General features: G+C 50.7%; 51 protein-coding genes and 1 tRNA gene (2 of these 52 running past the window's edge). 19 read left to right on the plus strand and 33 right to left on the minus strand.

From position 1 onward, the window contains the following. From O4H49_RS09575 to O4H49_RS09610, 8 genes are all read right to left on the minus strand, one after another. Window positions 1–571: the 5' portion of a uracil-DNA glycosylase family protein gene (locus O4H49_RS09575; RefSeq protein ID WP_269423212.1), read on the minus strand. It extends 17 nt beyond the left edge of the window; only the first 571 of its 588 coding nucleotides appear in the window; it begins with the start codon at window positions 569–571; the stop codon falls past the left edge of the window. 108 nt (window positions 572–679) lie between these two features. Further along, entirely contained in the window at window positions 680–1,081 is a 402-nt protein-coding gene (locus O4H49_RS09580) for a glyoxalase (RefSeq protein ID WP_269423213.1), read from the minus strand. Further along, window positions 1,078–2,130, minus strand: coding sequence for a dipeptidase (locus O4H49_RS09585; RefSeq protein WP_269423214.1), 1,053 nt, complete (start codon window positions 2,128–2,130; stop codon window positions 1,078–1,080). The genes O4H49_RS09580 and O4H49_RS09585 overlap by 4 nt, the downstream gene beginning before the upstream one ends. A 73-nt stretch (window positions 2,131–2,203) precedes the next feature. After that, window positions 2,204–2,995: an ABC transporter ATP-binding protein gene (locus O4H49_RS09590; protein WP_269423215.1), complete on the minus strand. Its 792-nt coding sequence runs from the start codon at window positions 2,993–2,995 to the stop codon at window positions 2,204–2,206. Then, complete coding sequence (locus O4H49_RS09595; RefSeq protein WP_269423216.1) at window positions 2,982–3,842, minus strand: ABC transporter ATP-binding protein; 861 nt, start codon at window positions 3,840–3,842, stop codon at window positions 2,982–2,984. Before O4H49_RS09595 ends, O4H49_RS09590 begins: the two co-directional genes overlap by 14 nt. After that, the gene (locus O4H49_RS09600) at window positions 3,839–4,783 is read right to left on the minus strand and encodes an ABC transporter permease (protein ID WP_269423217.1); all 945 of its coding nucleotides are present in this window, start codon (window positions 4,781–4,783) and stop codon (window positions 3,839–3,841) included. The genes O4H49_RS09595 and O4H49_RS09600 overlap by 4 nt, the downstream gene beginning before the upstream one ends. Then, a complete protein-coding gene (locus O4H49_RS09605; RefSeq protein WP_269423218.1) occupies window positions 4,780–5,847 on the minus strand; it encodes an ABC transporter permease in 1,068 nt (355 codons plus the stop codon). Before O4H49_RS09605 ends, O4H49_RS09600 begins: the two co-directional genes overlap by 4 nt. Before the next feature lie 6 nt (window positions 5,848–5,853). Next, window positions 5,854–7,461, minus strand: coding sequence for an ABC transporter substrate-binding protein (locus O4H49_RS09610; protein ID WP_269423219.1), 1,608 nt, complete (start codon window positions 7,459–7,461; stop codon window positions 5,854–5,856). Window positions 7,462–8,037: 576 nt separating this feature from the next. Between O4H49_RS09610 and O4H49_RS09615 the strand changes: the two genes are divergently transcribed. Further along, complete coding sequence (locus tag O4H49_RS09615) at window positions 8,038–8,565, plus strand: low molecular weight protein-tyrosine-phosphatase (RefSeq protein WP_269423220.1); 528 nt, start codon at window positions 8,038–8,040, stop codon at window positions 8,563–8,565. Beyond that, window positions 8,558–9,517 (plus strand): DMT family transporter, encoded by a 960-nt coding sequence (locus O4H49_RS09620; protein WP_269423221.1) that lies wholly within the window; start codon window positions 8,558–8,560, stop codon window positions 9,515–9,517. Before O4H49_RS09615 ends, O4H49_RS09620 begins: the two co-directional genes overlap by 8 nt. Here O4H49_RS09620 and thpR read toward each other — a convergent pair. The 4 genes from thpR to O4H49_RS09640 form a co-directional block, all read right to left on the minus strand. Continuing rightward, window positions 9,435–9,998, minus strand: coding sequence for an RNA 2',3'-cyclic phosphodiesterase (thpR, locus tag O4H49_RS09625; RefSeq protein WP_269423222.1), 564 nt, complete (start codon window positions 9,996–9,998; stop codon window positions 9,435–9,437). The genes O4H49_RS09620 and thpR overlap by 83 nt on opposite strands. A 123-nt stretch (window positions 9,999–10,121) precedes the next feature. Continuing rightward, window positions 10,122–11,162, minus strand: a complete 1,041-nt coding sequence (locus O4H49_RS09630) for an NADP(H)-dependent aldo-keto reductase (protein WP_269423223.1) — start codon at window positions 11,160–11,162, stop codon at window positions 10,122–10,124. Between the two features lie 27 nt (window positions 11,163–11,189). After that, complete coding sequence (locus O4H49_RS09635; protein ID WP_269423224.1) at window positions 11,190–12,362, minus strand: FIST signal transduction protein; 1,173 nt, start codon at window positions 12,360–12,362, stop codon at window positions 11,190–11,192. Next, entirely contained in the window at window positions 12,362–13,012 is a 651-nt protein-coding gene (locus O4H49_RS09640; RefSeq protein ID WP_269423225.1) for an arylesterase, read from the minus strand. The genes O4H49_RS09635 and O4H49_RS09640 overlap by 1 nt, the downstream gene beginning before the upstream one ends. A gap of 173 nt (window positions 13,013–13,185) precedes the next feature. Between O4H49_RS09640 and O4H49_RS09645 the strand changes: the two genes are divergently transcribed. From O4H49_RS09645 to O4H49_RS09655, 3 genes are all read left to right on the plus strand, one after another. After that, window positions 13,186–13,956: an ABC transporter ATP-binding protein gene (locus O4H49_RS09645; protein ID WP_269423226.1), complete on the plus strand. Its 771-nt coding sequence runs from the start codon at window positions 13,186–13,188 to the stop codon at window positions 13,954–13,956. Further along, on the plus strand, window positions 13,956–16,490 hold the full coding sequence (locus tag O4H49_RS09650; RefSeq protein ID WP_269423227.1) for an ABC transporter permease: 2,535 nt from the start codon (window positions 13,956–13,958) through the stop codon (window positions 16,488–16,490). The genes O4H49_RS09645 and O4H49_RS09650 overlap by 1 nt, the downstream gene beginning before the upstream one ends. Before the next feature lie 113 nt (window positions 16,491–16,603). Further along, a complete protein-coding gene (locus O4H49_RS09655; protein ID WP_269423228.1) occupies window positions 16,604–17,320 on the plus strand; it encodes a Bax inhibitor-1 family protein in 717 nt (238 codons plus the stop codon). An 82-nt stretch (window positions 17,321–17,402) separates the two neighbouring features. On the opposite strand, the gene O4H49_RS09660 is transcribed toward O4H49_RS09655, so the two are convergent. After that, on the minus strand, window positions 17,403–17,807 hold the full coding sequence (locus O4H49_RS09660; protein WP_269423229.1) for an Hpt domain-containing protein: 405 nt from the start codon (window positions 17,805–17,807) through the stop codon (window positions 17,403–17,405). Between the two features lie 171 nt (window positions 17,808–17,978). On the opposite strand from O4H49_RS09660, the gene recQ reads away from it, so the two are divergent. Continuing rightward, window positions 17,979–19,820 (plus strand): DNA helicase RecQ, encoded by a 1,842-nt coding sequence (gene recQ / locus O4H49_RS09665; RefSeq protein WP_269423722.1) that lies wholly within the window; start codon window positions 17,979–17,981, stop codon window positions 19,818–19,820. Between the two features lie 37 nt (window positions 19,821–19,857). Here the strand turns inward: recQ and O4H49_RS09670 are convergent, their stop codons facing one another. Further along, on the minus strand, window positions 19,858–21,276 hold the full coding sequence (locus O4H49_RS09670; RefSeq protein ID WP_269423230.1) for an MFS transporter: 1,419 nt from the start codon (window positions 21,274–21,276) through the stop codon (window positions 19,858–19,860). 308 nt (window positions 21,277–21,584) lie between these two features. Beyond that, window positions 21,585–22,223 (minus strand): glutathione S-transferase family protein, encoded by a 639-nt coding sequence (locus O4H49_RS09675; protein ID WP_269423231.1) that lies wholly within the window; start codon window positions 22,221–22,223, stop codon window positions 21,585–21,587. A gap of 234 nt (window positions 22,224–22,457) precedes the next feature. Between O4H49_RS09675 and O4H49_RS09680 the strand changes: the two genes are divergently transcribed. Then, entirely contained in the window at window positions 22,458–22,793 is a 336-nt protein-coding gene (locus O4H49_RS09680) for a PilZ domain-containing protein (protein ID WP_269423232.1), read from the plus strand. Window positions 22,794–22,862: 69 nt separating this feature from the next. Here O4H49_RS09680 and O4H49_RS09685 read toward each other — a convergent pair whose 3' ends face one another. Both O4H49_RS09685 and O4H49_RS09690 read right to left on the minus strand, forming a co-directional pair. Next, the gene (locus O4H49_RS09685; protein WP_269423233.1) at window positions 22,863–23,333 is read right to left on the minus strand and encodes a hypothetical protein; all 471 of its coding nucleotides are present in this window, start codon (window positions 23,331–23,333) and stop codon (window positions 22,863–22,865) included. Between the two features lie 314 nt (window positions 23,334–23,647). Next, complete coding sequence (locus O4H49_RS09690) at window positions 23,648–24,076, minus strand: hypothetical protein (RefSeq protein WP_269423234.1); 429 nt, start codon at window positions 24,074–24,076, stop codon at window positions 23,648–23,650. 315 nt (window positions 24,077–24,391) lie between these two features. Between O4H49_RS09690 and O4H49_RS09695 the strand changes: the two genes are divergently transcribed. The 4 genes from O4H49_RS09695 to O4H49_RS09710 all read left to right on the plus strand — a co-directional run bounded on the left by O4H49_RS09695 (window position 24,392) and on the right by O4H49_RS09710 (window position 28,640). After that, window positions 24,392–25,207: a dimethylarginine dimethylaminohydrolase family protein gene (locus tag O4H49_RS09695; protein ID WP_269423235.1), complete on the plus strand. Its 816-nt coding sequence runs from the start codon at window positions 24,392–24,394 to the stop codon at window positions 25,205–25,207. Window positions 25,208–25,254: 47 nt separating this feature from the next. Beyond that, on the plus strand, window positions 25,255–25,923 hold the full coding sequence (locus O4H49_RS09700; protein WP_269423236.1) for an SOS response-associated peptidase: 669 nt from the start codon (window positions 25,255–25,257) through the stop codon (window positions 25,921–25,923). A 122-nt stretch (window positions 25,924–26,045) separates the two neighbouring features. After that, the gene (locus O4H49_RS09705) at window positions 26,046–27,959 is read left to right on the plus strand and encodes a hybrid-cluster NAD(P)-dependent oxidoreductase (protein WP_269423237.1); all 1,914 of its coding nucleotides are present in this window, start codon (window positions 26,046–26,048) and stop codon (window positions 27,957–27,959) included. Window positions 27,960–28,097: 138 nt separating this feature from the next. Next, window positions 28,098–28,640: a hypothetical protein gene (locus O4H49_RS09710; protein ID WP_269423238.1), complete on the plus strand. Its 543-nt coding sequence runs from the start codon at window positions 28,098–28,100 to the stop codon at window positions 28,638–28,640. Between the two features lie 27 nt (window positions 28,641–28,667). Here the strand turns inward: O4H49_RS09710 and O4H49_RS09715 are convergent, their stop codons facing one another. The 3 genes from O4H49_RS09715 to O4H49_RS09725 all read right to left on the minus strand — a co-directional run bounded on the left by O4H49_RS09715 (window position 28,668) and on the right by O4H49_RS09725 (window position 33,106). Beyond that, on the minus strand, window positions 28,668–30,635 hold the full coding sequence (locus O4H49_RS09715) for an acetoacetate--CoA ligase (RefSeq protein ID WP_269423239.1): 1,968 nt from the start codon (window positions 30,633–30,635) through the stop codon (window positions 28,668–28,670). Window positions 30,636–30,831: 196 nt separating this feature from the next. Further along, a complete protein-coding gene (locus O4H49_RS09720) occupies window positions 30,832–31,731 on the minus strand; it encodes a LysR substrate-binding domain-containing protein (RefSeq protein ID WP_269423240.1) in 900 nt (299 codons plus the stop codon). Window positions 31,732–31,897: 166 nt separating this feature from the next. Beyond that, on the minus strand, window positions 31,898–33,106 hold the full coding sequence (locus O4H49_RS09725; RefSeq protein WP_269423241.1) for a M24 family metallopeptidase: 1,209 nt from the start codon (window positions 33,104–33,106) through the stop codon (window positions 31,898–31,900). A 730-nt stretch (window positions 33,107–33,836) separates the two neighbouring features. On the opposite strand from O4H49_RS09725, the gene O4H49_RS09730 reads away from it, so the two are divergent. Beyond that, window positions 33,837–34,034, plus strand: a complete 198-nt coding sequence (locus O4H49_RS09730) for a hypothetical protein (RefSeq protein ID WP_269423242.1) — start codon at window positions 33,837–33,839, stop codon at window positions 34,032–34,034. 57 nt (window positions 34,035–34,091) lie between these two features. Here the strand turns inward: O4H49_RS09730 and O4H49_RS09735 are convergent, their stop codons facing one another. The 10 genes from O4H49_RS09735 to O4H49_RS09780 form a co-directional block, all read right to left on the minus strand. After that, entirely contained in the window at window positions 34,092–34,748 is a 657-nt protein-coding gene (locus tag O4H49_RS09735; RefSeq protein WP_269423243.1) for an FkbM family methyltransferase, read from the minus strand. 99 nt (window positions 34,749–34,847) lie between these two features. Next, window positions 34,848–34,923, minus strand: a tRNA-Thr gene (locus O4H49_RS09740). Window positions 34,924–35,095: 172 nt separating this feature from the next. Then, window positions 35,096–35,779, minus strand: a complete 684-nt coding sequence (locus O4H49_RS09745) for a TetR/AcrR family transcriptional regulator (RefSeq protein WP_269423244.1) — start codon at window positions 35,777–35,779, stop codon at window positions 35,096–35,098. Window positions 35,780–35,912: 133 nt separating this feature from the next. Next, on the minus strand, window positions 35,913–37,127 hold the full coding sequence (locus tag O4H49_RS09750; protein ID WP_269423245.1) for an aromatic ring-hydroxylating oxygenase subunit alpha: 1,215 nt from the start codon (window positions 37,125–37,127) through the stop codon (window positions 35,913–35,915). A gap of 216 nt (window positions 37,128–37,343) precedes the next feature. Continuing rightward, the gene (locus tag O4H49_RS09755) at window positions 37,344–38,156 is read right to left on the minus strand and encodes an ABC transporter permease subunit (protein WP_269423246.1); all 813 of its coding nucleotides are present in this window, start codon (window positions 38,154–38,156) and stop codon (window positions 37,344–37,346) included. A 3-nt stretch (window positions 38,157–38,159) separates the two neighbouring features. After that, a complete protein-coding gene (locus O4H49_RS09760) occupies window positions 38,160–39,131 on the minus strand; it encodes an ABC transporter permease subunit (RefSeq protein ID WP_269423247.1) in 972 nt (323 codons plus the stop codon). Next, on the minus strand, window positions 39,128–40,279 hold the full coding sequence (locus tag O4H49_RS09765) for an ABC transporter ATP-binding protein (protein ID WP_269423248.1): 1,152 nt from the start codon (window positions 40,277–40,279) through the stop codon (window positions 39,128–39,130). Before O4H49_RS09765 ends, O4H49_RS09760 begins: the two co-directional genes overlap by 4 nt. Window positions 40,280–40,349: 70 nt before the next feature. Further along, window positions 40,350–41,477 carry a polyamine ABC transporter substrate-binding protein gene (locus O4H49_RS09770; protein ID WP_269423249.1) on the minus strand — a complete coding sequence of 376 codons (1,128 nt, stop codon included), beginning with the start codon at window positions 41,475–41,477 and terminating at the stop codon, window positions 40,350–40,352. Window positions 41,478–41,630: 153 nt separating this feature from the next. Further along, window positions 41,631–42,818 (minus strand): acyl-CoA dehydrogenase family protein, encoded by a 1,188-nt coding sequence (locus tag O4H49_RS09775; protein WP_269423250.1) that lies wholly within the window; start codon window positions 42,816–42,818, stop codon window positions 41,631–41,633. Window positions 42,819–42,862: 44 nt separating this feature from the next. Beyond that, on the minus strand, window positions 42,863–43,513 hold the full coding sequence (locus O4H49_RS09780; protein ID WP_269423251.1) for a TetR/AcrR family transcriptional regulator: 651 nt from the start codon (window positions 43,511–43,513) through the stop codon (window positions 42,863–42,865). 180 nt (window positions 43,514–43,693) lie between these two features. On the opposite strand from O4H49_RS09780, the gene O4H49_RS09785 reads away from it, so the two are divergent. From O4H49_RS09785 to O4H49_RS09815, 7 genes are all read left to right on the plus strand, one after another. Then, on the plus strand, window positions 43,694–45,007 hold the full coding sequence (locus O4H49_RS09785; protein ID WP_269423252.1) for an aspartate aminotransferase family protein: 1,314 nt from the start codon (window positions 43,694–43,696) through the stop codon (window positions 45,005–45,007). 30 nt (window positions 45,008–45,037) lie between these two features. Continuing rightward, complete coding sequence (locus O4H49_RS09790; protein ID WP_269423723.1) at window positions 45,038–46,687, plus strand: phytoene desaturase family protein; 1,650 nt, start codon at window positions 45,038–45,040, stop codon at window positions 46,685–46,687. A 3-nt stretch (window positions 46,688–46,690) separates the two neighbouring features. After that, window positions 46,691–48,256: a phytoene desaturase family protein gene (locus O4H49_RS09795; protein ID WP_269423253.1), complete on the plus strand. Its 1,566-nt coding sequence runs from the start codon at window positions 46,691–46,693 to the stop codon at window positions 48,254–48,256. Window positions 48,257–48,259: 3 nt separating this feature from the next. Then, on the plus strand, window positions 48,260–49,492 hold the full coding sequence (locus O4H49_RS09800; protein WP_269423254.1) for an aminomethyltransferase family protein: 1,233 nt from the start codon (window positions 48,260–48,262) through the stop codon (window positions 49,490–49,492). 10 nt (window positions 49,493–49,502) lie between these two features. Then, window positions 49,503–51,602, plus strand: a complete 2,100-nt coding sequence (locus tag O4H49_RS09805; protein ID WP_269423255.1) for an acetate--CoA ligase family protein — start codon at window positions 49,503–49,505, stop codon at window positions 51,600–51,602. 46 nt (window positions 51,603–51,648) lie between these two features. Then, window positions 51,649–53,172 (plus strand): aldehyde dehydrogenase, encoded by a 1,524-nt coding sequence (locus O4H49_RS09810; protein WP_269423256.1) that lies wholly within the window; start codon window positions 51,649–51,651, stop codon window positions 53,170–53,172. A 141-nt stretch (window positions 53,173–53,313) separates the two neighbouring features. Continuing rightward, complete coding sequence (locus O4H49_RS09815; RefSeq protein WP_269423257.1) at window positions 53,314–54,270, plus strand: PDR/VanB family oxidoreductase; 957 nt, start codon at window positions 53,314–53,316, stop codon at window positions 54,268–54,270. Between the two features lie 80 nt (window positions 54,271–54,350). On the opposite strand, the gene O4H49_RS09820 is transcribed toward O4H49_RS09815, so the two are convergent. The 3 genes from O4H49_RS09820 to O4H49_RS09830 form a co-directional block, all read right to left on the minus strand. After that, window positions 54,351–55,826 (minus strand): heme biosynthesis protein HemY, encoded by a 1,476-nt coding sequence (locus tag O4H49_RS09820; RefSeq protein WP_269423258.1) that lies wholly within the window; start codon window positions 55,824–55,826, stop codon window positions 54,351–54,353. Further along, a complete protein-coding gene (locus O4H49_RS09825) occupies window positions 55,827–57,515 on the minus strand; it encodes a carph-isopro domain-containing protein (RefSeq protein WP_269423259.1) in 1,689 nt (562 codons plus the stop codon). Between the two features lie 82 nt (window positions 57,516–57,597). Next, on the minus strand, window positions 57,598–57,671 hold the end of the coding sequence (locus O4H49_RS09830) for a uroporphyrinogen-III synthase (RefSeq protein ID WP_269423260.1). It continues 640 nt past the right edge of the window; the window shows 74 of its 714 coding nt (coding positions 641–714); the start codon falls outside the window, past its right edge; it ends in the stop codon at window positions 57,598–57,600.

Raw genomic sequence — 57,671 nt, forward strand, 5'->3', positions numbered from 1 at the left:
ACCGCACCTGATCCTGAAGATAAGGCACAAGCTCTTCTTCAAACCATGGATTTTTTTTCAACCAGATCGCCGAACGCCAGCTTGGGTGTGGTGTAACCAGATAATCCGGCAGATACTCTCGCCAGGACAGTACCGTTTTCGTCAGGGCTTTCTGTCGGCGTGCCCCCAGATAATATCCTTGGGCATATTGCCCCACCAACAAAGTCAGGCGAATTTCCGGCAAAAATGATTTTACCTTTTCGTGCCAAAGGGGCGCACATTCCGGTCGTGGCGGGGCATCCCCGCCTTTCTCGAGACGGCCAGGATAACATAACCCCATCGGCATAATTGCGATAAGATTTTCGTCATAGAATGTTTCTGCCTCAAGTCCCATCCATTCTCTCAGGCGTTCCCCCGAAGGATCATTCCAGGGGATACCTGTTTCGTGAACCTTTGTTCCGGGTGCTTGACCAATAATCAGAATCCGGGCTGACGAGCGGGCACGGATAACCGGTCGTGGCCCCAAAGGTAACGCTTTCTCACAAAGCCTGCAGTTACGGATTTCTTCAAGAAGTCCTTCCACAGTGGACATGATTTCCTCTTCCAGGTGAACATCAAATCACAGATATACTGAAGCGGAAAACCGGCACGAACAAGTCAAGCGTCTGTGAGTGAGATCCTGTAACCAACCGTGCAATCATCAGCCAAGCTGTTGCATAAACTCCAGTCGGTTTCCAACCGCATCCTCTGAGTAAAAACGCTTATACCCCGGTAAATTCCTGTCCCATTTCACCGGGTAGCCGGCAAGCTCAAGGCGTTTTGCCAGGACTGTAACCGGAGAAATCAGGAAAGCCGGATGTGCTTTTTGGGCAGGAATAAACGCTTTATCCACCCCAAGATGCAACGGAATGCCTGCTGCCTGAAACCACAGGCCTCCATTTTGGGCCAGAGCCGTCGGTTTTTTCAGCTCTTCCCAACCCAGTATTACTCCATAAAACTGACGACAGATATCTTCACTTCCGGGTGGAATAGCCAGCTGGATGTGATCAAGTCCCTGCCAAACAAACTTCCCGGATTCATCACCAGATTTATCAGGGGTCATATGCCGGTTCTCTCCAGAAGATTGAGCCAGTTTTCAGAGGCAATTTTACGGATCACTGCCTCCCCAAAACCAGCCACACGGAATTGCTCCAGCAACTTCGGGAGCCCTGCCACATCGCCCAGGTCATCCGGAAGCAGACAGCCATCAAAGTCTGATCCGAGAGCGACACCATCCTCGCCCAGTTTTTCAAGCAAATAAGCTGTATGACGGACAATCTGATCCAGTGGTGTCGCAGCATTGTGGTGACCATCATCACGCAGGAAAGCCACATGAAAGTTAACCCCGATCAGACCATTACTTTCCCGGATTGCATCAAGCTGCCGGTCTGTCAGGTTTCTTGCAGAAGGGCAAAGCCTGTGGGCATTGGAGTGGGAAGCTACCAAAGGACGGTCCGAAATTTTGGCGACATCCCAGAAACCCTTTTCGGTGATATGAGACAGATCGATCATTATCCCCAGATCATTACAGTTTCGAACCAAGGCCCGTCCCACATCCGTCAGGCCACCACCTGTATCCGGTGAGCTTGGAAAGGCCATTGGCACGCCATCGGCAAAAATATTCTTTCGGCTCCACACCGGACCAATAGAACGCAACCCGGCTGCATAGAGGACTTCCAGTGCATCAAACTCTGCATCAATTGCCTCAGCGCCTTCAATGTGCATCACCATGGCAAGTTGCCCTGCCGCCAGAGCTTCCCGTACTTTTCCTGATGAACGGGCAATCACAAGTTCCCCCTTGCTCTCCCGTTCCAGACGGCTGGCCAGAGCAAACATCCTGTTGGTGAAATTGAGGGCAAAAGCCTGATCAACAGGTTTAAAATTCTCAGGGTCACTCGGGTCGAAAGAAATCCCTGCAGTGTTGAATTTCGAAGGCGTAAACATGGCAAAAAGCCCGCCAGAAAACCCTCCCTTCCTCGACCTTGGCAGGTCTATATGCCCCTTGTCAGTTTCATTAAAAAAGGAACATTCTTTCTCTGTTCCTGTATTCAGTAAAAACCGCAACAACATATCATTGTGCCCGTCAAAGACGGGGATAGCTGCCTGAGACATCTGGAATCCTGTTATTCGTTATTCATCAATAAAACATATACCACATCACACAATCACCAGAGCTGGCACCAGTTTACTCTGGCACATATCCCTCGCTCGCCATCAGCAGTTCCCGGGTATAGGGGTGCTCAGGTTCCGCATTGCGCATCTCTTCCACACTCATCACCTCGACAATCTCTCCCCGGTTCATGACCGCGATATCGTCACACATATGCGCAACCACCGCGAGGTTGTGTGTTACCAGCAAATAGGTCAGATTTTTACGCTCTCTTAAATCGGCGAGAAGGTTCAGAATTTCGGCCTGAACAGAAACGTCGAGTGCCGAAGTCGGTTCATCCAGCAACAGAATTTCTGGCTCCAGCATCAGGGATCTTGCAATCGCCACACGTTGGCGCTGCCCCCCCGACAGCTGATGGGGGTAACGGAACCGGAAAGAGGTGCCAAGACCAACATCAACCAACGCCTGATCAACGCGAGCATCCCGATCTTTCAGACCATGGAGAATCAAAGGCTCACTCAATGTACGGTCAATTGTGTGTCTGGGATGCAAGGAAGCGTAAGGGTCTTGAAACACCATCTGAATGGTTTTGTAAAAAGCCTTGTCCCGGCGATGATCAATGGCGTTGCCTTTGATATTGATCACCCCTTTCCAGTCTGAAATCAGGCCACTGACTGTCCGCAGAACTGTAGATTTTCCCGATCCGGATTCCCCGACCAGACCAAACGAACCTCCTTTTGGCACTGAAAAACTGACACCTTTAACAGCCTGTAACCGGTCCTGGCCCTGGCCAAAAAAAACATCAAGATTCTGAATTTCAAGCGCCGCAACAGCTTCTTGTTGCTGCACAATCTCAGATGAATGCATCAACACTTGCTTCCTCCTGCCACTTGGGGTCACGTTCCAGAACAGAAAGGCGCTCGCACGGCGATGAGATATGGGGCATAGCCGCAAGCAGACCACGGGTATAGGGATGTTTTGCCTGTTGCAGTTCGTCGGCTTTACAAGTCTCCACAATCCTTCCGCCATACATGATAATCACCCGGTCACAGAAAGAGGAAACCAGATTCAGATCATGGCTGATAAAAATCAGCCCCATACCCCTGTCACGCACCAGCTTATCCATAATCTGCAGTACCCGCATCTGGACAGTCACATCCAGTGCCGAGGTCGGCTCGTCTGCAATCAAAAGATCCGGCTCGGGAATCAGCATCATTGCAATCATGATCCGCTGCCCCATCCCCCCCGATACCTCATGCGGGTAGCTGTCATAAACCCGTTCTGGATTTCGGATCTGAACGGCTTCAAGCATCTCAAGTGCCCGCTTTTTCGCTTCAGCCTTCGAAGATCTGTTGTGCACCCGATAGGCTTCCCCGATCTGGTGGCCGACTTTCATCACCGGATTAAGTGAAAATTTGGGATCCTGCATCACCAGCGAAATACGGTGTCCGCGAATGGCCCGCATTTCCTTTTCGCTCAACGATTGCAGATCAATACCATCAAACAGAATTTTCCTTGCCTGGACTTCACCTGGCTCCCGAATCAGACGCAGGATTGCCCGCCCCGTCATTGACTTGCCTGATCCGGACTCACCAACAATCCCGATCCGCTCTCGCCCCACCGAAAAAGAAATTCCCCGCACGGCCTCCACGGTTTTTCTTTTCGAGTGGAACCGAACCCGGAGGTCCTCGACCTCCAGAAGAGGTTTATTCATGACTGTTCCCCCTTCGGATCAAGAATATCGCGCAATCCGTCGCCAAGAAGATTGAAGCCGAGAGAAACAATAAAAATTGCCAGCCCAGGCATGGTTGCCACCCACCAGTGATCCAGTAAAAATTTCCGGCCAGCTGAAATCATTGCCCCCCATTCTGGCATCGGCGGTTGTGCCCCAAGTCCCAGGAAACCTAGCCCCGCGGCCGTGAGAATAATCCCTGCCATATCCAGCGTTACCCGGACGATGATCGAGGACATACACATCGGCCAGATATGCCCGGTAATAATCCTGAGACTGCCCGCGCCTTGCAGTTGGATCGCACTGATGTAGTCCGCATTCCGGATTGTCAGAGTTTCCGCCCGGGCGATACGGGCATAAGGGGGCCAGGCTGTCAGGGAAATGGCGAGAATGGCATTTTCGATCCCGGCCCCCAGTGCCGCCACAAAGGCAAGGGCCAGAACCAGTCTGGGAAAAGCCAGAAAGATATCGGTGATGCGCATTAAAACCATATCTGGCCAGCCACCGAGATATCCGGCGACAGTGCCGACCAGCAACCCGAACACAGGAGCAGTACAAGCCACCAATACAACAATCATCAGGGTGATTCGGGAACCAAAGACAATCCTGCTCCAGATATCCCGGCCGAACTCGTCGCTGCCCAGAAGATAACCTTCACTTCCCGGGGGAGCCAGCCGCATGGCCAGGTTCTGTTCACTTGGGCCATGGGTTGCGAGTAACGGCGCAAAGATCGCAACCAGTATCAGGGTTACCAGAATAAGAAACCCGACCAGTGCCAGCGGATTGGAACGCAGACTCTGCCAACCACGATAAAGCTGGGTCATCTTCGCCTGAAACCTTGATTGAGGGGTTTCAGTCGTCAACCAGGCTTGCAGGGAGGACAGGACTGTGACGGGAGGACTGTGATTGGTATTGTCTGTCATCTGGCCCTCGGATCCACAACCTTGTAAAGGAAATCAGAAAAGAGATTAAGGCCGATAAAAATCAGTCCGACCACAACGGTCCCCCCCATCACTGCATTCATATCTGCCGAAAGCAACGCGGTGGTCAGATATTGTCCCAGTCCCGGCCAGGCAAAAATCACCTCGGTCAAAACCGATCCTTCCAGAAGGTTTGCATAGGAAAGCGCAATCACAGTTATCAGAGGGATCATCACATTCCCCAAAGCATGCCGCCAGATCACAGCATGTTCGGACAGGCCTTTGACCCGGGCAGTGATGATGTATTCCTGCGTTAGCTGTTCCAGCATGAAAGAGCGGGTCATCCGGCTGATATAAGCCAGGGAATAATACCCAAGCAGCGAAGCCGGCAGAATAATATGTGATACAGCATTCCAGAAAATATCAATCTCTCCGGCGATCAGACTGTCGACCAGAATCATACCGGTAATCACGGGCACTAGGTCATCATAGAAAACATCAAGCCGCCCCGGGCCGCCTACCCACCCCAGGATGCCATAAAAAATCAGCAAGCCCATCAGACCAAGCCAGAAAATCGGCATGGAATAGCCAAAAAGCCCAAAAAGCCGGATCAGCTGATCCTGCCATTTTCCTTGGTGCACAGCTGCGATAACCCCCATTGGCACGCCAAAAAGCACGCCAAAAACAGTCGCAACGGATGCCAGTTCAAGTGTGGCAGGAAAAACCCTGATAATGTCATCAGAAACCGGACGGGCTGTGAGCCTTGAAATTCCAAAGTCGCCGGTAAAGACCTGCTGCAGAAAAACGCCAAACTGAACAATTAACGGCTTGTCCAGCCCCAGAGAAAGATAAGCCGCGTCGTAAACCTCTTTTGACGCCCGTTCCCCGACAATTGCGAGAACCGGATCAATCGGCATCACCCGGCCGATCAGGAAAGTAATAAACAAAAGCCCGACAAGTGTGGCGATGATTGATAAGAGAACTGTCGTCAGCCCGCGAAGACGCTTTAGAAGCGGCGAAGATCCTTCTCGCCGCTTCTGCGTCGCTGTACCAGCAGCGTTGTTCATGCTGCTCTACTTGGTCACTGTCCAGTAATAGACAGCTGTCACAGCAGAACCGGTGACAAAACCACTGACATTTGCCCGTCGGCCTGTCTGCTCGTTCTTCTGGAACATCTCGGCGAAAGGAGAGACTTTCTGATGTTCCTTCTGAATATCCACATACATCTGGGCACGCTTCGCATTGTCTGTTTCCTGGACAGCCGCTTCAGTCATGGCTGTCAGCTCGGGGATAGCCCAGGCATTCCGCCAGGCCAACTTACCGAGATGCTGTGCTTCATCCGCATTGTCAGGGTTGGAGGCAAAGGTATCTGCATTGGTATGAGGATCTGGATAATCCGGCCCCCAGGCACCCAGATAAATCTGGAAATCCCGGGCCCGGTATTTGCCAAGAATCTGCTTGCCAGTACCCTGAATCAAAGAAACGTTGATCCCAGCCTGGGCAAAGGTGTTTTGCAGTGACTGGGCAATCTCGACCCGTTCCTGTGCATCGCGCACGATAATCTCCACGTCGAAACCATCAGGATATCCCGCTTCGCTCAACAGTCCCTTCGCCTTTTCAACATCAAAGCTGAAAGGCTGATCTTTCAGCTCCCCCATATAGGTCAAGGGCAGGAAAGCCTGGTGGACCTTCCACTGGCCTTTCAGAAAAGCACCTTCCATACCTTTATAATCAACCAGGTACTTCAGGGCTTCAATGACCTGTGGCTTGGAAAGGATCGGATCTTTCTGGTTCATGGAAATATACATGATCCGGCCCCGCAGATCTTCATCTACAGCCAGATCGGAATTGCCTGAAATTCCAGCGATATCTTCCGGTGAAAGATTTCTGGCAACGTCGACATCACCTTTTTCCAGCAGCAGTCGCTGTGTCGCGGATTCCTGAATATGGCGTACAATCACGCGCTTCATCGCAGGTTTTGCCCGCCAGTAATCAGGGTTTGCATTCAGAGTATAGGATTCATTCGGCTTCCAGCTCACCAGAGAATAAGCCCCGGAACCGGCAGAGTTGGTACGCAGCCATTCATTGCCCCAGTCGCCATCTTTCTCATGGGACTTTACTTCCTTTGAATCAACAATGTAGGAAATGGCACTGGTAAAACAGTTCAGCACAAAAGAAGGCGCATATTTTTTATCCGTTACGACCACCAGCGTCCTGTCATCTGTCGCTTTAATGGTGCTTTCCATATTGTCCGGGGTAAAGCCGAACTGGGTCAGGATAAAGGAAGGCGTTTTGTTTAACCCCACTGCGCGTCTGAGTGAAAACTCTGCGTCATGGGCGGTCAGATCGTTTCCGGAATGGAACTTAACCCCTTCGCGTATGGTAAAGGTAAAGGTCTTGCCGTCTTCGCTGATCGTCCAGCTTTCAGCGAGGCTGGGTTCGTAACCCTTGGACAGATCCTTCGGGTCAAAGCTGACCAGTGAATCATAGACATTATTGGCATAATCCGTGCCAGCAAATTCGAACATTTCCTGTGGATCAAGCGAAATAATATCATCGATCCTGTTGGCCACGACCAGAATATCATCCGGGGTTGCGGCAAAGCTCGGCGGTGCAGACCAAGCGGGGACGGAAATAGCCGTGGCGAGCACCAGGCCTTTCAACCAGTTTTGTATTTTCACTTTTAGACTCCCTGTTTAGAACGCGGCGCCTTTTAGGAAAATTCACCCTGTTTCTCAGTGGTTGTAATAGCGTCGCCTGTACAGCGTTGCGTTTCCAACACCTTTTGTCAACTTTCACAACCGCACAGAAAAGTCTTGCAATCAGAAGGATATGACAAATTTCATCATCTCAGACCAGACAACCCAAAATAGTAATTTTATACAATATCCCGAAATCATATCGTTCCTGTAAAAACATCAGAGATCCATAAGTAGCTGAAAATTATTTGTTTAGCTGCTTGATTATAATTTTTAAAAAATTACACGCGTAAAGGGTTATTCATTTTTTGCAGATAGATTAGAACCCATGACAATCACCTTGAGACACGCAAAAAATTATCCTCTAACAGTTTATTTTTCATCTATTTTACAAAATTCGATAAAAACAGCGAATTTGATAAATACAACTGTAACCCGGCTTCTGCCCTTGCCAGATTTATCTGTCTGATCCAGTGTGCAAACAAGCTGTTCGTGCCCAGGTTGCTCAGCTTCGCTACAATCCGGCACTAAAATCCGGCTGAAACACGATTACCAAGAATGACCTGCAAAGAAATTTTCTCCCTGCAGAACGAAATGAACATGATGATGAAAAACTATTCTGTGCTCTTTGTCTGTACCGGAAACATCTGCCGCTCCCCGGCTGGTGAAGGCATCCTTCGCCACCGCCTGAGAGAAAAAAACATGGATAAGCAAGTCAGAACTGATTCAGCAGGCACCCACGACTATCATCTTGGTGATCCGCCCACAGCAACCGGTCTGAAACTCGCAAGAAAGCGGGGTTATGACTATGCGGATCTACGTGCCCGCAAAGTAACAGTCCGGGATTTTGAAGAGTTCGATCTTGTCCTGGCGATGGATATGGGACATCTGGCAATTCTGCAGCAGATCTGCCCAGCAGAACGGTATCATAAACTCTCCCTTTTTCTTGACTATAGCGCGATCACTGACAAGAACGTTGCAGATCCCTATTACGGCGGAGCGGCAGATTACGAAGCCATGCTGGACGTTATCGAGCAGGGTGTAGATGCCCTCCTCCCTCATATCGAGAAACAGATTCATGACTAAACAGCTTGCAAACAGTGTAAATACCAGCGGGGACAGAATATTTCTTGGCATTATTCTGGCCATCATCATGGTCTTCTGTATGTCCGTAATGGATGGCATTGCCAAATGGCTGACCGCCTCTTACAGCCTGATCAGCATCATCCTTATCCGCAATACCTTCAGTCTGCCATTGACTGTCGCACTGGTGGTCAAGTCCGGAGGCTGGCAAACCTTGCACTGTGATCGCCCCTGGCTGTTATTGCTCCGCTCTGCCCTGATCATCGTCACGGCCGGGAGCTTCTATGCGGCCTTACCCCTGATGCCGCTGGCAGAAGCCTTTGCCATCACCTTTGTCGGCCCTTTGTTTATTACAATTCTCTCGGTCATATTTCTGGGTGAAAAAGTTGGGCTGCATCGCTGGGCTGTTGTCTTTACTGGTTTTTGCGGTGTTCTGATCATCTTCCAACCCGGCACAGATGCTTTCCAGCCTGCTGCACTCCTGCCGCTGACAGCCGCTTTTTTCTATGCTGTTTTGATGATTATCACCCGAGAACTGCGGCATCACAGCACCTCGGCAGGAATCACCTTCTGGGGCACCCTGACCACGGTCATCCTGGCTCTTGTTGCCCTGTTCCTGCCATGGAAGCCCTTCGCCTGGACCCTGCCAGACAACAATGACCTGCTCCTGATCCTTGTAATGGCGATTGTCGCAACCACAGCGCATTTTCTAACCAGCCAGGCTTATCGTTTTGCTCCAGCCGCTGTCATTGCTCCGCTGGAATATACTATTCTTCTGTGGGGTCTGTTATTCGGCTGGTTCTTCTGGAATGAGATTCCCGAACTCCACGTGCTTCTCGGGGCTTCGGTTATCGTCGCCAGCGGGCTCTATCTTATATATCGAGAGTCTCGGTCCATGAGAAAAACGGTTCTGGATAATCGGCTTCAAGAGCATAACAAGCACCCGATGGTGTAAGGTGGCTTGAATAGAGTCCAAAGCACTCCGCAACAAAAGGTGGATGAGAGAAAAGACTATTTGCCTGCAGATAATTTCCAAAAGCGGGTCCAGGGGCAGATTTAAAGCGGCAGAGCGTGACATGGGGTGTAAATTTTTCACGCTCCAGATTCACCCCCACCGATTGGGCTGCGTGCTCGATCTTGCGTTTAAGGTCTGATATTTCAGGCGTCTTCTCGACACCTGCCCAAAGCATTCTTGGTTTGTTTTCCTTGCCGAATGCCCCTACGCCGCTCAGGCGAACCTCAAAAGGTTTGAAGTGTATCCGGCTGAAAACCTCATCAAGATCGCGGGCAACCGCTCCATTGACCTCACCAAAAAATCGTAAGGTTATATGAAAATTTTCGGGAACGACCCAGCGCTGACCTGGCAAACCGTGACATAAACCCATCAAGCTCAAACGGGCTTCTTCGGGTAACGCAATCGCCGAAAATAGGCGCATAAGGATGCCTCCTGTTAACAAACCACCCCAGACACTCGAACCTGCACGAAAACCTCTTACCATAGTCCTCAAAAACAGGCTTCAATGGCAAGGTAATTTCCAGTCGTCAAAGCTCATACATCACTATGGACAGGGAATCGTATGCCGACGTCCCAGAGCTTCTATTTCAGCAAGAACCTCATCCGAAAGTGTGATCTCTGCAGAAGCTATATTTGTCTTTAATTGCGCCATCTTTGTGGCCCCGATAATCGGGGCCGTAACAAAAGGACGGCTCCGTACATAGGCAAGTGCCATCTGGGCTGGATCAAGACGATATTTATCCGCCAGGGAAACATAATCTTGCACTGCAGCTTCTGCGCGTTGGCCCATATAGCGTTTGTTATCCGGGAACAGGGAAATTCTGGCCCCTTCAGGACGTGCCCCACCAAGGTATTTTCCAGTCAGGACACCCGCAGCAAGCGGGGCATAAGCCAAAAGTCCTATATCCTCGCGAATGGCGATTTCCGCCAATCCCACCTCAAAGCTGCGATTGAGAAAACTGTAGGGGTTCTGGATCGAAACCATGCGAGGGCCCTTGCCTTCACCCGCCAGTCTCAAGAACTCCATTGTTCCCCAGGGCGTTTCATTGGAAATCCCGACATGACGGATTTTTCCGGCCTTCACCAGATCATCAAGCACGGCCAGGGTTTCTTCCGGCTGCGTGATCATCTCTTCATTTCGATGGTCAAAACCAAGTTGGCCAAAGATATTTACATTCCGGTCGGGCCAATGCAGCTGATACAGATCGATATAGTCCGTTTTCAAGCGCTTGAGGGAATTATCCAGCGCTGCTGTAATATGTTTGCGATTAAAGCGGGCAATTTCTCCCCGGATATAGGTCTGGGCCGGACTGGGCCCGGCAACCTTGGATGCCAGCACAATCTGGTCCCGTTTTTTTCTATTCTGAAACCAGTTGCCGATGATCTCTTCTGTAGCTCCATAGGTTTCAGCCTTGGGCGGCACAGCATAAATTTCAGCGGTATCAAAGAAATTGATCCCCTGATCCACAGCATAATCCATCTGTTCAAAGGCTTCAGCCTGACTGTTCTGTTCTCCCCAGGTCATGGTTCCAAGACACAAGCAGCTCACTTTCAGGTCTGTACGGCCCAGCTTTCTGTAATCCATGATCAAATTCCCTAAAGATTTCGCAAATCAATAAAACAATGTCAGTACACCGGTATAGCCATAAAGGCGATCGTGGGAGATCTCCCCGTTGGCATAGAACCCCACAAGCGGCATATCGCCAAATTCCTGGCGGATAACATTAAGTTCTTCCGAGTTGGGGCCAAACAATGCCTGTCCCCGCCCCAGACAGGAAAAATACAGCCCTGCTTTGGGCGAGCTTGGTAATCTTGCCCGCAAATCATCCAGAAGCCGGTTAAGATCTTTACGCGCCGTGTCACTATCCCGCCGACAAAAGAAAATCGGCTGTCCGGGCTGCGTTTCTTCAGTAATCTCAAGAGAGCCATCACCTGTATCTATGCTCAATATGTTCCGGACCAGATAGTCTTCTGTCTCATTTCCCGCAATCGGGAAGCCAACAAAAATATACCCGCCGATCCGGCTCAGATCTCTGGAAAGCAGCTCCCCAATATCCTCCTTGAGAACATCAAGGGCAGGCCTGTTATCAATCGTAACGATCCTGCGCCCCTCTGAAACAGTCACCATGCGCTGTTCCCCAATCGGGCTACAGCCTTGGGTCAGGCCAGTTATCGCAGGGGCATTGGCATTGAAAAGTACCCCTGAAACAGCGCTCTCGGCGACATGGTCCGCCACCTGCAGCATTTCGGTACGCGAAGAGGTCAATCCGCCAACCAGATAGGTTTCAAGCCCTGCCGCAAGCGAAGAAAGCTGAAGTGGCAAGCTGTAATCCCGTGGATCTGCATGCACCACGCCCAGATAGGGCTTGTTCTCTGTAAGCCATTTTTCAACCCCGTCACCTGTGACCACCAGACGAACGCCTTCATCCATCTCGATCTGCCCGGCTTCGAAAACCTGGAAGCTGTCTGACGGGAAAGCCCCGATCAAGGCCACAAGAGCTGACTGGTCATAAACTTCACGCGAATCAATCCGCCCGAACTTGTCACCCGCAATTGAAGCCACTCCGATTCCGACAGTCCCGCACCAATGCTCTATTCCGGTTTTCTCTCGTAGATAGGTCAGGATACTGCCAAAATCGTCTGCATGGTTATCGGAAAGATAAATGAAGCCCAGATTACTTTCTTCAGGGATGTCCCCCAACCCGAGAAGCACTTCGTTACAGGCGCTGGACCATTGGGCTGTCTCGGAAAATCCGGCTTTAAACCGGGGAGGCGTTACAGTCATCAACTGCCTTTCTCTGCGGCGATCATACTTTCTATATAGGGCAGGATAGCTGCAACGATCTTGTCAACGCCAGCCCTGTTTGGATGAATCCCGTCTTTCTGATTCAGATCCCGCTCCATGGCAACACCCTCCAGAAAAAAGGGATAGAGTTCTACCCCTGTTTCCCTGGCCAGATCCGGATAGATACGGTCAAATTCCTCTACATATTCAGAACCAAGATTTCTCGGTGCCTGCATTCCAGCCAACAACACGCGTGCCCCGAATTGTTTCAATCCCACGAGTATTGTTCGAAGATTTTTTTTGGTTTCCGCGGGCTCAAGGCCACGTAAACCGTCATTGGCGCCGAGTTCGACTATCACCAGATCAGGCTCGTCCATTAAAGCCCACTCCAGCCTTGCCAGGCCGGAGGCAGAGGTATCACCAGAGTTCCCCCCATTAATAACTTCTACACTATACCCGGCAGCATCCAGAACGGCCTGAAGGCGTTCAGGAAAAGTATCCCCCGCCTCAAGTCCATAACCATGCGTAAGGCTGTCGCCATAAGCGAGCAGCTTCAAAGGTGTATCTGCAATTGCAGGACGAAACCCTGCCGTTAGCAGAAGGGATGCCAGGAGGAAAAACAGGGAGAAAACTCGGGAGATTTTTTGCATCTTCAATAGGATCAGCCAATAATAATGAAATAACGGTAAATGAGACTCTACACTGAGAAATAGGGTTTGTCAGAAGCAGGAACAAGTCTGAAGCAATTGAATTCCCTCTGCCATGACCCCATATAGCCTCCAGTCAAAGGTTTTCCCGCACTGCTTTGGAAAGATACTGCTCTATGCCACACACTTCTTCCGCGCTTGTTTCTCTTTCCGATTTACATCTTACCCTCAAATCCCAAGCGGGATCGGTTGATATTCTCAAAGGCATAGATCTGGAAATTAACGCCGGAGATACCGTTTCGGTTGTCGGTCCCTCCGGCGCGGGAAAGTCGTCGATGATGATGCTTATGGCCGGACTGGAGGCTGCAACATCAGGCCGAGTGACCATAGACGGTAAGGATCTCGGCGCCATGGACGAGGATGCCTTGGCCCGCTTCCGGCGCGACGGAATTGGTATTGTTTTTCAGGATTTCCATTTGATCCCCACGATGACCGCCTTGGAAAACGTTGCGGTCTCGCTTGAATTTGCCCGGAAACCTGATGCCCTTGCCCGGGCTCGCGCCCGTCTCGAATCTGTTGGACTGGGTCACCGCCTTGATCACTTTCCCGGACAACTTTCCGGCGGGGAGCAACAGCGTGTTGCCCTCGCCCGCGCTTTTGCTGCCGAGCCCAAACTTCTGCTAGCCGATGAACCAACAGGCAATCTTGATAGTGCCACAGGTGATATTATTATCGACCTGCTGTTCAGCCTGCAGAAGGATCATGGCACCACACTGGTTCTGATCACGCACGATCCCAGACTGGCCAAACGCTGCAACCGAACCGTCGTTTTGAAAGATGGTCTGTTGAGCGAGCAACATTCCCCTACAGAGAAATCGGAAAACGTGTCTCCAGCTTCCGGGACGGGTCCTCGTGTGGCCTCCGCAAATGCAAAAGGCCACGCCTGATGCGCCATTCTTTACCCTTCTCCCTTGCCATGACCTTTGCCCTGCGTGAATTACGCGGGGGAATTAAAGGTTTCAGAATCTTCCTGGGTTGCCTCTTTCTCGGCGTCAGTGCGATTGCGGCAGTCGGTTCGATTTCCGCTTCGATTGAACAGGGGCTGCGCAACGATGGCCGTAATCTTCTTGGGGGTGATATCGCGCTAAACCTCGTGCATCAGCAGGCCACTCCTGAACAGATAAACTGGCTTGGCGACAGGGGAAAAGTCTCTCTGGTACGGGAAATGCGTGCTATGGGACGTCAGGACCAACCCAGTGGCAAGCGCACGCTTATCGAACTTCGTGCTGTTGATAATGTCTATCCGCTTTATGGAGACATTGTACTGGACCCTGCGGCCCCTCTTCAGGATGTGCTGGAGATGAAAGACGGGCAGTGGGGAGCCGTTGTAGCTCCTAACCTGCTACGCAAGCTGGATCTGAATATCGGCGATATCATTGTCGTCGGAGATACCCGTTATGTTGTTCGTGGCGCTCTGATCAAGGAGCCCGATCTTTCAACCCGTGCTTTCACCTATGGCCCGACAGTGATGGTTTCCGGTGACAGCCTGGAGAGCACCGGACTGATACAGCCAGGCAGCATGGTCCGATACGACTATCGGTTGGCCCTGCCTCTGTCCACAGATCTTGCGCAGTTCCAGAACCAGCTTGGCACCAGCTTCCCCGATGCGGGTTGGCGGGTACGCAGTTCGGAACAGGCCGCCCCAAGAATCAGCCAGTTCATTGATATCCTTGGCATGTATTTAACTCTGATCGGCCTCGCGACGCTGCTGGTCGGCGGCGTTGGTGTAGCCAATGCTGTCAAAAGTTTTATGGACAGCAAGGTCGCCATTATAGCCACATTCAAATGCCTCGGTGCTTCTTCAAGTCTGATTTTTCAGATCTACCTCGCCCAGATCCTTTTTCTCACGCTTGCTGGAACGCTTGCAGGCCTGCTTGCAGGGGCTGCGGCACCTTATTTCGCCGCTTCTTTTGCCGGGGATATTCTCGGTTGGGACATTGCCGCTGGCCTCTACCCGGAACCTTTGCTTCTCGCCGCTGCTTTCGGTTTCTTGACAGCCCTGACCTTTTCACTCTGGTCTCTTTCCCGGGCCGGGAAAACATCTCCTGCGCGTCTGTTCCAGGATCTGACGTCACCGATTACGGGACGTCCCACACCCCGGGCACTTTGTGTTCTGGCGCTGAGTTCTGCCTTGCTGGCACTGACAGCTGTCGCCTTTTCCAGCAACCCCAAAATTGCCGGATTTTTCATCACCGGCGCTATTGCCACCTTTATGATCTATCATTTCGTCGGTTGGGTGGTAACCAGGTTAACCCGTGCTCTGCCCCGGGCAAGCCATCCTGCCCTGCGTACAGCCATTGCCAACTTGCATCGCCCGGGCGCTCCGACATCCAGCGTGATCCTCTCCATGGGGCTCGGGCTGACTGTGCTGGTGATTGTCGCCCTGCTTGAAGGAAATGTGAGCCGGGCTGTAACCCAGAGCCTGCCTGAAGAAGCCCCCGGATTTTATTTTATCGATATCCAGCCGGAACAGGTCGAAGACTTTGAGAAACTGGTGCTGGCGACGGATGGCGTCAGTGAACTCCACCGCGTACCGATGATGCGTGGACGAATCACTGCTGTTAAAGGCACCTCTCCTGATGAGCTTGAGATACCAAGCGAAATCAAATGGGTTTTCCGCAGTGACCGGGGACTGACCTGGTCAGCAGAAATGCCGGAAAATACAAAAATTGTCGCCGGGGACTGGTGGCCTGAAGATTATAATGGCAAACCGCTTGTATCCCTTGATGAACAGGTTGCCAAAGGCCTCAACCTGTCGCTTGGGGACAGTCTGACCATCAACCTGCTCGGACGTCCCATCGAAGTGGAAATCGCCAACCTGCGCAAGATCGACTGGGGCGGTCTTGAGATCAACTTTGTCATGGTATTCTCTCCTGGCCTGATGTCCCGCGCTCCACAAACCCATATTGCCACGGTCAAGGCCGCACCGGAAATAGAAGACGCGCTTGAGATTGCTGTCACAGATCGTTTTGCCAATGTCTCTTCCATTCGGGTCAAGGAAGCCCTGCAAGCTGCAACAGAACTGCTGGGCCATGTCGCCCTGGCACTGAGTGTCATCGCCACGGTTGCCCTGCTCGCTGGTACACTGGTTCTCGGTGGAGCCGTTGCTGCAGGTCACCAGCGCCGGGTCTACGATGCCGTGGTCCTGAAGGTTCTCGGAGCAAGCAGACGTGCGCTCACCCTGACTTTTTTCCTCGAATTTGGACTATTGGGCATAATCTCGGCTTCTGTGGCCGTTGTCATCGGCTCTATCGCCTCCTGGGCAATTACGGTCTACATTCTGCGGCTGGAGTTCTCTCTTCTCAGTGAAGTAATGATCCTGACACCCCTGATTGCCCTTGTTGCAACGTTGTTGTGTGGATACATCGGTACCTGGAGTGCCCTGCGCCAGCGCCCGGCTCCGCTTTTGCGAAATCAGTAAATCATCCCTCAACCAGCGGGTTATTAAAAAAAATCATCGCTTTGTTATTGATTCTTTTTACAGGACGTCCAATATTAGAGGCAGTTTAACAGGTTTTTGAAACGAGGTTTCTCATGATCGACCGTCCCGCACATCGTAGTGTAGGTTATGGCCAGGCTTCAGCAGCGGATATTGATGAAGGCCTGCGCGCCTATATGCTCGGTGTCTACAACTATATGGCCATCGCCCTCGGGATTACCGGGTTTGTTGCCTTTGGTGTATCACAGAGCCCCGAACTTCTCATGGCCATCTTCGGTACACCCTTGAAATGGGTGGTAATGCTGGCTCCACTGGGAATGGTGTTTTTCCTCAGTGCCCGTATCCATGCCCTTCAAGCCTCAACCGCCCAGATGCTGTTCTGGGTTTTTGCCGTTCTGATGGGATTGTCACTCTCAACTGTCTTCATCGCCTATACAGATGAATCAGTTGCCAGAGTATTCTTCATCACAGCTGCTTCCTTTGCTGGTCTGAGTCTGATTGGTTATACAACCAAAAAAGATCTCTCCGCGATGGGAGCCTTTTTGATTGTTGGTTTGTTTGGCCTGATTATTGCCAGTATCGTAAACATTTTCATGGCGTCTTCTGGTCTTGAGTTTGTAATTTCAGTTGCAGGTGTGCTGATCTTTGCAGGTCTGACTGCTTACGATACTCAAAAAATCAAACTGATGTATCTGGAAAGTGACAGCTCGGAAATTGCCCAGAAAAAATCCATCATGGGGGCTCTGACCCTCTATCTGGACTTCATCAACCTCTTCCTCATGCTGCTACGCCTTCTTGGCAACCGCGAATGATCCAGAGTTGATACAAAATAAAAAACCGGCTGTTTCTTCAGCCGGTTTTTTTATGCTCACAGCAGAGGGTATGACACTTTAATCAAGAAATGGCGTCATCCACTTTTTCCTGAAGTGAAGCGGCAACTTTCTGTAAAATCTCGGGGCCTTCCCCTCTGATATCGTTCGCAATAATCGTTTTCATGGCTGTCAGATGCGCTTCATAAAGCTGCACCACTCCCGGATTTACGCCAGACTGTTTCGCCTGAAATTTTACCAGGGCATGAAAGCTCTCGCCAATCCGGGTCATGAGCGGGAAACCAAAACTTGTTCCCTGCCCTTTTACATTGTGAAGCGTTCCGCGCGCCTCAGCAAACGCCTGGGCAGCGTTATCACCCTCTGATTCCTTGATACGGGACAGTAATGCTCCCAGACTATCAAGATCGGCCTCAACACCTTCCCTGTACAAGGCATTGAGTTCCGCTTCGGTAAGAGGCTTCTGACTCAATTACTCTGTCCCCGTTGATCTCATCTTCTGTAAAAGCTAACCGTTAAACACAAACCGGAAAAGGCAAAAAAACAAACTTGCAAAACCGCCTTTCCAATTTTCGAACAATAGCGCATTTCTCTTAACAAAGCCTTTTGACCGACTACGGCAGACTTGTCTATAAGCCTAGACATGGATGCCCTTATCTCTCCCCTACCGTCTCATCGGGAAACACTGCGCCGGGTTTTTGGCTATGACAGTTTTCGCGGTGATCAGGAAGAAATCATCAGCCACGTGATTGATGGCGGGGATGCCCTTGTTCTCATGCCAACTGGTGGTGGGAAATCTCTTTGTTACCAAATTCCAGCGTTATGTCGCAGCGGGGTAGCTGTTGTTGTTTCCCCCCTCATTGCCCTGATGCAGGATCAGGTAACGGCTCTGCAGCAGCTGGGGGTAAAAGCGGATGCCCTGAACTCTTCCCAGTCGTACCCTGATATCCTTGCCACCGAACGGGCAATGCGTTCGGGAGAGCTGGATATCGTTTATGTCGCACCCGAAAAACTCCTGACCGACGGGTTCCTCAATCTGCTCGAACAATGTGAAATCTCGCTCTTCGCCATTGATGAGGCCCATTGCGTTTCCCAGTGGGGCCACGATTTCAGACCGGAATACCTGCAACTCAACCTTTTGAAACAGCGATTCCCCTGGGTTCCCCGCATCGCCTTGACGGCGACAGCAGATGGCCCGACCCGGCAGGATATCTCGCAACGACTGGGACTGGGGGAGGCAAAGGCTTTTGTCGCCGGTTTTGATCGACCGAACATCCGCTATCGGGTCGGCCTTAAGGCTGCCCCCAAAAAACAGCTCACAGACCTTCTGGAACGCGAACATGCCGGACAATCGGGGATTGTCTATTGCATGTCGCGAAACAAGGTGGAGGAAATCGCCGACACGCTCTGCGGTAAAGGCTTCAACGCCCTGCCCTACCACGCCGGGCTGCACAAGGATGTCCGGGCAAAAAATCAGGACCGCTTTCTCAAGGAAGATGCTGTCATCATGGTGGCAACTGTCGCCTTTGGTATGGGCATCGATAAACCGGACGTCCGCTTTGTTGTCCACCTGGACCTGCCCAAAAGTCTGGAAGCCTACTATCAGGAAACCGGACGTGGGGGACGAGATGGTCTGCCCGCAGAAGCCTGGATGATCTACAGCATGAATGATGTGGCACGGCTCTATCAGATGGCCGCCCAATCAGATGCCCCGGAAGCACAAAAACGGATTGAAAACCGCAAGCTCGAAGCCTTGCTCGGTTTTTGCGAAACAACCCGCTGTCGTCGTCAGGTTCTCCTGGAGTACTTTGGCGATACGCCTGCAGGGCCTTGTGGCAACTGTGATACCTGCCTTGATCCGGTTGAAAGTTTTGATGGTACCGAAGCGGCACAAAAAGCCCTCTCCTCGGTTTACCGAACCGGTCAGGTCTTTGGTTCTGCCCATGTGATTGATGTTCTGCTGGGGGCCAAAACCGAGCGGATCGAAAAACTGGGTCACGACAAACTCAGCACCTTTGGTATTGGCGTCGATTATACCAAGCAGGAATGGCGTTCGATCTTTCGCCAGCTCGTGGCTCTGGGCCTTCTGAAAGTCGATATGGAGGGGCATGGCTCTTTCCTGCTCGGCCCGCATTGCCGCCCGGTTCTGCGCGGCGAACAAACAGTTCAGCTGCGTCGGGATCCGCAAAAGAAAACCCGAGCAAGCCTCAGGGAGCATTATAAGAAATCCTTTGGTCCTGCCACAACGATTGATAATCCGGCCGATGAAGCTTTGTTTCAGTCGCTGCGGGCGCGCCGCCTGGAACTGGCCAAGGATCAGGGCGTCCCGCCCTATGTTATCTTCAACGACAAGACCCTGCTGGAAATGGTGATGGCCCGGCCCCAGGACATGGAAGATATGGCCGAGATTGCCGGGGTTGGAAAACGCAAGCTTGAACGTTACGCAAGCCTCTTTCTTGAGGTCATAAACGAAAACAGGGCCTGAAGTAACTTCAAGCCCTGTTTTCTATTCAACTATCCCATCAGGATTTTTTACCAGGTGGATTTTCCTGATCCGTGTTGTCTGCCTCATCATCTTCTTTTGCCCAGAGCGCGGCACCGTCATCGAGCATTTCCGGGCTCTCGACTTCAACTCCCATGCTCTCTGCCAGATTGGCAGCCGTTGTTGCTTCCGCTTCTGCTTCAGCAATCACCTCTTCATACCACTCTTCCCCTTCAGGGGTCATCGCCACAACCATCGAAGATGCTTCCATAGGCAGACCGACATAATCCCCCTGATCACCCAGAGGAACAGCACTTCTGCGGGTCATACGATAGATCCCGAACAGACCGATCAACAGAAGGGTAAAAGAAAGCGAGTACACAAAAGCATCCGGACCAAACCGTCCCATTAACAAAGGACTGACCAGAGGGCCGATCATCGCCCCGAAACCACCGATGACAATCAATCCGCTGGTCGCAGCAACAATCTCTGACGTTTCCAGATGGTCATTGGTATGAGCAATCGCCAGCGAGTAAAGCGGCATACACAACGCCCCGAAAATAAAGGCGCTGATCAAAAACAGAACACTAGCCTGAGGACCGGATAGCGGCACAAGAGACAATCCGACAATCGCGGCCAGGACCGAGACAACAATCAGGACCTGCCGACGATCAAAGCGATCCGAAAGCTTGCCTATAGGCCACTGCAGCGCAATGCCCCCCACGGACATCGCCGCCATAAAAAACGAGATGTCCTGTGGTGTCATCTGCAACTTGCCTCCGTAAATCGCCCCGATACCAAAGATCTGGGCCTGCGCCAGTCCAACCCCGAAGGCACAGGCAAAACCGAGTGGAGAAATCTGGTACAGACGTTTCAGACTAACGGGAGTAGGCGATTCAAAGACAGGTGCCTGGACTGCCGTCATCGTCGTTGGCAACAGCGCAAGTGAAACCAGCACCGACATCAAAACAAACGGCACAAAACTGCCCGGGTCTGATACGTTGATCAACAGTTGCCCCAAGGCAAGGAAGCCGTAAAGAACTACCATGTAGATCGACAGAAGTTTCCCGCGCGTCTCATTTGTCGCGCTGTGGTTCAACCAGCTTTCGGCAACAATATAGAGCCCGGCAAAACAAAACCCGGTAATAAAACGCATCGCCCCCCAGACATAGGGGTCAATAAAGACGGCATGTAAAAGAGCCGAGGTCGAGGACAGCGAAGCCAGAGCAGCAAAGACACGAACATGCCCGACGGTTTCCAGCGCTTTTGGTGCCGCAAACGACCCCATAAAATAGCCAATAAAATAGCAGGCCATCACAAAACCGGTGGTTTCGGTTGAAAAACCTTCCATTGAAGCCCGGACGCTGAGTACCGTACTCTGCAGGCCATTACCGAGCATCAGGAAGGCTAACCCCAGAAATAGTGCCCAGGATTTAGATACAGCCGAAAACATCATCATTACCTTTCACTGCCGGGGCCTCTGCCAAATAGTCAGATTTCCCAAAAAAACGGAGATGCAGATAAAAAGCACTCCGGGCGACATTACTTCTTCACAAGCGACATGTTTGGTACCAGAAGGGTATACAATCCCGATTTGATACAATCGGGTCCCGGTCGAACCAACACTGCAAAGGTAAATCCTTCTGCCAGCCGCATATTTTTACAATTCCCCGAACCTGTCCTCAGGACTATATCCTTAGAACGATAAGCTCGGGTTAACGAAAGCAGATCATCGCGTATACCAAAAGGCGGTCTGAATTTTGCGGGTCAGGCAAAGGGAGGTTCGAGACCTTCCTGCTCAAAAGCACGGATGACTGAAGGTCGGAGCACCATATTCCCTATGTGTTGTCCAAGGTTTGGCATATCACCCGGTTTTTGCGTAAAAAAACGTCCCCAGCGACAGAGCATGAGCAGATAAAAATCCAAAAGCGATATTGCAGGCCCCATCATATAAGGCCCTTTTTTTGCAAGTTGTTCTTCAATGATACGGAAATAACCGATCAAACGGGCCTCGGCCGCATCCTTAATTGCTGCCGCATGTTCCGGATCCGTTGAATAGCGATCAGAATAATAATAGACGAGAAACTCTGTCTGAACGGTATTGGTCAAAAACATCAACCATTGATAAAATTTGGCGCGTTCCGGTGTTGAAATATCCGGAGCCATTTTTGTTTCGATATGCCGATCGGCCAGATGTAAACAGATTGCCGCTGTTTCGGCAATAACCATCCCGCCATCTTCAAGAACCGGAATTCTTCCGGAAGGATTCAGGGTTAAATAAGCCGCCTGTTTATGTGCGCCAGCATTCCGGTCAACATAAACCAGTTCATACTCTACACCCATCTCTTCCATAAGCATATGAGGAGCAAGATTGGCGTTTCCCGGATAATAATGCAGTCTATACATAAGGATAGTCCTGTTTGTAGCTTCAACAATTACGAACAAATCAACTCAAGCATCGCTTGAGGTCAAGATCAAAAACTTCAGAAATAAAACAGCAGATAGTCCACAATAACCTTTTAGTCATCCCTTCGGGGAATCACAAAGGCTCGCACCTGACATATGCCTACGATTTGAAAGGAATTAGTAAGACTTTAGCTTTAGAATCACAGGCATGTGTAATGGGTGCAAGTTTAATCAATGATCGAGAACAGGCAGTACAAAAGATATGCAGCAGGCGATTGGGCATCGCTGGGGCTAGACGGTTCCTGGCACCCCTGTTCTGTCCATAATCTCTCTGGAAATGGTCTGTTTCTTGAAACTTTCTGTCGGCCTCCCATCGGAACAGTCGTTGACCTCAAACTTAGCAGTCTGGGCAGCTATAGTGGCACTGTCGTTCGTCACGCTTGGGACGGAATAGGTATCCAGTTTCGTGATGGCGATCCCCAGAGCCATCTCACCCCGGATCATCGCCAGGGTGCCTTGTTCAGTGATGTAGAACTCAACCACTCTGACCCTGTTCTGTCTCCCCGATAGTACAGCAGCTGGTCGATCTGCCTTCGCCTGATAAGACCCCTGCTCAAACAATAGCTCAACGTCTGAAAATTATGCTGCTGGCTTACGCAATTTCAATTTCATTGCCGTGATCTGGTATATATCCAGCCCTGTAATACCTGAAATTTCACGCAAGGAAAGCTGGGTTTCTCTCAACAGCATGGATGCATGTACCCGCGGGCTCATACCTCTTGGTTTTTTGCTGCGAACCTTTACCGGACTGGCAAGACCTTTTGGCGCCTCATTGTCTTTGGCAAGACCTCTGTCATAGGCAGCCCGCAATGCCGCTTCATAACGGGCTTTCTCAGCCTGCAGATGCGTATCCATCAGATGCAGTGAATTGGCGAAGACCCGTTCTGTAGCAGACATGCTATAGGAGGATTTGCGTTCTTTTGGCTGCTGTTTGGGTTCTTCAGGTTCCACCCCTCCGGCAGCAGCTTCCTCCAAGGTCATGTTATGTTTGGCGGCAATCCGTTGCGCAGCAGAAAGTGCGTTATCCCGTTCTCCTTCATAGGGGCTCAAAGCCGCAACTTGAAGAAGATTGTGGAACCGGATTCTTTCGGCCTCTGTAAAACCCTCGCTAATTGCTCATATTCCTTGTTGCTGATTCAGTTCGCCCATTTTAGGCAATCGTTACTTTAAGAGCAGTAAAAAAAACTATTTTTTTGCACGGGCCTGATCCGGACTTTGCTGATTACCAGATCCAGATAATTTATTCCTGCCAGTTGGCTCCTGCCGCCCGCAAAGCCGGGAGGATATCTTGTCCTCAAAAAAATTGAGCAAAAGGATAAAGGGAATAAAAAAAATCCAGGCCAGAAAGTATACCACGCGGGCCATCATTTCCGCTCATCCGAAGCAGAGAATGATTGCTCCTTTTCCAAATCGTTTTCCGGAAGCTCAACTGAAAATCGACCTGCTGTAGAGCCGTGGGCAATACCGGAATGCAGCGCAAGCAAAACAATTTCGGCATCAATCCCGTCATCAAATACCTGGGTCAACTCTAGGCGTTTGCGCATTTTCTGTGAGTACTCGACCCCATTCTCTTCGGCAAAGTCTTCCTCGCCCATAAAACAGTATGTCAGGAAGGACGCAAGGTCGATCAGAACAGCTTCACTGTCTTCGCGGAGCAGCTCTCGGTTCTTTGCCAAACGCCAGAGTGTTAATTTGACAGCATCAGGTATCGACGAACTGAAAGCCCCGCAACGCCGCAAGCCATCATCAATCATATGGATTTCTTTTTTGCGTCCAAACAAGCCGAAAATCATTTGCAAGTCTCAAGATAAGGGATTCAAAAGAGCCGTTAATCTCTGATACACCCGATGTCACACAAGCGCCCATCAGAGACCTGTCACCAGAGGTCTATAATCGAGGCTAGGTATAAAGCAGCAGAAGAGGTAAGGAAACCCACAGTTATAATTACGCCCAGCCGCTGTCATTTTGAGCTGCCCCCTCTTTCACTTTTCCCTGGGAAGAATTTTACCTGCTTCCAGACCTGCAGTTAGCTTTTCTGTTGCCTAAAAATATCACCCGGTTTAGCTTGTTGAACAATAGTTCATTTTCTCTGACCTTTTGAGGCTTGCATGTCCCGCACCGGATTATCTCATCGTTTTACCCGCGCCATCGTCCGTGAACCAAGCCGGAGCGTCATCAATGGCCTTCGAGCAGACGACCGTGGTGCACCCAGCCACGAACAGTTTGTTCTGGATCACCACGCCTATGTTGCCGCCCTTGAACAGGCCGGAGTTACAGTGGATGTCTACCCGGCACTGGAAGACTTTCCGGACTCGGTTTTTGTTGAAGACGCCGCACTTTGTTTTCCCGAAGGTGCCGTTATTCTCCGCCCCGGTGCACCCAGCCGGACCGGGGAAGCCAAAATCATGAACAAGGTTCTCCTGTCCTATTACGAAGACATTCAACGGATAGGTGAGGATGAAGGCTATGTTGATGGCGGGGATATTCTGGTAACAGAGGATGCCGTCCTTGTCGGACTTTCAGCCAGAACCAATCAAACAGGATTTGATGCGCTCAAACAAAAGATTGCCAAGTGGGGCTATGAAGCCAGGGCAATCAATACGCCTGAAGGTGTGCTTCATTTCAAAACCGACTGCGGTCTGATCGGTCCCAATGCGGTGTTGGCAACCTATCGTCTGTCCGGCTCTCCATGTTTTGCCGGTATGACAGTGCTGGAAGTCCCCAGAGGGGAAGAACCTGCGGCCAATGCCATCTGTGTGAACGACACGGTTTTGCTTTCTGCCGGCCACCCCAAAACCGCTGAACTTCTGCGGAATGCCGGGTACAATGTCGTCGAGATCCCGACCCAGCAGGCAGCGCTGGTAGATGGTGGCCCCTCCTGTATGTCCCTGCGTTTCAATCCTGTACCTTTCAATCCGGATTAAAACTGATAGGCTGGGCGAAATCATACCTACAGGAATATCCCTGATTCATGTGCGGACGCTTTGCCCTGACGACTCCCATCGCTGATCTAAGTGATCTGATGGGTTTTCCAGAACGGCCCAATCTGGAAGAACGCTATAATATCTGCCCGACACAGCCCATTGCCGTGGTTGTGTTGGGCAAGAATGCCCGAAAACATTTCACACTGCATCGCTGGGGCCTGATTCCCAACTGGGTCAAAGAGCCCGACATCAACAAACCTATCCATAATGCCCGCAGCGAAACAGTAAATGAAAAACCTTCTTTCAGGGGACCATTCCGCGGGCGGCGATGCTTGATTCCCGCCAATGGCTTTTATGAATGGCAAAGCGGACAGCAGGGAAAACAGCCTTATTATATTTCGCGACCCGACAATGCCCCCTTTGCTTTTGCCGGAATCTGGGACGACTGGCTTGGGGCCGATGGCAGTGAAGTACAGTCCTGCGCCATTCTGACCACAGAAGCCGGCCATGATATCTGTCACATCCACCATAGAATGCCCGTGATTTTACAAAGAGCAGATTACGACAACTGGCTTTATAAAGGTGGGCACAGCCTACTCAAGCCAGCACCGATCAACAGCCTGAAAGCAACTGCTGTTTCTTCTTATATGAACAGTACCCGCAATCAGGGCCCGGCCTGCCTTACCCCGGAACCTGTCCAGGCCGTTCTTTTCTAGGATACACGTCTTCATTCCTGCCAAGACGTTATTTTCTTCTTCAATCCAGAAATCTACCCTGTTTTACTTGTTCCTTTGGGTTACTCTTCCTTTCCCACCTTTCTTTTTCTATCGAGTTTTTCATGTCCCCGGCGATCGTCAGCAATCTCATTATCTATCCGGTAAAGTCCACAGCAGGACTATCTCTTCCACAAGCAGAGCTCTTGACTTCGGGCCTTGTCGGAGACCGTCGTTACCTGATCACAAAGCCTGATGGCACCTTCGTTACCGGACGTACCCACCCCAAGATCACGTCAATTCGCAGTAACTATCATGGCGAAATACTCAGACTGACCCAGGAAGACATGATTGATCTTGTTCTCGATCCAGCCGGATTTAGCGAAAGCTATCTTGATACTTCTGTCTGGGGTACAGAATTGATCGGCCAGATTTGTGGGGACAAGGCTGACGACTGGATCAGTACGGTACTTGGGGAACCACTGCGCCTGCTCTATTTTGGCAATCGCAGTGAAAGATATATCAAGCAACATCCTGATTGCGATGTCAGTTTTGCCGATGGATACCCCTTGCTGCTGATCGGCGACAGTTCTCTTGCCCACCTGAACAACCGGCTACCTGCCCCGGTTTCCATGGCCAACTTTCGACCCAATATCACCGTTTCGGGCAGCCCTGCCTTTGAAGAAGACGGCTGGTCCCTCATCCGTATTGGTGATGTAAGGTTTGAGCTGCCCAAAGCCTGCGCACGTTGTGTCTTCACCACGGTAGATCCCCATGCCCATGTTGCAGACAAAACACTGGAGCCCCTGCGAACCCTGACAAGTTACCGCCAACGCCAGAACAGCCGCGATGTACTTTTTGGCGAAAACATGATTCCCCTCAACTCTGGCTCTATTCGCATTGGTGATCCGGTCGAGGTTCTCAAAACCAAAACCCGTCCTGTCTATATCGACAACTGGCTCCCCAGTGCGAGCCGGCTGAGCCAGCAGATGAAACCACCTGCTGCAAAGGACTTTCTGAACAGCCCGGTTTTACTGCGCTGCGTCCAGATAATTCAGGAAACTCACGATATCAGGACCTTCAAGTTTATCGCCGACCCTCAACAACGCTTTGATTATAAGGCCGGACAATTTCTGACCCTGTTTGTACCGATTGATGGCAAAGTGGTCAGTCGGTGTTACACCATATCTTCCAGCCCAAGTCGGCCAGATAGCCTGACAATCACTGTCAAGCGCGTTACAGGGGGCAAGGTATCAAACTGGTTGCACGACCACCTTGCCATCGGGTCAACCCTTGAAGCACAAGGCCCATCGGGGCAATTTCACCTGCAGGAGAATCAGCCGCGCCAGCTTCTGTTGCTTTCGGGTGGATCCGGTATCACACCGATGCTTTCTATGCTCCGGTTCATTACCGATAATGCCCTGGATTTCGATATTCATTTTCATCACTCTGCACGTAGAAACTGTGACCTCGTTTCCTGGCAAGAACTTACCCTCCTTGCGCGGCAAGTACCGGGCCTGAAGCTCTCTTTCAACACCAGCCAGGAGAAGCCGGACACCAGCCATAGCAACAAAGTTTTTGAGGGACGGCTTACCCGGGACAAGCTGATTGAAGTCTGTCCCGACCTGCTTGAGCGAAGCATTTTTGTCTGTGGCCCCGATGCCTTTATGAAAACAGCGCAAGAGGATTTGAGAATACTTGGCCTTCCCGACGACCAGTATGAACAGGAAAGCTTCTCAATTGTGCCTCTCGCTCCCCCTGAGGATGCCAGAGGAGAGAGTTATAAAATCCACTTCACCAAAAGTGGCGTCACAACCGAAATCAAAGGGAACCAAACGGTTTTAACTGTGGCCGAAGCTTCAGGTATTGATGCTCCCTACAGCTGTCGAGGTGGTATATGCGGAACCTGTAAACAGCTTCTTGTTAGTGGCTCAATCGCAGCACCCAACGCAATGGGCCTGAGTAATGAAGAAGTAGATACCGGGTTTTTTCTGCCCTGCTGCAGCTTTCCCAGATCAGACCTCTCTGTCGATATCTGAGAATTTCACCAACAAAGCTAATCCAGATCTTCCCGATCCCCATATAATGGATATTACCTATTCAGCTGATTTGCATACTATTGTATGATACAATGAACAAATGCTGAACCGTGGAAATAGGTAAGGGTTGGCACTACCTTGGAAAACAATCGGCAAACATTAATCGACTACCAGCTAAAAAGCCTGACAGTTACAGACGCAACCCAGATCAGGGAAGCACTGTTGCGCCGGGTTTTTGAAGTATGGTCTTCTGTCAGATCGAATAACCGGGAACAGATCCCGACCCGAGAAGGAATGAATTTACCCTTCTCCATTTCCTTTGCTTTGCCGCACGTTGTGTTGTTTCAGGTTGAGGAAAATCCTCGCCGGTATCTTTATCGATTACAGGGGACCGAGCATGTCCACAATATCGGCAAAGACAGCACGGGCACTTATATGCACCAGTCTTTCTCCGGCCCTTTTTATGAGCTTATCCTGGGTCTCAACAACGCCGCGGTCGATAAAAGAGATGCTGAGTATTCCACCTTTTACACCCCCTGGATCTCTGTACAGAAGTATGCCCGTCTTGCCCTGCCTCTCTGTCAGGCAGGGAATAACCGGGTCACTCAGCTCCTGATCGTTGCTGAACTTGCTTTCGACAGAAATAAAATGGTTCCCTACAAAGACGGTATTGCACAATAGCGCTGTCTCAGATTTGGCAGGTTTGTATCACTCCTCCTGCAAAGCGGGAATATTCCGATATAGATCAAGAGCTTCAGGATTAGCCAGAGCTTCCTTGTTTCCGACTTCACGACCATTGATAATGTCTCTGACCGCCAGTTCGGTAATCTTTCCCGATCGGGTTCTTGGGATATCCGAAACCGCGACAACCTTGGCCGGAACATGGCGGGGTGTACAGCCAGTCCGAATGGCTGTTTTTATCTTCTTGATCAGCCCCTCATCCAAGCTGGCGACCTCTGCCTGCAAGATAACAAAGAGAACGACCCGGACATCCCCGTCCCAGTTCTGCCCGACCACAATTGCTTCTCGAATTTCCTCAAGCCGTTCAACCTGACGATAGATTTCTGCAGTACCAATCCGGACTCCTCCAGGATTGAGCGTCGCATCAGAACGCCCATGAATCACCAAACCTCCGTTTGGAGTGACTTCCAGAAAGTCACCATGAGTCCAGATGTTCTTGAAGCGGGCAAAATAGGCTTTGTGATACCGGGACCCGTCCTCATCATCCCAAAAACACAACGGCATGGAAGGGAATGGCTCGGTGCAGACCAATTCACCGCGATCTTTCGCAACAGGCTTTCCTGTGTCATCAAAAGCGGCAACAGCACAGCCAAGTGCTGGCGTCTGGATTTCACCCCGGTAAACCGGGCCAATCGGATTTCCCAGCATAAAGCAGCCAAGAATATCCGTTCCTCCAGCGATTGACGCCAGCTGCACGTCTTTTTTGACATTGTTGTAGACAAAATCAAATGCTTCCGGAAGCAGGGGGGATCCAGTCGAGTAGATCGTGCGCAAAGTGGGAAGACTGTATTTCAGAACCGGGCTCTCTCCCGATTTTTTCAGCGTATCAAGATACTTTGGCGACGTACCGAAATGTGTAACCTTTTCCTGCTCTGCCAAATCGAACAACACAGTCGGGCTTCCGGCAAAGGGAGAGCCGTCATAACAGATAAGCGTGGCACCACAGGCAAGACCAGCGGCAAACCAGTTCCACATCATCCAGCCACAGGTCGTGAAATAAAACAGCCGATCTCCTTCTTTAAGGTCTCCGTGGAATCGGTGTTCAACCAGCTGTTTCATCAGGGCGCCACCGGCACGGTGGACGATGCACTTTGGTGCTCCCGTCGTACCCGAAGAAAACATGATGAACAGTGGATGATCAAAAGACTGTCGGCTGAAATCAATTTCTCCAGGACTGTAGGGAGCGACAAAATCGCGGTAATCACTTGCCTGTTCTATCCCCGTCAGATCCAGTGTTTTCCCCGCCCAGGAAACAATCACGACCTTTTCAATCGACGGAATTTGTCCTGCAACATCCCGAACTTTCCCGAGAACATCGTGATTTTTGAGATTATAGTCATAACTGTCCGGCGCAATCAGCACCTTGGGTGAAATCTGGCCGAAACGATCCAGAATACCCTGAACCCCAAAATCAGGAGAAGCAGATGACCAGACGGCACCGATCGCCGAAGTTGCCAACATGGCAATAATTGCTTCAGGCATGTTAGGCATCAAGCCTGCTACACGGTCTCCTGGTCTGACCCCCTGGGCTCTTAGAGCCTGAGACAAACGGGAAACTTCGGCATAGAGCAAATCCCTGCTGAAAGCCTTTTCGCGCCCCTTCTCACTCCAGAACACCAATGCCTCTTCTGATCCCCGGTAACGCAGCAGATTTTCGGCAAAATTCACCCGGGCATCCCCAAACCACTTACTGGTCTTGATATCCCCGTCATTCCGGGTAAAGGCGTGTCCACCTTTGGCCCCGATAACGCCCAGATAATCCCAGGCAGAAGACCAGAATTCTGCGATCTGTTCCACCGACCAGCGATGCAGTGAGGCAAAATCATCAACCGTTACTTTGCCTTCTTTTTCCAACCAGGACATAAAATCAGTGACGATCGCATTTTTGATTCTCTCATCACTAGGTTGCCATTGGGGTTTTGCCACAAATGTCATGATTGCCCTTGCTCCCGATTGGTTTCTTCAGCTGGTTGGTTTTTTTAGTTATGTTGCAGCGCACACCTTAGCGCCAAGCCCGCGGGTTTCAAACAGATTTTTCTTTCAGGCCAACCCGACAGGTCAAGAATATGGAGATCTGCCAGCAGAAAAGCTTGTCATTTTCTGACGAGGATCAATCCTTTTGCGCAACTGATCAGACCCTGGAATGATCAAGCCGGGAATCTGTGGTATCACTGTGAAGGCTATCCATTGAACCTGTAATATAGTTGACCAGGCGCAACCCTGCTTCACTCAGGTCGGGCTGCCGATAAAACAAGCCGACCTCAACATCTGCTAGGCCCGGAAACCCGTTTTCAACTGCTATCGGCACCAAACTAGAGGGAACTGTCTTCTCTGAAAGGACTGTCACTCCCAGCCCCGCTTTGACCGCGGCTTCAATTCCAGACTGGCTCGGACTGCTATAGGCTACCCGCCAATTTCTTCCCGCACGGTTCAATGCTTCGACTGTCCGCTGCCGGTAAAGACACCCCTGCGGATAGACGATCAGTGGTAGTGGCTCCTCAGCCAGCAGGCTGGCGTCTCCGTTACTGACCCAGACAAGCCTGTCTGTCCAGGTCTTGGCCAGTGAAACAAACGGGCTCTCTCCGCAAAGGGCAATAACAACGTCATAATCCTGTTTTTCCATTCCCCGCACAAGATCGCGAGAGATACCACAGGTCACTTCCAGTGTTATGCCATCATGAGCCCGGGTGAAGCCCCCCAGAATTGTCGGAAGGATAGAGACAGCAAAATCACTGGGCAAGCCGACACGCACCACGCCCCCAACACGCGGAGAACGCAGCCGGGAAACGGCTTCATCATTCAAAGCAAGAATCTGTCGGGCATAAACTCCAAGCGCTTCACCATCTTCTGTCAGCTTCACTCTTTTACCCGCGCGAACGAAAAGAGGTATATCAATCAATTCTTCGAGACGCTTTAGCTGCAGACTGATTGCCGGTTGCGAGCGTCCCAGTACTTCTGCTGCCCGGGTTATTCCCCCAAGGTCCATGACTGTCGTGAAGGTACGAAGCAGATCTGTTGGCAAGTTGATCATCTGGAAGCCATACCGACTGTTTCCTCTGTAGCCCTGAAATGTGTCTCTCAACTCTTTGCCAACTATATACCGCCTGGCAAGAAGAACCCAAACCTCATGATATATAAAAGCCCGATACCTTTAAAAAGTATCGGGCTTTAAATAAAGCAGCTTTTATAAACAGATATTATTTCTTGATAATGTTATGTTCTGGCCCGTAGGGGAACTTGGTAATGTTTTCCGCTCCCTGATCACCAACAACCAGAATATCGTGTTCACGGTAGCCACCAGCCCCAGGCTTTCCTTCAGCAATCATGATCATCGGCTCCATGGAAACCACCATCCCCGGTTCCAGCACGGTTTCCACATCCTCACGCAATTCCAGCCCTGCTTCCCGGCCATAGTAATGGCTGAGCGTGCCAAAGGAATGGCCATAGCCAAAGGTCCGGAACTGTAACATCTGGTGCTCACGGAAGATTTCATTTAGTTCCAGGGCAATATCACAACAGCGAACACCCGGTTTAATCAGTTTCAGGCCTGCTTCATGGACCTTTACGTTCACTTCCCAATACCGCAGGTGCGCATCAGAAACATGCTCTGCAAAAAGTGTCCGCTCCAGAGCAGTATAGTACCCGGCAATCATCGGAAAACAGTTCAGGCTAAGAATATCCCCCGCCTCTATCCGCCGGCTGGTAACAGGGTTATGGGCTCCATCGGTGTTGATTCCGGACTGGAACCAGGTCCAGCTATCCATCAGTTCACCATGAGGGAATGTTTTGGCAATGTGCCGTACCATCGCCTGGGTTGAATGCAGGGCCACTTCGTGTTCTGGCACACCAACTGCAATTGCCTCAACACAGGCCGCGCCCCCGATATCAGCAGTTGCGGCCCCATGTTTGATAATCGCGATCTCTTCTGCCGACTTGTTCATCCGCATCCGCATGGTCGGGGCACCAACATCGACAAATGTCGGATCCCCAAGTGCAACAGCCATCTTGTTTTTGTTGTCAATATTAATGTGGTCAAATTCCAGTCCGACCCGGTTGAGTTTCTGACCAGCAAGTTCCTGTTGAATGGCAAAGAAATAGTTATCCTTTTGCCAGTCTGTATAGATCACGTTGTCATCAAAACTGCGGCGCCAGGGTTGGGCGCCATCAATATTCGCCGTCACGGAAATATGTTTGTCCTGGGTTACAATCAGTCCGTAGGGACGCCCGAAAGAACAATAAACAAAATCATTGAAATAATTGATATTGTGGTACGAGGTCAGAATAACCGCATCAATATTCTTGTCAGCCATAAAAGCACGAAGTCTGGCATTACGGCGTTCCATTTCCTGCCGGGAATAGGTCCCCTGGACCTTTTCACCATTGCGGATGCGCAAAGTACGTTCCATGATTTTACTCCTGATTCTGAACATTTTGCGAATCAGGCCTCTGTGGGCAGATATCGGCAGATATGTTCTGTTAGCGAAACTTTCGCCTCACATGTAACAGCAAGAAAATCATAAACATAATCAATAATATCAATGAATATATTTACAATATTTATGAGTTGTAGGGTCAGCTTGAATAAAGGTTTGCGAGGGTCACCCTCGGGGGAAGGCAACCCTCGCTACGATGGACCCCCAACTCCAAGGGAAGAGTGAAAACCCAATCGTTTCGGCAACTCATTCAGGATCACGATAAGCTCTCGGCATAAGCCTTCGCGCAACTGTCAATCAGGGCTTGAGAAAAGCTGAATCACAGGGACAAATCAACAAATAAATATTGAGAATAATTTATCTAAAATTTTATCTATCTTCTTGAAAGGTATACAAAAAATATAATTTCACCGACAAACTTATACAGACTCATCCTGTCTCTGAATCTGATCTCGGAGTCTCTAGAGTAACACCTTGAAATTTTTGAAATTCATCCTCTTGCCAAAACAAAGACCGTATATTCTCGTTCGATTTCAATTTGTCATGTCTTGAATTTTTGTTCTGGAAAACAATTTGAAATCTAAGGATATTTTTACGGCAGAATGATTATGCCAAGCTCGGGAATTGAAATCACTTCTGTCTTTATGAGATAATGATTTTGAGGGCGGAAAACGTATATGATGACATCTTCGAGAAGCTTATCTTGGATTTAGCGTCAAAAGAAATGGTTGAAGAGGCATATTTTGAAACCGTTACAGAAGCCCTTGCCCGAAACGAATCTCTTCTGACAGCACATAAAGAAGGGGTGACCGCTGCGGCAATGCTTTTAGCAGCTATGACTGGCACAGAAGAAGATGACGCCAGAAAAGAGGTTGTCGCCCTGGACCTCCGCCCCCAGTAGTCAAGATACGACCCGGTGTCGGAAACATTCTGGTTGAGCGAATGTCCTATCAATAAATCAATGCCAAATATACAACTTATGAATATTATTTAAATATTGTTTAATTTTGCGTTCCCTTTTTTCAATTAAGGCCTTTTCTTCACCAACCATAAATTGGCTGTGAAATTCTATAAATATAAACCTTACATTATTGAAAAGATCTTCCTTTATCAGTTTTTCAAGTACATCATATTCACTCGACTCAATATCCATTTTGATAATTATTTCATCATAATGGAGCTTGGACTTCAAGAGGGCAGCAAAATCGATAGTAGAAACTTTCGTTGCTTTAGTACTATCTGCCTCATAAAACACAGTATTATGAGTAGAAACAATGGATGCTCCATCCGATTTTGAACCACGTTCATCCTCGACTAAACCAAACAAGTCTAATGTTCCTTCCTCCGTCCATACAGCTGCTTCTATAATTTCAAGATTTTCAATATTGCTGTACTTTTCTTTAAGCGTAATCACACAATTTGGATTAGGCTCTATTAAGATATAATCATAAAATCTATTGGGAAAATATTTACTAAAAAATGTAAAGCCCTGACCAATATTTGATCCACAATCTATAAACAATCTCTTCTTTTTTGAGCTAATAAAAAAGAGACGTATAGAATAAAATTTGAATATCCATCGTTTTCTTATTCGTGAAATTAGAGAAATTTTCATTTTGGGTAAATATTCCATAGAATAACAACATATTATAAGTATTAGATCCGATAACCTCTTATAATCAACTCATCAAAGAGCTGATTATAAGAATTAAAGTGGTGCTCCAAAGCAGACTTGAACTGCTGACCCCCTCATTACGAATGAGGTGCTCTACCAACTGAGCTATTGGAGCACATGAAAAATTGTTAACATAGCATTGCGTCGAAGACCAGTATGGAGAACACGAACCATCATGATTATTCGGTATCGTGAAACCTCTGTCCTTAGGGGCTTAGCCTAAGCTTCGTCTCATATTATTCGTGTTGCAGAAAACTGTGCCGCCCAATCGATCAGACTGAGTTCGGTCAGACTGGGTTTTTATCCTCATGTCTTGCCATTATCTGTTCTGATCTGGTTGGAAAGATAGAAACCAGAAGACGGGCCATCAACAGGCTCGACGCCTTATTATCAAGAAAATCGGGTGTTATATGCATCCTGACCCAGAGACCATCGACCATGGTATCGAGGGTATCCGCGACCGAGGCCGGGCTCCAGACGTGATCTTGGATCAAGGCTGCCGCGCCTTCACAAAGTCGCAGAATAATGCTGTAGCGTTCGCGATCAAAATCATCACACAGCTTTGCAAATCTGGGTCGCGCTGTTACTTCGCCCCAGAATGAATTCCAGAGTGTCAGATTCCGGGGGTTACAGATTTTTGGGTCCAGGTCAGCGAGCACCAGAGCAGTGATTTTTTCGACAGGATCATCAGGGGCCTTTTCAAGTTCTTCCTGCCAAAGGTCCTGATACTCCTGATAGTGATACCGCAAGGTCTCGACCAGAAGGTTTTCTTTGGTCTGGAAGTAAAAGACCGCCGCCCCCTGGGACAGACCAGCCGACTTGGCTACAGTCGCCAGTGTCGTGGCCGACATACCATGCTCGACAATTGAATCAATAGCAGCTTCAATCAACTGCCGTCGTCGTCGAGAGGTATTTTCGGTTTGCTGCCCCTTCGGTCGACCGGGACGTTTTTTTTCCTGTGCTTGTTGCATACCCTCTGGTGCAATCTCCTACAGCGAACTGAACTTTGCTCGCAAATATAGCATTACAACAGAAAAAGCGAGTAATTTCATAAACAACAGCCTTACTCGCTTTGCCTTTTCTGATGCAGGAAGCATTTATACCCTAAATCTCTCGCATCTGAGCATTCACAGCCTTTACGGTATTGAGAGCAGGAGGCTGGTCCAGATTCATCACCGGCAGATCCCGCCTGAACGCATCGTGGTAACACCTGACGTTATATTCTAGGTCAGAGAGAACGATGCCATCAAAAGCACTGGAGTTCATTGCCTCACAGGACCATTCAATCAACTGTGTATCCTCATCCGTCGTTTCATTATCTATTCGCGTAGAAAGATACCGGGCCAGGCGCATACCCCTGCTTTCATCAGCATGGCGATAAATTGCCCCGCGTTGATGGGTTCGCCCGGCAGAAATCGGATGCTCTTGGTAAAATGAGACCGTACAGGGATAGAAAGACAAAACCATGTTCGGATAAATACCGATATACAGCCAGGCCCTTTGGTTTCCTTCTGGCAGGTGCGCCACTTTCGGTAAAATTTTCTTGTATTTCTGTACACTCCAGATCTTTCCTGGCGTGTCGGTAAATTCAGCATAGGAGCGACAGCTGCCGTTTATCAGTGGTTCATCCGAATAGTTACCACCATAGAGTTCCTGCAGCTCTGGATGAGCCATTCTGACATGATACCCCTCGTTATCCACGTCGCGAACCGACTTCCAGTTTACGTCCATGTCGTGGCTCCAGTAATTCGAACCTGCAGGCACCATAGTCTCTGATCGATAATGTGCTATTTCTTCCGCATGTCTGGCCAAAAGCTCTGCAACAGGCGGCTGATCTCCTGGCAAGAAGCGGACAAACACAAACCCCATCCAGACCTCAAACTCTATCGGCTTAAGTCCATGTTCAATGGAATCAAGTTTAGGCAAGGTTTCCGGGGAGGCAGCCCCCAGCAAGGCACCATCAAGGCCATAGCTCCAGCCATGAAAAGGGCAAACAATTGCCCGTTTGCAATTGCCTTTTGATTCACACAGGACACGCGATCCACGATGGCGACAAAGGTTATGAAAAGCCCGGATCTGACCGTCTTTTCCGCGCATGAGCACAGCCCGTTCGCCGACAATATCAAAGGTTACATAATCACCAGATTCAGGAATATCGGAAACATGACATGCGACCTGCCAATGTCGCCGGAAAAGAACTTCCTTTTCCAGTTCCGTCAACTCCTCATTGTGGTAGGTCCAGCCAGGCAATCCACCCCGGTCCCAATCCTGATAACTGCTCTCTTCTGACTTCAAATCCCCAGCAGGTATTGTGTTCATTTCTTCATACCTTTTATTTTATTTGAGCGCTTATATAAATTAATATAAAAAAAGTAATTTGTCACCCCCTATCAGCTCGATTTTCACTGAAGATCAGAACAATCAACAAAAGGACGATTGAGGATCAAGAGCCAGAGAACGGCTCCCCAAAGAAACACCGCTCCTGTCTTTTGAGCAGGAGTAATCCATCTGCTTTCAAATACAGGTTACAGATCGCTATAGCCGGTATTTCTGCCGTGCCTGATGCCTCATAATCAGGCCTGCACAGATAACCCCCAATGCCACAGCCAGAATAATCAATGTCGCCAGGGCATTAATGTCTGGCGTCACCCCGAGCTTCACTTTCGAGAAGATCACCATGGGCAGCGTGCTGCTGCCCGGCCCCGACACAAAGCTGGCAATCACCAGATCGTCCAGGGACATCGTAAAGGAAAGAAGCCAGCCTGCGATCATGGCCGGCATCAGCAGGGGAAGAGTGATATCCCAGAGAACACGCAAAGGCTTGCCGCCCAGATCCATAGCCGCTTCCTCCAGATTCTCCTCCATCCCCGAAAGAGCGGACTGAACAATTATCGCCACATACGCCATGCTGAAGGTTATATGAGCAATGGTTATTGTTGTAACACCACGGCCATTTGGCCAGCCAACCAGATCCTCCATCGAGACAAACAGTAACAATAGGGACAGTCCCGTGATCACTTCTGGCATGACAAGCGGTGCTGTGATCATCCCGGTAAAGGCCAATCGGCCTCGAAATCGACCAAACCGCGACAAGGCCAGCCCCGCCAGCACCCCGAGAATGACAGAAAAGGTTGCCGACACAGCAGCGATCCGAAAACTGAGAAGAGCAGCATTAATAATCAGATCATTCTGAAACAGTTCTCCGTACCATTTAACAGAGAAACCACCCCAGATCGTCGCAAGACGAGAACTGTTAAAGGAATAGAAAATCAGTGACAGGATCGGCACATACAAAAAGGCAAAACCGAAAACCAGCACAGAAAGCAGAAAAGTAGAACGTTTTTTCATGACCTAGCTCCGCTCCCCGTCTTTTGCCTGAAAATGCTGATACATCATGATCGGCACCACCAGAAAAGCCAGAAGAGCAACGGCTACAGCAGAGGCAACAGGCCAATCCCGGTTACTGAAGAATTCATCAAACAGAACCCGCCCGATCATCAGGGTGTCATAATTACCCAACAGTGCCGGAATAACGTACTCACCTGTTGCCGGAATAAAGACCAGCAACGATCCGGCAACTATACCCGGAAGCGTCAACGGTAACGTTACGGTGTAAAAAACCGTAAAAGGCTTGCCCCCCAGATCCGCCGCCGCCTCATTCAGGCTTTCATCCAGCTTTTCCATCGTCGCGTAGAGCGGCAAGATCATAAAGGGGAGATAGGAATAAACGATACCGACATAGATCGCCCCCTCGGTAAACATCATGTTCAGGGGTTCATCAATAATTCCCATTGAAAGCAAGGCACCGTTAATAATGCCGTTTTTATTCAGCAATCCCATCCAGGCATAAATACGCAAGAGAAACGACGTCCAGAAGGGCAAAACCACCATCAGCAACAGTATGCCCCTGATATCAGAACGGGAACGGGCTATCCCGTAGGCCATTGGATAGCCGATCAACAGGCAGATAATTGTCGACTTTCCCGCAAGAAAGAGAGAATTGAGATAGGAAGAATAATAGAGATCATCCGTCACAAGGAACCTGAAGTTCTCGAAGGTGACCGAAATCGTAAAACTCAGATCCTCAGCCCACTCGAACAAAGGTGTGAAAGGCGGACGGGCAATCATCCCTTCTGCCAGGCTGATCTTGAGAACAATAACAAAAGGAACGATAAAGAAAATCAACAGCCAGACAAGCGGTACGGCGATGACAAAACGTTTCCAGTTCCGCTGTATCAATTTTCCACTCAAATCCCCGGCCATCTTTACAATGGAGCCCGCTGATAAAGTCGGAAGCTTTTTGTTTGCCGCATCCCTGCTCATTTCATCAACACCACCATGCTGGAGGGCTCCCACGAGACAAAAACAGCATCTTCCCAGGTGAGATTGCGCTCTCCCTCTGAAGAGCGGCGCAGGTTCGGCGTCGTCGCCTGCAGGATCTGGCCATTTGCCAAACGGATCCTGTAAATTGTATGGGTCCCCATATAGGCAATATCATGAATGAAAGCGGGCAGCTCGTTTACGCCATTTTCGACCGTAGATTGGCGGGAAATCTGGATTTTCTCGGGCCGGACTGCCAACCAAAGCTGCCGGGCTTCCTTCACGGCAACACCACGGTCCAGGTAAAAATCTTGCGCCAGAGCCCCACAATGCGCCACCAGATGATCACGGCCACTTTCCTTGACATGACAATCAAACATATTGATTGAACCGATGAATTCAGCAGTGAATTTTGTTTCAGGACTTTCGTAAATATCCGACGGCGTTCCAACCTGGATAACATTTCCCTTGTCCATCACAGCGATCCGGCTGGACAGGGTCATGGCCTCTTCCTGATCATGGGTTACCACGACAAAAGTAATTCCCAGCTTATCCTGAATATTCATCAATTCGAATTGGGTATGTTCCCGCAGCCTTTTATCCAGCGCCCCCAGCGGCTCATCCAGCAGCAGAACTTTTGGGCGCTTCACCAGAGAACGGGCCAAAGCCACACGTTGTTTCTGCCCCCCGGACAATTGATTGGGTTTGCGTTTTGCAAAGTCGGACATCTCGACCAAGGCAAGCATATCAGCAACACGTTCACGGGTTTCCACCTTTGAAACGCCATCCCGGTGCAAACCATACGCGACATTTTTTTCTACCGTCATATGCGGAAAAAGCGCATAGGACTGAAACATCATATTTACCGGCCGTTCATAGGGCGGCATATCGGTTACATCCGTGCCGTCAATAATGACCCGGCCTTTGCTGGGTTTTTCAAAGCCCGCCAGGATACGCAACAGTGTCGTCTTGCCACAACCCGATCCGCCAAGAAGCGAGAAAAGCTCGCCCTTGTATATTTTCAGGCTGATATCGTCGATTGCAGTAAAAACACCAAACTTCTTTCCCACACCCTGGATATCAATAAAAGGCTCTGCCTCGGCATCAAAAGCAGGTCTATCCCCAACAATCGGTTTTTTGAATTCGGTCATCACACGCTTTCTCCTAAAGCGGGAACGGGTAACCCTGCTCTTGATCTGTCAGCAGGGTTACCCACTGAAGTTAGCTTCCAGTCTTGATCCGGCTCCAGCTGCGCGTACGAACGCGCTCTACCTTTGGCGGCAATGTTTTTGCAAGATACATCCGTTCCATGGCCTTGCTATCAGGATAAACGGCCGGATTGGTCCGGATCTCCTCATCAACCAACGGAGTAGCAGCCTTGTTTGCATTAGCATACCAGGTATAGTTTGTTGCAGCAGCAATCACTTCGGGACGCATCATATAGTTGAGCCACTTGTAAGCTGCTTCCTTGTTCGGCGCATCACTCGGGATCGCCCACATATCAAACCAGGCTCCGGCACCTTCTTTCGGCACAAAGTAATTCAGATTGATGTCCACGCCCGCTTCTTCAGCCCGGGATGCCGCCACCGCATAGTCACCGGACCAGGTCATGGCAATACAGCGTTCTTTGCTTGGTAACGCGTTCAGATAGTTGGAACTGTCAAAGGTTGTCACACTCCCCCTGATCGCGGATACAGCCTCGACAACCTTGTCGTAATCTTCCGGGTTGGTCGACATGGGATCCAGCCCCAGATAGGAAAGAGTCATCGGGATCACATCAACAGGTGAATCCAGCAAGGATATGCCACAGTCAGCAAACTTTGAAATGATCGAGGGATCCAGAATCATGCTGAAGGAACCTATGGGCGCATCAGGCATCCGCTCCTTGATCATATCGACATTGTAAGTGATGCCGACAGTACCCCACATATAGGGCACCCCGTATTTGTTGCCCTGATCCCAGCTTTCCACGACCTTCAGGATATCCACATCAAGGTTGGCATAATTATCAAGCTTGCTTTTATCAAGAACCTCAAACACACCCGCCTCAATAAGGCGCGGCATAAATGAGCCCGCGTGCAAAACAACATCATAACCTGAACTGCCGGTAATCAGTTTTGCGTCAACTGTTTCACTGGAATCATAGGTGTCATAAATGACCTTGATTCCTGTTTCAGCTTCAAAATCGGCGATTGTACTTTCACCGATATAATCGACCCAGTTATAGACGTGTAATTCGTCTGCTTTTGCAGATGACAAGGCAATGGATAGAGAAACAGCTGTTCCTGCAATCAACGCCATCGTCGCGACATTGCCCAACACACCCGTTATCTTTTTTCTTGTACTCATGAGTATCTCCCAGTTCATTGACGTGCGCGCTCCCTGATTTTTTTATATTCTTCAGCGCATGCCCAATTTAATCAGAAGGTACCTCAACCAGATCTTGTTGTTTGTTACTGTCTTGTTTTTATGCTGGATAGAAGTCCCGCTTAAACATCAAGCTCATGTGTTCGTTGATCCAATCAGACCATCCAACCCACGTTTATTAAAAATTCCTCCTATTATTAATCTCTGGATTTCACTGGTTCCTTCCCAGATTCTGTCCACTCTGACTTCGCGGTAGAAGCGTTCGGCAGGGTTTTCACGCATGTATCCCCGACCGCCAAAAATCTGGACACAACGATCCGCGACCCGTCCGACCATTTCTGACGCATAGAGTTTGACCATGGAACAGCGCGCGTGAAGGCGCTTCAAATCTTCTCCCCGGTCATGAGCCTGGGCAGCTTCATAGGTCATCAGCCGGGCCGCCCAAAGCTCAGTCGCACTGTCTGCAAGCATGGCCTGGACCAATTGATATTGGGCAATAGCCTGTCCGTTAGAGAGGCGGTTATTGGCAAAAACCCTGACCTCTTCAAGAAGCCGTTCCGCTGCCCCGCAGCTCCGTGCTGCAATCATCAGGCGCTCCCGCCGGAACCAGGCACGGGTATAGTCCATACCCGCCCCCTCATCACCAATCCGGTTTGCCACCGGAACCTTCACATCCCTGAAGCGATAGGTGGGATGGTGCGCCTCGAAAGTATGCGAGAACAGCGGCGTATCAATTACTTCTATGCCCGCGGTATCCAGATCAACAAAGAACAGAACATGCGCCCCCGCATGTATCCCTCCTTCAAGCCGAGCCTGGAAAATGGCAAAATCAGCAAGATTTGCAGATGTCACAAACCACTTCTCTCCATTGAGAATATAATGGTCACCTTCCTGCCTGGCGGTAGCGTCCAAACCATCGACATCAGAGCCTGACTCTGCTTCGGTAATGGCGTAACACTCATGCCGTTCACCTTTCAGAATCGGCACAACATAACGATTGATCTGATCATCACTGCAGGCTTCAAACATCCATTTGTGCGCTTCACTGAAACACCAGCCCAGAGCATTCGTTACCCGGCCCAATTGCTCATAGATCGCAACCTGCTCGACAACACTGAGCTCCAATCCTCCGTACTGCTTCGGCGCATCCATTCCCGATAGATTGAAATCCAGAGCTTTCTGCCGTTGCCGCTGCCGGATCTCCGGGCGCAAATCACCACCATTCAACTCGGCCTCAACTTCAAAAGGAATAAGGTCGTGATCAACAAATTCACGCACTTTCCCAGCCCAAACCCGCGCCTCTTCTGGCAAGCGAAAGTCCATCACCCTGCTCCTGTATTGCTGATCGACCTGTATTGATCGGCCGTTTATTTTTTGTTTGGTTTTAAACTCTCGATCTGAGTTGCCTTTGAGGGGAAAAGTGCCTTCATCAATTCAAATGAAGCGTTCGCCGCCTCCTGTTTCTTTATCGACTTGGGTGTAATCAGATACCTTTGCCACAAGCTGTCCGTCATACCTTCGATCGCGAAAGCCGCAATCTGCGGGTCAACTATGGCGCCCCCCTGATCACAGACTTTTCGACAGAGATCACAGAGAACTTCGGTGTGCGCCTCATCAAGGGAACCACATTCCTTCATGTAGGTTGGCCTTGACTTTGACTCACCCCAAAAAGCGTACCAGACCGCGATTTTCTTCCGGTTGAAAACCGAACGATTGAAATCAGCCCTTACAACCGCACAAAGCTGTTCAACCGGGTCCTCACCCGCCTCTTCAAGGGCTGTCGCCCAGGCATTGCGATATTCCTCTGCCATAAACCTGAGCGTCTCAAGAAAAAGGATATCCTTGCTCTTGAAGTGAAAAATCACAATTCCCTGTGACACCCCTGCACGATCGGCAACCTTCGCCAGGGTCGTATCGGAAAACCCCAGCCGATCTATGCAGTCGATAGTCGCATCGATCAATTGCTGTTTTCTGAAGACCTTTTGGGCTGCTCTGCTGCGCCTCGGAGTCTGTTTCATTTTCATATCCATATTGACTAAAAGCTTTAGTTTAATAATTTTATATCGTCAATAATAAAATATATTACGTTAAATATCAATAGCTTATATATAAATATTGAATGAGCGCTCAGTTTATTATGGACAATTTAAAATTCCAAAACCACAATGCAGCAACAAAATGTTTGAAAGGTCCAAATCATGCGATCCCTCACCAAAAGCAACGCTCAGTTCAAAAAAGCCCTTAAAAAGCTGCCCCTTGGCGTAGCTTCAAACTTTCGCTACTGGGGCGATGACAAGACGATTTATGTCAAACAGGGAAAGGGCGCCCGTTTCTCGGATTTGGACGACAATCAATACATCGATTATCGCATGGGATATGGCCCTGGAATTCTAGGTTACGCAGATGATCGCGTTGACGCCGCTGCCATTGAAGGAATGAAAGTCGGTGGCGTCTTTGCTCTTGCTACAGAGCTGGAATACACCGTCGCGAATCGAATTTCTCAGATGGTACCCGCGGCTGAGCTGGTTCGTTTTTCCAATTCCGGGACCGAAGCTGTCATGGCAGCTCTACGCATTGCTCGCGGCTATACCGGCAAGGATTCCTATATCATTATCGAAGGCGGTTACCACGGACTGTTTGACGCTGCCCTCTGGTACACACCCATGGAAGACTGGGTCGAGGGCCAAGGCGATCCGGAACTGGTTCCCTATAGCGACGGCGTTCCCCAGATGCTCAAAAAGCTGATTCACACCGTCCCCCTCAACGACGCCAACAAACTCGAAGACGTGCTCAAGAAACACGGATCTGATATCGGGGCGCTGCTGATCGAACCCATTATGGGAAACTGCTGCAGTATTGCCGCAAACGCAGAATACATTCATCAGGTTCGAGAACTCTGCGATCATTATGGCGTCGTCATGATTATCGACGAAGTCAAAACAGGCTTCCGGGTAGCAAAAGGCGGTGTTCAGGAACTTTATGGGGTCAAAGCCGACCTCTGTACCTTTGCCAAAGCTGTCGCCAATGGTTATCCGATCTCGATCGTCGCCGGACGCGAAGAGATCATGCGCAAAGTCGGCAATGGGATTGCCCATGGCGGCACCTATACCGCCCATTCTGTTTCTCTGGCCGCTGCCAACAAAACTCTTGAAATTCTGGACGAAACCTCAGCGCTTGAAGATATCGCCAACTTTGGTCTCGACATGCAAAAAGGTATCAGCGAAATCCTGGATAGCCGGAATATCGCCCACTCCTTCTCAGGCCATCCTTCCATGGGAGGGCTGTTCTTCAACGAACATCCGCCAGTGAACTACCGCAGCTGGAAAAAAAGCGACTATTCCTTCTATGACACCATGGCCCAGCACCTCCATGAGCTGGGCATCCTCTGTGAACCGGATAGCCGGGAACCCTGGTTTATCTCCGCGGCACACGACAAAAGCTGCCTTGTTGAAACATTGAACAAGTTCGAAAAAGCCGTCGATCAAACCTGTGAACAGCTAAAAGTCGCTTAATCCGGCCTTTCTACGCGCATCTCTTTTCTACTGGGGAGGCAGGCCAAGCGGCTCGCCACAGATAAAATGAACCAAACACGTTATGATGCCATCATCATCGGCGCCGGACACAATGGTCTGACGACTGCCTGCTTTATGGCAAAAGCCGGCCTCAAGGTCCTGGTCCTGGAAAAAAACGATTATCTCGGCGGTGCCGCGGTCAGTCTGGAACTTCATCCAGGCTGGACCTATTCGAACTGTTCCTATGTCTGTAGCTTGCTGCGGCCGGAAATTGTCCGGGATCTCGACCTGCCCAAATATGGTCTTCAGGTCATTCCCTATTCCGGTGGCGGGGTCTTCATGCAAAACGGGGATCACCTCTGCAACTACACTGACCATGATGCCCACCGCCTTGAGCTGGCGCGTCATTCGAAAAAAGACTCTGAAGCCTATGACCGCTATTCAACCGACCTGATGCGGCAATGCCGTTTTATCAAGCCGCTCTTGATGCGCATGGCCCCCGATCCCACGTCCTTCAAACCACGGGATCTGGCGGAACTGGCCTATCTCGGCAAGCGGTTCCATGATTTTTCAGAAGCACAGATGGCAGAGACTCTCCGCTTCTGGACCATGAGCGTGGCAGAGTTTCTCGACGAATATTTCGAATCAGATGTGATCAAGGCCTATTACGCCGGCTCGGGTATCATTGGCACGGCTCTGGGCCCCATGTCCCCCGGTACAGCCTATGTGCTGCTGCATCACTACATGGGCGAGGTTGATGGCAACATCGGCGCCTGGGGCTTCGCACGGGGCGGTATGGGCTCCATAAGCAAAGCCATGGCCGCTTGTTTTGAAGACCATGGCGGAGAAATCCGTAGCGGCTGTGGCGTGGACAAGGTCCTGGTGAAGAATGGTCGTACCATCGGAGTTGTTCTGAAGAACGGTGATGACTATTACGCCAACACCGTAATTTCCAACGCGGATGTGAAACATACCTTCCTCGATATCGTCGAGCGGAACGACCTTCCCGAAGACTTTGTCCGTCAGGTTGAACGCTTCAAGATCAGAGGTTCTTCCGGGAAACTGAATATTGCCCTGGATGGCATGCCGGAATTTCCACAGGTCCCGAAAGATTCCCCGATCTTCAACGGCGACATGCACTTTACAGACAGCATCGAACGGATGGAACGGGGTTACGATGACTGGAAAAATGGAACCTGGTCAAAAGATCCCTATCTCGACATGTTGTTGCCCACCCGGATAGACCCGACCATGGCACCACCCGGAAAGCACTACATGACTGTGTTTGTCCAATATGCCCCCTATCACCTTGCCAATAACGAAAGCTGGGATGGCCCCAACCGGGACGCCTTTGCCCAGACGGTCTTTAACCAGATTTCGGAATACAGCCCGAATTTCAAAGACATGATTCTACACTACGAATGCCGGACACCGCTTGATATCGAAAGAGAAGCAGGCATTACCGAAGGGAATATTTTCCAGGGCGAGCTCACTTTTGACCAGTTGCTCTTTAACCGCCCGGTTCCCGGTTATGCCCAGTACAGATCACCCATCAAGGGCCTTTATATGTGCGGTTCCTCAACCCATCCCGGTGGGGGTGTGATGGGAGCACCAGGAGCAAATGCAGCACGCGAAGTATTGCGGGACCTTGGCGCACGCCAGACGGTTCGGGGGTATTAAAAAATGACGACAAGATATGACACAATTGTAATCGGGGCCGGTCACAATGGCCTGACCTGTGCCGCCTATCTTGCCAAGGCGGGCAAAAAGGTTCTGGTTCTCGAAGCAAAAGACCGGATTGGCGGCATGGCTATCACAGAACCAACTGAAGACGGGGTTCTGATCCCGACCTGTGCCCATCTGCTGTACCAGCTTCACCCTGACGTTATCCGGGACCTGAACCTGAATTTGAAGATGGCCGCCTCTTCCCTCCCGACCATTGCTCTGGGCTCTGATGGCCGCCACCTCAAAATACTGGGAGAAACCCTCACCGCCATGAATGGCGCGGATTTATCTTCCAAGGACCAGGAAAATTACACCCAGGTTATGCGGGATCTGAAAAAATTTGCCCGCGTCCTTGGTGCTTTACTCGGGCAGAAACCTCCCCGCCTCAAAAACCGGGACTGGGAAGATACCAAAACCCTGCTTAAACTTGGCCTCTCGATCCGGATGATGGGCCGTAAATCCATGCAGGAATTTTTGCGAATTGCCCTGCTCAATATTGCCGATCAATTGGAAGATCACCTGGAAAACGATCTTTTAATGGGGGTAACGGCCATGGAAGCTGTCTGGGGAACCCATCTCGCCCCCCGATCACCCGGTTCCGTTCTTAGCCTGATGTATAGACTTGCCGGAAGCATGGAAGGTACTCAGGGTGCCATCGGTATTCCCGCAGGGGGCATGGGTAAAGTTTCTGAAGCACTCGAGCAAGCAGCAACCAGAGCAGGGGCAACCATCCGTACCAATGCGCCGGTTAAGTCCCTTCTTGTTGAAAATGATACCGTGATCGGCGTAGAGCTGGAATCAGGCGAAAAACTTCTGGCCAACTCCGTTGCTTCAAGTGCAGATCCACAGCGGACCTTTCTCTCGCTTCTCGGCGCAGAACACCTGGATGCCGGTTTCACCCGACGTCTTAACAAGATTCGAAATCGGGGGGATGCAGCAAAGGTAAATCTGGTTCTGGATGGTTTGCCGGAATTCAACGGCTTGAGCCAACAGGATCTCGCAGCGAAACTGGTCATCGCCCCCAGCATCAACTATATCGAAAAAGCCTTCAACCACGCAAAATACGGGGAGTTCAGCGAACATCCTGCATTGGAGATCACACTTCCCACTGTGGTTGATCCAGCCAGTTCCCGATCGAACAAACATGTTCTCTCCATTGTGGCCCAATACGCCCCTTATCAGCTCAAAGCAGGCTGGAGTGAAGAACAACGGGCAGATCTTGGAGAGGCCGTAATTCGTACACTGGAGGCCTATGCCCCCAACATCCGCAAGCAGATTGTTTCACAGCAGGTATTAACGCCATCAGATCTGGAACAGCTTTTCAATGTTACAGGTGGTCATTGGCACCACCTCGAAATCCAGGTCGATCAGCTGTTGATGATGCGCCCGCTTCATGGGACAGCCCAGTATGAAACCCCCATCGGAGGCCTGTTCCTTTGTGGTGCCGGGGCGCATCCAGGTGGAAATGTTACCGGAGCACCCGGCATGAATGCCGCCCAACGTATTCTGTCCAGAAAGGGCTGAGCCATGACAAAATCCATTTCGCCCCGGAAGTCTGAACTCCTCTCCGCAAAACCGCGCATTAATGCTGGCCGGAAGCCGACACCCTTTCACCCAAGACAGGTCGAAAAATGTGAGACCAACGACTGGACACTCTGGGCTGGATACAGCGTTCCGAACAGCTATCACAGTGTCGAACTGGAATACTTCTCCATCCGCAACGGCGCCACTCTTTATGACATCTCGCCCATGTGTAAATATCGCATCAAGGGTCCGGATGCCGAACGCTTTATGAACCGGTTTGTCCCAAGAGATGTCAAAAAAATCAAACCGGGCCGGGTTGCCTATGCCATCTGGTGTAACGATGAAGGCCATATACTGGATGATGGCACAATATTCAGGTTTGGCCCTGATGATTTCCGGCTGTGCAGCCAGGAACGCCAATACGCCTGGCTGATGGACTCCGCCCTTGGATTTAATGTCGAGATCCTCGACGAAACCGACGATATCGCCGCCCTCCAGTTCCAAGGGCCGACAACCTTTGCCATTCTCGAAGCCATGGGAATTAAAGGTGTCGAGACACTCAAACCCTTTGATCACAAAAATTTCCCCTTTGCCGGAACGGAGCTGATGGTCTCCCGGACAGGCTTTACCGGTGATTTGGGGTATGAGCTCTGGATAGAGCCGGGCAAAGCCCTTGAGCTCTGGGATGCCCTGATGGCAGCGGGTGCGGACAGAACCATATCCCCGATCGGCTCACTTGCTCTCGACATGGCGCGAATAGAAGCCGGGTTTATCCAGCCGACCGTCGACTTTCTTCATGCAGAACACGTCGTGCGGCACACCAGAGGACGTTCACCCTTTGAACTGGGTCTCGATTGGCAGGTTGACTTTGGCAAAGGGCACTTCACTGGGCGCCGGGCCCTGTTAAAGGAAAAAGAGGGCAACAGCTCGCGCTATTGCTTTGTCGGTCTCGAAATTGAAGGCAACAAGCCCGCCCATAACGCGCTGGTCTATCACAAACAAAAAAAGGAAATAGGTCACATTACCTCGGCAGTCTGGTCACCAACCATGAAAAACAATCTCGCCATGGCGCTGCTCCAGCGTCCCTTTGGCGTAGATATCCAAGAAGACCTCTGGGTCGAGATCTATGTCGACAAGGAACTGAAATGGGACCGGGTAATGGCCAAGGCGAAAATTGTTGACCGCCCTTTTTTCAATCCCCCCAGAAAACGCCTGACACCACCAGCAAGATTCTAGGGAGCTACGCGTGCGCCATCGTTTATCTTCTCTGCTTGACCCCCGGTCAATTGCCCTGATCGGGGCCAGTGCCAAGGCCGGATCTGTTGGACAGATCATGTTACAACACATCCGGATTGGTGGGTTTGCCGGACCTGTGTTTGCTATCCATCCAACCAACGACGAGGTCGAAGGCTTTCGCTGTTACCCCGGCCTGGGTGACTTACCCGAAGTGCCAGAGCATGCTATTCTCTGCGTCGGCGATCATCAGGTCGTAGAACGCCTGTCAGAATGTGCGGCTCTTGGTATAAAAGCCGTAACCATCCTTTCTCCTCTTCATGGTGACGATGACAATCCTGATAGCCTGAAGCAGGCTGTTTGCAACATTGCCGAAGAGACGGGCATCCTGGTCGTTGGCGGAAACTGTAACGGATTTTACAATTTCTGCTCCGGCCTCTGGGCCTGCGGCTTTCCAACCCGCCATGATCACCGTGCAGGCGGCATCACTCTTCTGACCCACTCAGGTTCATTGTTTAACGCCATTCTCGATACAGACTCCCGACTTGATTACAACTATGTGGTCTCTACGGGGCAAGAATTAACAACAGATCTGGCTGACTACATGGACTTCGCGCTCGAGCAGGACTCGACCCGGGTTATCGGATTGTTTATGGAAACGGCACGGAATCCCGAAGGTTTCGCCAAAGCCCTCGCCAAAGCCGCAGAACGTAAAATCCCTGTCGTCGCCCTCAAGGTTGGCCGAACCGAAAAATCGGCCCGGTTGGCCGCCAGTCACAGCGGTGCTTTGGTTGGGAATGATCAGGCCTACACTGCGCTCTTTGACCGCTATGGCGTACGACGTGTCGAGACGATTGACGAACTGGTTTTCACTCTGATGCTTTTTGCTGAGCCAACCCGGGTGGGAAGCGGGGCTCTTGCCTCAATCCACGATTCCGGGGGCGAACGCGAACTGATGGTTGATCTTGCCGAACAGATAAAAGTTCCCTTTGCCGAACTTTCTGCTGATACCCGCCAACGTATCCAGTTAAAACTGGGGCCGGGCCTTAAAGCAGAGAACCCGCTGGATGCCTGGCATTCCTATAACAATTACGAGGAAAGTTACGGACAGAACCTGATTGAGATGATGTCCGATCCGCAGGTAGCCCTGGGCGTCATCGTGGGAGACCGAGGCCCTGGCGGGCAGATTTACCCTGAGTACATCCGCTACGCTCAAGCCGCAAAAGATACTTCTGGAAAGACTGTCTGCATTGTAGCCAATCATCAGGGAACCGGGACCTGTCCTTCTGTGATAGAGGCAACCCGCAAGGGAATTCCAGTGCTTGATGGCATCACCCCTTTTTTGAAGGCTGCCAGCCACCTTTTTGCCTATCGGGATTTTCAGATCCGTCAGGAAACATCCGCCCCCCAGCCCCCTTGTGATGTGGTTGAGAAATGGCGCGACTATCTGATCAGAAAAGGGTCTCTGGATGAATATACCGCTTCCCGGCTTCTTCAGGAATTCGGTATCCCAGTTCCAGCGTCCCAACTGGCGCAATCGGCATTTGAAACCGTCGTTGCAGCCCGGAAAATCGGTTATCCCGTTGTGGTCAAAACCGCCGAAGCCGGGATCAATCATAAATCAGATTCAGGCGGGGTTTTCCTCAATCTAACCAACGATGCAGCTGTTTCCAGTGCCTATGACCAGCTTTCGAAAAAGTTGAGCCCCAGGGTTATGGTTGCCTCGATGATTCAGGGGAAAGGCGTCGAGATGATTTTGGGGATGGTCAATGATCCTCAGTTCGGCCCTGTAGTGATGGTCGGATTTGGCGGAATTCATGCCGAGATTCTCGCAGATACTGCTGTCGCCCTGCCACCCTTCGGTGAAGAAACAGCACTGAGGATGATCAACAGCTTGAAATTACGAAAACTTCTGGATGGTGTGCGCGGTGCTCCGCCCGTGGATATGACCGCGCTTGTCGGGTGTATCACCCGCTTTTCCAGCATGATTCATTCCCTTGGTGATCTGATCAGCGACTTTGATATCAATCCCCTTCTGGTCTTGCCTCAGGGGTGCATTGCTCTGGATGCCCTGGTGCTCCGGGATAACCCCGAGGCAAAAGCTGCAGAATAAACACTGACTAAGTACTGAAAAACATAAGAGCCGGGAGAAACCAAAGATGCATCTCAACCAGGTTGAACATTACAGCAAAAGTGACTGGCAAAAACTCGCTTCCCATTTCCATCCTGAAACGGGCCTGTTCATTGACGGGTCTTATCAAAAGGCGCTCAGGGGCGACAGCTTTCAATCCATCAATCCCGCAACAGGCACCCCTGTTGCCGAACTGGCTCTGGGAACAGAGGCAGACATCGACAGGGCTGTTGCCGCCGCACAGAAATCTTTCCGCTCCGGCAACTGGTCGCGGATGGCTCCAAGGGATCGGATGTCTGTCCTCTATCGCCTGGCAGACCTGATTGAGGAAAACGGGGCTGAGCTGGCTTTGATGGACTCGCTTGATATGGGGAAGCCGATCGCGGATTGCATCGCTGTTGACGTACCTGAAGTTGCCAAAACCTTCCGCTTTTTTGCAGAATGCATCGACAAGATTGAAGGCAGTGTAACAGCCACAGAATATAGTGTTCTCAGCATGGTTCTGCGCGAACCCATCGGGGTTGTCGCCGCAATTTCTCCCTGGAACTACCCTCTGTTGATGGCGACCTGGAAAGTTGCTCCTGCTCTCGCGGCAGGGAACAGCGTTATTCTCAAACCTGCTGAACAATCTCCATTAAGCTGTTTGAAACTGGCCGAGCTTTTTGTCCAGGCGGGTGGCCCCGAAGGTGTCTTCAACGTCGTCAATGGCATGGGCGAAGTTGCTGGCAAAGCCCTGGCACTGCATATGGATGTCGGCAAAGTCAGTTTTACCGGGTCGACCGAAGTCGGCAAGCTGATGCTGATTTACGCAGGCCAAAGCAATATGAAAAAAGTCTCGCTGGAATGCGGTGGCAAGAGTCCGCATATTTTCCTCGGCGATCTCAGCGGTGACCATCTGGATACAGCCGTCGAAACGGCTTGTGGAGCAATATATAGCAACATGGGTGAAGTCTGTAGCGCAGGATCCCGTATCATTGTTGACAGCTCCATTCACGAGGAATTCGTCGAACGGTTTATCCGGAAGGGTAAAGATGCCTTCATTCCTGGTGACCCGCTTGATCCCGCAACAAACATGGGGCCACTTGTCGACCACAGTTCACAGGCCCGGGTCTTGAAAATGACAGAAGATGCCATTCGTGAAGGTGCAAAGCTTCAATTCGGAGGGGATGTTCCCGGCGGCGCGCTGTCTTCAGGGGCTTATGTAAATCCTACGCTTTTCACCTCTGTCCATAATGACATGTCCATAGCCCGGAATGAAGTCTTCGGCCCTGTTGCCTCCATTATCAAGGTAGATGGTCTTGATGAAGCTCTGGCTATCGCCAATGACAGTAACTATGGTCTCGCTGCCGGAATCTGGACCAATGACCTCAACCAGGCACACCGTTTCGTCAAGGAAGTGGAAAGCGGAACCGTTTTTGTCAATTCCTATGATGAAGGGGATATGACACAACCCTTTGGCGGCTTCAAACAGTCCGGTAATGCCAAGGACAAATGTTTCGAAAGCCTCCTCAGCTATACCCGATCCAAAGCTGCCTGGTATCGATTACGTTAAGACAGGTGCAGAGTTTTATGGCTTATTTTGGTAAAAAGCCTGCCGCAGCACCCGACAGGCCTTTTACAAACAGGGGAATATACCCAACTATAAATCAGGGTCCGGCAAGGCCTCTACGATAACAGCGGGAGAAAACAAGTTATGGTGCCGAAACTCATCGTCCGTATCGAAGCGGTCAAAGAGGAAGCAGAGAATATCCGCTCGTATGAACTCCGTTCACCCGACGGCACGGACCTTCCCGTTTTTTCGGCTGGCTCACATATTGATTTTTTTCTTCCCTCAAACATGATCCGGCAATATTCGCTCTCGAATGATCCGGTTGAACGCCACAGATACGTTGTTGCCGTTCAAAAGGAAGAAAATGGACGGGGCGGTTCCAGCTATGTTCATACGAGCCTGAAGCCCGGTGATCAGATCGAGATCTCTCATCCCAGAAATCACTTCGAGCTCGATGAAACGGCAGAGCGATACAAACTGATTGCAGGCGGCATTGGTATAACCCCCATCCTCTCGATGGCGCGTCGCCTGAAATCACTTGGAAAACCGTTTCAGCTTTATTATGCCTGTCGCAACAAACAGCGGGCAGCTTTCACCGAAGAGATGATCGCTTCGGGACTGTCCGGCCATCTGCTTTATTCTTTTGATGATCAGCAAGGCCCCTTGAAAACACAGGCGCTGTTTGGATTGCCGGAACAAGGTGTCCAGATCTATTGCTGTGGCCCGACCGGGCTCATGGATGCAGTCAAATCTGCAACCAGAAGCTGGCCTGTCGGAACCGTGCGTTTTGAGCATTTTTCCGCTGATGAAACCACAGGCCCCCGTGCAGATGACGGCAGCTTTGAAGTCGTGATCAACAGCACCGGCAAACGTTACCAGATTCCAGCCGGGAAAAGCATACTGTCTGTTCTGGCTGAAAACGGTATTTTTGTCGACAATGCCTGCTGTGAAGGAATCTGCGGCACCTGCGAAACTGGCCTGCTTGAAGGAGAGGCCGATCATCGGGATATGGTTTTGAGCGATCAGGAAAAAACCGAAAACCGCCATATCATGCTCTGTTGCTCCCGCGCGAAGAGCGCCAGCCTTACTCTGGATCTCTAACCCGAAGTCCCTGACCAGAACCTGGAAGATAAAGGCTCCTCATCCGAAATGGGGAGCCTTTACGAAATCGTTAGCCTGAATCAGGCTCCGAGATCCCGGGCAGCGCCCTCGATCTCCGCTGTCGGAGCTTTAAGGGTTTTCTTCCCGCTTTCATGATCAAGAACAGCAGGCAATTTTTTTACCTCCTGTATTTCGTTCCCGACAACCCGATCCAGAGCAGCTTTTTGCCCGGCTGGCTGTGATGGAACATCCGGACTTTTCACAAGGGTTGGTCGTTTCCAGGTCAAGCTGTCAAACCGCCCACAATCCCCACAGTGGGCTTGCCATTGATCAGCGATTGCGCCACAGGAATCACAGATCCAGTTGTGTGCAACCAGCGCTGTTTCTGCTTTTTCGAACCAGGCCGCCGCCGCTTTGCTGTTGCCATGCTCTTCCTGCTCCAGCTGCCCCATAAGACGGCAGACCAGTCGGCTGGCCCCCTTGTCTTCCTCTGCCAGCTTGAGGTGGCGTCGGGCCTCGCCCCAGAGTTTGGCCCGAAGGTTCGCTTCTGCCAGGGCAATATGACTTTCATAATGGTCCGGGTTTGAGGCAACCATTTGCCCCAGCCGTTTTACCCGTTCGACAGGGGTTTCTGAAGGCCACAGGCTCATATAGGCCCGGGCAAGTTCTCGGTGAGGCTGGTTTTTCCAGGCCTTGTTCAGCGTTTTGGCTGCAGCGCGAACTTTTCCAGCCCGCGCGTTCATTTCTGCCAGAAGACTTACCGCGGGCACCAGATCTGGAGCAAGTTTGTAAGCCTCCCGGGCAAGAACAAGCGCTTCGTCATGACGTCCGTCATCGCGAGAGATCAAAGCCTGCTCAAGTTTGATAACCGCTCTTTTACGTGTGGCTTCTGCAGAGCTCAGATTTTTGGTTTTTGCGCCGTCTTTCAGGGCCTGATCCGCTATTGCAAAATCTCCTGACGCCTCAGAAAGTTCAAAAAGACTTTCCAGTACCCAGGGAGTTTTGGGACTTATTGCATGGGCTTGCTTTGCCAGTTCCAGCGCCAGGGGCAAATCCCCCCGGCGTTGCGCCTGGATCAACAGGCCCCGCAGACCAAGAAACCGGGTTTCACCACTTTCCAGCATGGCGGTAAAATAGTTTGTCGCAGCTTCTTCATCGCCTTGTAACTGGGCCGATTGCGCAGAAAGCAGCATGGTCAGAGGCGGCTCATCTGCCAGCAGGGCTTCTGCTTTTCTGGCCATCAACGTCGCTGTCTGGGCATCTCCGGCAGCCACGGCAACCATCCCCTGGGTCAGGGCCTTGTATCCACGTTTTTTGCGGTTATCCTGACGTGCCTGACCAAACAGGGCTGGTGCCTTGATCAGCCCACGCCATAAACGATAAAGATAGGCCGCCAGCATCGCGATAAAAACAACACCAAGAAAAAGAATACCTACCGATGTTTCCAGACGGTAGCCGATCCAGTCGATTTCCACCGTCCCCGGGCGGTTTGCGATCCAGATAACAACAGCCAGAAGCAAGGCGAGCTTGAGAAAGTAATACAGTGTCCGTTTCATTTACTGGACTCCCCCTGTGCCGCTGCCCTGCTCGGTAACCCCGATCAACAGCAAAGCCAGCTTTCCGCTCACCCTTTCACCTTCCAGACGGTGCCCGGCCTGCAACAGCCAGGTCTCCATTCCCGAACGTGCTGCAGAGGTCAGCCCTTCCAGTTCACGTACCGCACCGGTCAGATCGCCCTCAAGCAAATAGTTTTCTGCCCGCGCCAGCACCGAAGCTGTTCCTTGCCCGTCAAGCACATCGACCGGACGAATACTGATGACGTTAGAGATACGGCCAAGAGCCTTGTCTACCCAGGTTTGTCCCCCGGCAACCTTGTCGGCTGAAAGAGCGGATCTTGCAGCCGCAGGAAAATCTGCCCGCAACTCTGTCATGCTTGGCAGTCCTTCCGATGCGAAAGAAGAAAGCGGCGCAACCAGATCCTGCAAGGTTGCATTTTCACTTGAAACCGCGCGTACCAGATCAAGTTCACGGATAAAGGGGCCAGAGCCGCGCAGAGCATCACGCAGTTGCAACACCGCCAGTGCAAGATAGACATCGTTCGTAGCAGGCCCTGGTCGCGTAGTCTGCCCCGTACCCAGATTGTCAAAACGAGCAGATAAACTCGCTACTTCGGACTGAAGAGCTTCCAGCCTGCTTGCCTGCGCTGGATCAAACGAGGCAACAGAACCACTGTTCCCCTGTCCTCCTGACTGCTCCAGTTTTTTCAGACGGCTGCCGGTTTCGGCTAGTTCCTTACGCAGCGAATCCATAAGGCCGCGGTCAACATTCGCCGTCGTTACCACAACTCCGCCATCCGTCAGGTTTGAGAGTTGGCGTTCCAGCTCGGACTGGGCAAGCTTGAGGGTGCGGACCTGTTCGGACAAAGACAGAAAGCGGTTTTCAGTTACACCCTGCCCCTGATTAGTCAGAGCATGCTGTTCAAGCCCGACAATACGTTCTTCCAGATTTTCCAGCGATATCTGGTTTTCACTTGCCCCGATAACCGGCAGGCGTTCGACCATGGGAAGCCAGTATCCCCGGGTATAGACCACTGCCGCCAGGACCAAAGCACAGGTTCCGACACCAAACAGAAAGGAATTCATCCCCCCGCTCCGACGTGGCGACACTGCTGCGGGACTTTCTGCCTGAGAAAACGATTTATCCGACTCCTCTTTCTTAATGTCAGACTTACCGTCAGAAATATCGATTTTTGTTGTTTTCACGGACACTTCCGGACCTTTACCTGATACAGGCTTCCCGCCAGAAGCAGGAACAGATCCACCGTTTTTACTGTCATCAGAACCGCTCGAAGTTCCTGCGGGAACTGATGAACTTTTTACAGTTGCCTCCTTGCTCTCCGTTTCTTTCTCGGAAACAACAGCGGCTTGATCTTCGGTTTCGTTATTCAACTGATCACTTTCCCTTACCCTGGCAACGTCCAATTTTATGTTCGCTTTTGCAGCAGCTTGGAGGATTTCCTCATGCCGGGCCGCCGGAATGGAATCCCGTTCCTTCCATCCCTGAACCGTGCTCACTGCAATCCCAAGGCGATTGGCTAAAGGGCGCAATCCACCAAAAGCAGAGATAATCTCCTGTGCGGGACTTTCTCCGCTGCTGGGAGTTTCCACACCGTCAGATCCTTTAGGATTTTTCCCTGGTGTTTTGGTTTCCGGGGACGTCGGTTTATCACCCTGTTTGCTTGCCATTCCTGAACCTCTGTCGCGTCGAAAGGGAATTTCACTCCAACTATGCGCCAGACCAGAAGGAAAATCCAGTACGTACGTACTCTCAGGTGTTTTTCATAATTAGCTGTTTCATGGCATCCCCTGTCGGTTCTGATGCTGTATAAATTTTTGCCTGGT

This window comes from Kiloniella laminariae (assembly GCF_027214005.1).
GTDB lineage: Bacteria > Pseudomonadota > Alphaproteobacteria > Kiloniellales > Kiloniellaceae > Kiloniella > Kiloniella laminariae_A.

Coding starts and splice junctions, on each gene's coding strand:
- O4H49_RS09815 (WP_269423257.1), top strand. CDS start 53,314: ATGGTGCCGAAACTCATCGTCCGTATCGAAGCGGTCAAAGAGGAAGCA.
- O4H49_RS09775 (WP_269423250.1), bottom strand. CDS start 42,818: ATGGACTTTCGCTTGCCAGAAGAGGCGCGGGTTTGGGCTGGGAAAGTG.
- O4H49_RS09620 (WP_269423221.1), top strand. CDS start 8,558: ATGACTAAACAGCTTGCAAACAGTGTAAATACCAGCGGGGACAGAATA.
- O4H49_RS09705 (WP_269423237.1), top strand. CDS start 26,046: ATGTCCCCGGCGATCGTCAGCAATCTCATTATCTATCCGGTAAAGTCC.
- O4H49_RS09795 (WP_269423253.1), top strand. CDS start 46,691: ATGACGACAAGATATGACACAATTGTAATCGGGGCCGGTCACAATGGC.
- O4H49_RS09605 (WP_269423218.1), bottom strand. CDS start 5,847: ATGAACAACGCTGCTGGTACAGCGACGCAGAAGCGGCGAGAAGGATCT.
- O4H49_RS09800 (WP_269423254.1), top strand. CDS start 48,260: ATGACAAAATCCATTTCGCCCCGGAAGTCTGAACTCCTCTCCGCAAAA.
- O4H49_RS09640 (WP_269423225.1), bottom strand. CDS start 13,012: ATGCAAAAAATCTCCCGAGTTTTCTCCCTGTTTTTCCTCCTGGCATCC.
- O4H49_RS09600 (WP_269423217.1), bottom strand. CDS start 4,783: ATGACAGACAATACCAATCACAGTCCTCCCGTCACAGTCCTGTCCTCC.
- O4H49_RS09745 (WP_269423244.1), bottom strand. CDS start 35,779: ATGCAACAAGCACAGGAAAAAAAACGTCCCGGTCGACCGAAGGGGCAG.
- O4H49_RS09725 (WP_269423241.1), bottom strand. CDS start 33,106: ATGGAACGTACTTTGCGCATCCGCAATGGTGAAAAGGTCCAGGGGACC.
- O4H49_RS09695 (WP_269423235.1), top strand. CDS start 24,392: ATGTCCCGCACCGGATTATCTCATCGTTTTACCCGCGCCATCGTCCGT.
- O4H49_RS09750 (WP_269423245.1), bottom strand. CDS start 37,127: ATGAACACAATACCTGCTGGGGATTTGAAGTCAGAAGAGAGCAGTTAT.
- O4H49_RS09645 (WP_269423226.1), top strand. CDS start 13,186: ATGCCACACACTTCTTCCGCGCTTGTTTCTCTTTCCGATTTACATCTT.
- O4H49_RS09595 (WP_269423216.1), bottom strand. CDS start 3,842: ATGAATAAACCTCTTCTGGAGGTCGAGGACCTCCGGGTTCGGTTCCAC.
- O4H49_RS09765 (WP_269423248.1), bottom strand. CDS start 40,279: ATGACCGAATTCAAAAAACCGATTGTTGGGGATAGACCTGCTTTTGAT.
- O4H49_RS09675 (WP_269423231.1), bottom strand. CDS start 22,223: ATGTATAGACTGCATTATTATCCGGGAAACGCCAATCTTGCTCCTCAT.
- O4H49_RS09655 (WP_269423228.1), top strand. CDS start 16,604: ATGATCGACCGTCCCGCACATCGTAGTGTAGGTTATGGCCAGGCTTCA.
- O4H49_RS09700 (WP_269423236.1), top strand. CDS start 25,255: ATGTGCGGACGCTTTGCCCTGACGACTCCCATCGCTGATCTAAGTGAT.
- O4H49_RS09680 (WP_269423232.1), top strand. CDS start 22,458: ATGATCGAGAACAGGCAGTACAAAAGATATGCAGCAGGCGATTGGGCA.
- O4H49_RS09735 (WP_269423243.1), bottom strand. CDS start 34,748: ATGAAAATTTCTCTAATTTCACGAATAAGAAAACGATGGATATTCAAA.
- O4H49_RS09810 (WP_269423256.1), top strand. CDS start 51,649: ATGCATCTCAACCAGGTTGAACATTACAGCAAAAGTGACTGGCAAAAA.
- O4H49_RS09690 (WP_269423234.1), bottom strand. CDS start 24,076: ATGATTTTCGGCTTGTTTGGACGCAAAAAAGAAATCCATATGATTGAT.
- O4H49_RS09615 (WP_269423220.1), top strand. CDS start 8,038: ATGACCTGCAAAGAAATTTTCTCCCTGCAGAACGAAATGAACATGATG.
- O4H49_RS09580 (WP_269423213.1), bottom strand. CDS start 1,081: ATGACCCCTGATAAATCTGGTGATGAATCCGGGAAGTTTGTTTGGCAG.
- O4H49_RS09760 (WP_269423247.1), bottom strand. CDS start 39,131: ATGAGCAGGGATGCGGCAAACAAAAAGCTTCCGACTTTATCAGCGGGC.
- O4H49_RS09635 (WP_269423224.1), bottom strand. CDS start 12,362: ATGACTGTAACGCCTCCCCGGTTTAAAGCCGGATTTTCCGAGACAGCC.
- O4H49_RS09755 (WP_269423246.1), bottom strand. CDS start 38,156: ATGAAAAAACGTTCTACTTTTCTGCTTTCTGTGCTGGTTTTCGGTTTT.
- O4H49_RS09720 (WP_269423240.1), bottom strand. CDS start 31,731: ATGATCAACTTGCCAACAGATCTGCTTCGTACCTTCACGACAGTCATG.
- O4H49_RS09590 (WP_269423215.1), bottom strand. CDS start 2,995: ATGCATTCATCTGAGATTGTGCAGCAACAAGAAGCTGTTGCGGCGCTT.
- O4H49_RS09630 (WP_269423223.1), bottom strand. CDS start 11,162: ATGGATTACAGAAAGCTGGGCCGTACAGACCTGAAAGTGAGCTGCTTG.
- O4H49_RS09820 (WP_269423258.1), bottom strand. CDS start 55,826: ATGAAACGGACACTGTATTACTTTCTCAAGCTCGCCTTGCTTCTGGCT.
- O4H49_RS09670 (WP_269423230.1), bottom strand. CDS start 21,276: ATGATGATGTTTTCGGCTGTATCTAAATCCTGGGCACTATTTCTGGGG.
- O4H49_RS09785 (WP_269423252.1), top strand. CDS start 43,694: ATGCGATCCCTCACCAAAAGCAACGCTCAGTTCAAAAAAGCCCTTAAA.
- O4H49_RS09650 (WP_269423227.1), top strand. CDS start 13,956: ATGCGCCATTCTTTACCCTTCTCCCTTGCCATGACCTTTGCCCTGCGT.
- O4H49_RS09715 (WP_269423239.1), bottom strand. CDS start 30,635: ATGACATTTGTGGCAAAACCCCAATGGCAACCTAGTGATGAGAGAATC.
- recQ (WP_269423722.1), top strand. CDS start 17,979: ATGGATGCCCTTATCTCTCCCCTACCGTCTCATCGGGAAACACTGCGC.
- O4H49_RS09825 (WP_269423259.1), bottom strand. CDS start 57,515: ATGGCAAGCAAACAGGGTGATAAACCGACGTCCCCGGAAACCAAAACA.
- O4H49_RS09780 (WP_269423251.1), bottom strand. CDS start 43,513: ATGAAACAGACTCCGAGGCGCAGCAGAGCAGCCCAAAAGGTCTTCAGA.
- O4H49_RS09770 (WP_269423249.1), bottom strand. CDS start 41,477: ATGAGTACAAGAAAAAAGATAACGGGTGTGTTGGGCAATGTCGCGACG.
- O4H49_RS09585 (WP_269423214.1), bottom strand. CDS start 2,130: ATGTCTCAGGCAGCTATCCCCGTCTTTGACGGGCACAATGATATGTTG.
- thpR (WP_269423222.1), bottom strand. CDS start 9,998: ATGCGCCTATTTTCGGCGATTGCGTTACCCGAAGAAGCCCGTTTGAGC.